Source organism: Paenibacillus lemnae (assembly GCF_012933385.1).
In the GTDB taxonomy this organism is placed as follows: Bacteria; Bacillota; Bacilli; order Paenibacillales; family Paenibacillaceae; genus Paenibacillus_AQ; species Paenibacillus_AQ lemnae.
On sequence record NZ_JABBPN010000005.1, the window covers coordinates 172,303 to 229,421 of the forward strand.

General features: G+C 47.8%; 63 protein-coding genes and 6 tRNA genes (2 of these 69 only partly in view). 57 read left to right on the top strand and 12 right to left on the bottom strand.

Features of this window, described 5'->3' with window-relative positions; genetic code table 11:
* From tatC to groL, 3 genes are all read left to right on the top strand, one after another.
* On the top strand, positions 1-409 hold the 3' portion of the coding sequence (gene tatC, locus HII30_RS08155) for a twin-arginine translocase subunit TatC (RefSeq protein WP_169504515.1). 365 nt of this gene lie to the left of the window's left edge; 409 of the gene's 774 nt are visible here — the last part of the coding sequence; the start codon falls outside the window, past its left edge; it ends in the stop codon at positions 407-409.
* A gap of 310 nt (positions 410-719) precedes the next feature.
* Complete coding sequence (gene groES, locus HII30_RS08160) at positions 720-1,001, top strand: co-chaperone GroES (RefSeq protein WP_169504516.1); 282 nt, start codon at positions 720-722, stop codon at positions 999-1,001.
* A gap of 62 nt (positions 1,002-1,063) precedes the next feature.
* Positions 1,064-2,692, top strand: a complete 1,629-nt coding sequence (gene groL, locus HII30_RS08165; protein WP_169504517.1) for a chaperonin GroEL — start codon at positions 1,064-1,066, stop codon at positions 2,690-2,692.
* 175 nt (positions 2,693-2,867) lie between these two features.
* Here the strand turns inward: groL and HII30_RS08170 are convergent, their stop codons facing one another.
* Together HII30_RS08170 and HII30_RS08175 are read right to left on the bottom strand one after the other, a co-directional pair.
* Positions 2,868-3,341, bottom strand: a complete 474-nt coding sequence (locus HII30_RS08170) for a hypothetical protein (protein WP_169504518.1) — start codon at positions 3,339-3,341, stop codon at positions 2,868-2,870.
* 2 nt (positions 3,342-3,343) lie between these two features.
* Positions 3,344-3,538, bottom strand: coding sequence for a helix-turn-helix transcriptional regulator (locus HII30_RS08175; protein WP_169504519.1), 195 nt, complete (start codon positions 3,536-3,538; stop codon positions 3,344-3,346).
* 188 nt (positions 3,539-3,726) lie between these two features.
* Here HII30_RS08175 and HII30_RS08180 point away from each other — a divergent pair, with 188 nt between their 5' ends.
* From HII30_RS08180 to HII30_RS08195, 5 genes are all read left to right on the top strand, one after another.
* A complete protein-coding gene (locus HII30_RS08180) occupies positions 3,727-4,236 on the top strand; it encodes a DMT family transporter (protein ID WP_169504520.1) in 510 nt (169 codons plus the stop codon).
* Positions 4,191-4,469 (top strand): EamA family transporter, encoded by a 279-nt coding sequence (locus HII30_RS22005; RefSeq protein ID WP_484549379.1) that lies wholly within the window; start codon positions 4,191-4,193, stop codon positions 4,467-4,469. The genes HII30_RS08180 and HII30_RS22005 overlap by 46 nt, the downstream gene beginning before the upstream one ends.
* A gap of 64 nt (positions 4,470-4,533) precedes the next feature.
* Positions 4,534-5,112: a TetR/AcrR family transcriptional regulator gene (locus HII30_RS08185; protein WP_169504521.1), complete on the top strand. Its 579-nt coding sequence runs from the start codon at positions 4,534-4,536 to the stop codon at positions 5,110-5,112.
* Positions 5,113-5,248: 136 nt separating this feature from the next.
* Positions 5,249-5,344, top strand: a complete 96-nt coding sequence (locus HII30_RS08190; protein WP_211184495.1) for a YjcZ family sporulation protein — start codon at positions 5,249-5,251, stop codon at positions 5,342-5,344.
* A gap of 263 nt (positions 5,345-5,607) precedes the next feature.
* Positions 5,608-5,796, top strand: coding sequence for a hypothetical protein (locus HII30_RS08195; protein WP_169504522.1), 189 nt, complete (start codon positions 5,608-5,610; stop codon positions 5,794-5,796).
* A 138-nt stretch (positions 5,797-5,934) separates the two neighbouring features.
* Here HII30_RS08195 and HII30_RS08200 read toward each other — a convergent pair whose 3' ends face one another.
* The gene (locus tag HII30_RS08200; protein ID WP_169504523.1) at positions 5,935-6,540 is read right to left on the bottom strand and encodes a YjgB family protein; all 606 of its coding nucleotides are present in this window, start codon (positions 6,538-6,540) and stop codon (positions 5,935-5,937) included.
* 235 nt (positions 6,541-6,775) lie between these two features.
* Here HII30_RS08200 and HII30_RS21805 point away from each other — a divergent pair, with 235 nt between their 5' ends.
* The 10 genes from HII30_RS21805 to HII30_RS08250 all read left to right on the top strand — a co-directional run bounded on the left by HII30_RS21805 (position 6,776) and on the right by HII30_RS08250 (position 17,869).
* Entirely contained in the window at positions 6,776-7,693 is a 918-nt protein-coding gene (locus HII30_RS21805; RefSeq protein WP_169504524.1) for a methyl-accepting chemotaxis protein, read from the top strand.
* Between the two features lie 181 nt (positions 7,694-7,874).
* Positions 7,875-9,170: a class II aldolase/adducin family protein gene (locus tag HII30_RS08210; RefSeq protein ID WP_169504525.1), complete on the top strand. Its 1,296-nt coding sequence runs from the start codon at positions 7,875-7,877 to the stop codon at positions 9,168-9,170.
* A gap of 281 nt (positions 9,171-9,451) precedes the next feature.
* Complete coding sequence (locus HII30_RS08215) at positions 9,452-10,753, top strand: ABC transporter substrate-binding protein (RefSeq protein ID WP_169504526.1); 1,302 nt, start codon at positions 9,452-9,454, stop codon at positions 10,751-10,753.
* A 28-nt stretch (positions 10,754-10,781) separates the two neighbouring features.
* Positions 10,782-11,723, top strand: coding sequence for a carbohydrate ABC transporter permease (locus tag HII30_RS08220; RefSeq protein ID WP_169504527.1), 942 nt, complete (start codon positions 10,782-10,784; stop codon positions 11,721-11,723).
* Between the two features lie 9 nt (positions 11,724-11,732).
* Positions 11,733-12,563: a carbohydrate ABC transporter permease gene (locus tag HII30_RS08225; RefSeq protein ID WP_169504528.1), complete on the top strand. Its 831-nt coding sequence runs from the start codon at positions 11,733-11,735 to the stop codon at positions 12,561-12,563.
* A gap of 59 nt (positions 12,564-12,622) precedes the next feature.
* Positions 12,623-13,615 carry an SGNH/GDSL hydrolase family protein gene (locus tag HII30_RS08230; RefSeq protein WP_343045084.1) on the top strand — a complete coding sequence of 331 codons (993 nt, stop codon included), beginning with the start codon at positions 12,623-12,625 and terminating at the stop codon, positions 13,613-13,615.
* A 32-nt stretch (positions 13,616-13,647) separates the two neighbouring features.
* Positions 13,648-14,397: a glycerophosphodiester phosphodiesterase gene (locus tag HII30_RS08235; protein ID WP_343045078.1), complete on the top strand. Its 750-nt coding sequence runs from the start codon at positions 13,648-13,650 to the stop codon at positions 14,395-14,397.
* A 233-nt stretch (positions 14,398-14,630) separates the two neighbouring features.
* Positions 14,631-15,521 (top strand): prenyltransferase, encoded by an 891-nt coding sequence (locus tag HII30_RS08240; RefSeq protein WP_425495983.1) that lies wholly within the window; start codon positions 14,631-14,633, stop codon positions 15,519-15,521.
* 21 nt (positions 15,522-15,542) lie between these two features.
* A complete protein-coding gene (locus HII30_RS08245; RefSeq protein WP_169504532.1) occupies positions 15,543-16,271 on the top strand; it encodes a DUF6081 family protein in 729 nt (242 codons plus the stop codon).
* A gap of 209 nt (positions 16,272-16,480) precedes the next feature.
* Complete coding sequence (locus tag HII30_RS08250) at positions 16,481-17,869, top strand: extracellular solute-binding protein (RefSeq protein ID WP_169504533.1); 1,389 nt, start codon at positions 16,481-16,483, stop codon at positions 17,867-17,869.
* Between the two features lie 194 nt (positions 17,870-18,063).
* On the opposite strand, the gene HII30_RS08255 is transcribed toward HII30_RS08250, so the two are convergent.
* From HII30_RS08255 to HII30_RS08265, 3 genes are read right to left on the bottom strand one after another with little or no spacing between them, the layout of a single operon-like run.
* Positions 18,064-18,960, bottom strand: a complete 897-nt coding sequence (locus HII30_RS08255) for a glycine betaine ABC transporter substrate-binding protein (protein ID WP_169504593.1) — start codon at positions 18,958-18,960, stop codon at positions 18,064-18,066.
* A 28-nt stretch (positions 18,961-18,988) separates the two neighbouring features.
* The gene (locus HII30_RS08260; RefSeq protein WP_169504534.1) at positions 18,989-19,822 is read right to left on the bottom strand and encodes an ABC transporter permease; all 834 of its coding nucleotides are present in this window, start codon (positions 19,820-19,822) and stop codon (positions 18,989-18,991) included.
* Complete coding sequence (locus HII30_RS08265; protein WP_169504535.1) at positions 19,815-21,017, bottom strand: quaternary amine ABC transporter ATP-binding protein; 1,203 nt, start codon at positions 21,015-21,017, stop codon at positions 19,815-19,817. The genes HII30_RS08260 and HII30_RS08265 overlap by 8 nt, the downstream gene beginning before the upstream one ends.
* 357 nt (positions 21,018-21,374) lie before the next feature.
* On the opposite strand from HII30_RS08265, the gene HII30_RS08270 reads away from it, so the two are divergent.
* The 13 genes from HII30_RS08270 to HII30_RS08330 all read left to right on the top strand — a co-directional run bounded on the left by HII30_RS08270 (position 21,375) and on the right by HII30_RS08330 (position 33,717).
* Positions 21,375-21,938, top strand: a complete 564-nt coding sequence (locus tag HII30_RS08270; RefSeq protein ID WP_169504536.1) for a GbsR/MarR family transcriptional regulator — start codon at positions 21,375-21,377, stop codon at positions 21,936-21,938.
* Between the two features lie 103 nt (positions 21,939-22,041).
* Positions 22,042-22,602, top strand: coding sequence for a GNAT family N-acetyltransferase (locus HII30_RS08275; RefSeq protein WP_169504537.1), 561 nt, complete (start codon positions 22,042-22,044; stop codon positions 22,600-22,602).
* A gap of 18 nt (positions 22,603-22,620) precedes the next feature.
* Entirely contained in the window at positions 22,621-23,355 is a 735-nt protein-coding gene (locus HII30_RS21920; protein WP_169504538.1) for a response regulator, read from the top strand.
* The gene (locus tag HII30_RS08285; RefSeq protein WP_169504539.1) at positions 23,352-24,677 is read left to right on the top strand and encodes a sensor histidine kinase; all 1,326 of its coding nucleotides are present in this window, start codon (positions 23,352-23,354) and stop codon (positions 24,675-24,677) included. Before HII30_RS21920 ends, HII30_RS08285 begins: the two co-directional genes overlap by 4 nt.
* 139 nt (positions 24,678-24,816) lie before the next feature.
* Positions 24,817-25,614, top strand: a complete 798-nt coding sequence (locus tag HII30_RS08290; protein WP_169504540.1) for a hypothetical protein — start codon at positions 24,817-24,819, stop codon at positions 25,612-25,614.
* A 16-nt stretch (positions 25,615-25,630) separates the two neighbouring features.
* Complete coding sequence (locus HII30_RS08295) at positions 25,631-27,199, top strand: hypothetical protein (RefSeq protein WP_169504541.1); 1,569 nt, start codon at positions 25,631-25,633, stop codon at positions 27,197-27,199.
* A gap of 30 nt (positions 27,200-27,229) precedes the next feature.
* Positions 27,230-27,901, top strand: coding sequence for an ABC transporter ATP-binding protein (locus HII30_RS08300; protein WP_211184484.1), 672 nt, complete (start codon positions 27,230-27,232; stop codon positions 27,899-27,901).
* A gap of 436 nt (positions 27,902-28,337) precedes the next feature.
* Complete coding sequence (locus tag HII30_RS08305) at positions 28,338-28,856, top strand: winged helix-turn-helix domain-containing protein (protein WP_169504543.1); 519 nt, start codon at positions 28,338-28,340, stop codon at positions 28,854-28,856.
* Between the two features lie 47 nt (positions 28,857-28,903).
* Positions 28,904-30,232, top strand: coding sequence for an MFS transporter (locus tag HII30_RS08310; protein WP_169504544.1), 1,329 nt, complete (start codon positions 28,904-28,906; stop codon positions 30,230-30,232).
* A gap of 65 nt (positions 30,233-30,297) precedes the next feature.
* The gene (locus tag HII30_RS08315; protein ID WP_169504545.1) at positions 30,298-31,407 is read left to right on the top strand and encodes a LolA family protein; all 1,110 of its coding nucleotides are present in this window, start codon (positions 30,298-30,300) and stop codon (positions 31,405-31,407) included.
* A gap of 269 nt (positions 31,408-31,676) precedes the next feature.
* A complete protein-coding gene (gene alr, locus HII30_RS08320; RefSeq protein ID WP_169504546.1) occupies positions 31,677-32,855 on the top strand; it encodes an alanine racemase in 1,179 nt (392 codons plus the stop codon).
* Between the two features lie 225 nt (positions 32,856-33,080).
* Positions 33,081-33,362, top strand: a complete 282-nt coding sequence (locus HII30_RS08325; protein WP_169504594.1) for a ribbon-helix-helix protein, CopG family — start codon at positions 33,081-33,083, stop codon at positions 33,360-33,362.
* A gap of 4 nt (positions 33,363-33,366) precedes the next feature.
* Complete coding sequence (locus HII30_RS08330) at positions 33,367-33,717, top strand: type II toxin-antitoxin system PemK/MazF family toxin (RefSeq protein WP_169504547.1); 351 nt, start codon at positions 33,367-33,369, stop codon at positions 33,715-33,717.
* 87 nt (positions 33,718-33,804) lie between these two features.
* On the opposite strand, the gene HII30_RS08335 is transcribed toward HII30_RS08330, so the two are convergent.
* Positions 33,805-33,960 (bottom strand): hypothetical protein, encoded by a 156-nt coding sequence (locus HII30_RS08335; RefSeq protein ID WP_169504548.1) that lies wholly within the window; start codon positions 33,958-33,960, stop codon positions 33,805-33,807.
* 241 nt (positions 33,961-34,201) lie between these two features.
* On the opposite strand from HII30_RS08335, the gene HII30_RS08340 reads away from it, so the two are divergent.
* Positions 34,202-36,418 (top strand): Tex family protein, encoded by a 2,217-nt coding sequence (locus HII30_RS08340; protein WP_169504549.1) that lies wholly within the window; start codon positions 34,202-34,204, stop codon positions 36,416-36,418.
* A 93-nt stretch (positions 36,419-36,511) separates the two neighbouring features.
* On the opposite strand, the gene cmpA is transcribed toward HII30_RS08340, so the two are convergent.
* Both cmpA and HII30_RS08350 read right to left on the bottom strand, forming a co-directional pair.
* The gene (gene cmpA, locus HII30_RS08345) at positions 36,512-36,637 is read right to left on the bottom strand and encodes a cortex morphogenetic protein CmpA (RefSeq protein WP_169504550.1); all 126 of its coding nucleotides are present in this window, start codon (positions 36,635-36,637) and stop codon (positions 36,512-36,514) included.
* An 80-nt stretch (positions 36,638-36,717) separates the two neighbouring features.
* Entirely contained in the window at positions 36,718-37,068 is a 351-nt protein-coding gene (locus HII30_RS08350; RefSeq protein WP_169504551.1) for a hydrolase/acyltransferase, read from the bottom strand.
* Positions 37,069-37,225: 157 nt separating this feature from the next.
* Here HII30_RS08350 and HII30_RS08355 point away from each other — a divergent pair, with 157 nt between their 5' ends.
* The 7 genes from HII30_RS08355 (at position 37,226) to HII30_RS08385 (ending at position 39,004) form a co-directional block, all read left to right on the top strand.
* The gene (locus HII30_RS08355) at positions 37,226-37,699 is read left to right on the top strand and encodes a SprT family protein (RefSeq protein WP_169504595.1); all 474 of its coding nucleotides are present in this window, start codon (positions 37,226-37,228) and stop codon (positions 37,697-37,699) included.
* Between the two features lie 39 nt (positions 37,700-37,738).
* Positions 37,739-37,814, top strand: a tRNA-Asn gene (locus HII30_RS08360).
* Between the two features lie 7 nt (positions 37,815-37,821).
* Positions 37,822-37,910: transfer RNA gene (locus HII30_RS08365), tRNA-Ser, on the top strand.
* 258 nt (positions 37,911-38,168) lie between these two features.
* A tRNA-Glu gene (locus HII30_RS08370) sits at positions 38,169-38,243 on the top strand.
* Positions 38,244-38,297: 54 nt separating this feature from the next.
* Positions 38,298-38,373, top strand: a tRNA-Lys gene (locus HII30_RS08375).
* A gap of 26 nt (positions 38,374-38,399) precedes the next feature.
* Positions 38,400-38,482, top strand: a tRNA-Leu gene (locus HII30_RS08380).
* 192 nt (positions 38,483-38,674) lie between these two features.
* A complete protein-coding gene (locus tag HII30_RS08385; protein WP_169504552.1) occupies positions 38,675-39,004 on the top strand; it encodes a KGG domain-containing protein in 330 nt (109 codons plus the stop codon).
* 104 nt (positions 39,005-39,108) lie between these two features.
* On the opposite strand, the gene HII30_RS08390 is transcribed toward HII30_RS08385, so the two are convergent.
* The gene (locus HII30_RS08390) at positions 39,109-39,750 is read right to left on the bottom strand and encodes a hypothetical protein (protein ID WP_169504553.1); all 642 of its coding nucleotides are present in this window, start codon (positions 39,748-39,750) and stop codon (positions 39,109-39,111) included.
* Between the two features lie 157 nt (positions 39,751-39,907).
* Between HII30_RS08390 and HII30_RS08395 the strand changes: the two genes are divergently transcribed.
* The 5 genes from HII30_RS08395 to HII30_RS08415 all read left to right on the top strand — a co-directional run bounded on the left by HII30_RS08395 (position 39,908) and on the right by HII30_RS08415 (position 41,950).
* Entirely contained in the window at positions 39,908-40,267 is a 360-nt protein-coding gene (locus tag HII30_RS08395) for a helix-turn-helix domain-containing protein (RefSeq protein WP_169504554.1), read from the top strand.
* 104 nt (positions 40,268-40,371) lie between these two features.
* A tRNA-Leu gene (locus tag HII30_RS08400) sits at positions 40,372-40,454 on the top strand.
* Between the two features lie 171 nt (positions 40,455-40,625).
* Positions 40,626-41,045, top strand: coding sequence for an organic hydroperoxide resistance protein (locus tag HII30_RS08405; protein ID WP_169504555.1), 420 nt, complete (start codon positions 40,626-40,628; stop codon positions 41,043-41,045).
* Between the two features lie 127 nt (positions 41,046-41,172).
* Entirely contained in the window at positions 41,173-41,451 is a 279-nt protein-coding gene (locus HII30_RS08410) for a hypothetical protein (RefSeq protein ID WP_169504556.1), read from the top strand.
* 67 nt (positions 41,452-41,518) lie between these two features.
* Complete coding sequence (locus HII30_RS08415; RefSeq protein ID WP_425495980.1) at positions 41,519-41,950, top strand: thiol-disulfide oxidoreductase DCC family protein; 432 nt, start codon at positions 41,519-41,521, stop codon at positions 41,948-41,950.
* 4 nt (positions 41,951-41,954) lie between these two features.
* On the opposite strand, the gene HII30_RS08420 is transcribed toward HII30_RS08415, so the two are convergent.
* Positions 41,955-42,788: a thermonuclease family protein gene (locus HII30_RS08420; RefSeq protein WP_169504558.1), complete on the bottom strand. Its 834-nt coding sequence runs from the start codon at positions 42,786-42,788 to the stop codon at positions 41,955-41,957.
* Positions 42,789-43,099: 311 nt separating this feature from the next.
* Here HII30_RS08420 and HII30_RS08425 point away from each other — a divergent pair, with 311 nt between their 5' ends.
* The 10 genes from HII30_RS08425 to HII30_RS08470 are packed head-to-tail and all read left to right on the top strand — an operon-like array spanning position 43,100 to position 53,645.
* Entirely contained in the window at positions 43,100-44,254 is a 1,155-nt protein-coding gene (locus HII30_RS08425) for an AAA family ATPase (RefSeq protein WP_169504559.1), read from the top strand.
* Positions 44,247-45,506: a TadA family conjugal transfer-associated ATPase gene (locus HII30_RS08430; RefSeq protein WP_169504560.1), complete on the top strand. Its 1,260-nt coding sequence runs from the start codon at positions 44,247-44,249 to the stop codon at positions 45,504-45,506. Before HII30_RS08425 ends, HII30_RS08430 begins: the two co-directional genes overlap by 8 nt.
* Positions 45,490-46,269 (top strand): type II secretion system F family protein, encoded by a 780-nt coding sequence (locus HII30_RS08435; protein ID WP_246246192.1) that lies wholly within the window; start codon positions 45,490-45,492, stop codon positions 46,267-46,269. The genes HII30_RS08430 and HII30_RS08435 overlap by 17 nt, the downstream gene beginning before the upstream one ends.
* Positions 46,270-46,286: 17 nt before the next feature.
* Complete coding sequence (locus HII30_RS08440) at positions 46,287-47,159, top strand: type II secretion system F family protein (RefSeq protein ID WP_169504561.1); 873 nt, start codon at positions 46,287-46,289, stop codon at positions 47,157-47,159.
* A gap of 12 nt (positions 47,160-47,171) precedes the next feature.
* Positions 47,172-47,363 carry a Flp1 family type IVb pilin gene (locus HII30_RS08445; protein ID WP_169504597.1) on the top strand — a complete coding sequence of 64 codons (192 nt, stop codon included), beginning with the start codon at positions 47,172-47,174 and terminating at the stop codon, positions 47,361-47,363.
* Positions 47,364-47,370: 7 nt separating this feature from the next.
* On the top strand, positions 47,371-48,030 hold the full coding sequence (locus HII30_RS08450; RefSeq protein ID WP_343045079.1) for a TadE family protein: 660 nt from the start codon (positions 47,371-47,373) through the stop codon (positions 48,028-48,030).
* Positions 48,027-50,282 carry a hypothetical protein gene (locus HII30_RS08455; protein WP_343045080.1) on the top strand — a complete coding sequence of 752 codons (2,256 nt, stop codon included), beginning with the start codon at positions 48,027-48,029 and terminating at the stop codon, positions 50,280-50,282. The genes HII30_RS08450 and HII30_RS08455 overlap by 4 nt, the downstream gene beginning before the upstream one ends.
* A gap of 12 nt (positions 50,283-50,294) precedes the next feature.
* Entirely contained in the window at positions 50,295-51,302 is a 1,008-nt protein-coding gene (locus HII30_RS08460; protein ID WP_343045081.1) for a TadE/TadG family type IV pilus assembly protein, read from the top strand.
* Positions 51,302-51,847 (top strand): A24 family peptidase, encoded by a 546-nt coding sequence (locus tag HII30_RS08465; protein WP_211184485.1) that lies wholly within the window; start codon positions 51,302-51,304, stop codon positions 51,845-51,847. Before HII30_RS08460 ends, HII30_RS08465 begins: the two co-directional genes overlap by 1 nt.
* 13 nt (positions 51,848-51,860) lie before the next feature.
* Positions 51,861-53,645 carry a DUF6382 domain-containing protein gene (locus HII30_RS08470; RefSeq protein WP_169504563.1) on the top strand — a complete coding sequence of 595 codons (1,785 nt, stop codon included), beginning with the start codon at positions 51,861-51,863 and terminating at the stop codon, positions 53,643-53,645.
* Positions 53,646-53,704: 59 nt separating this feature from the next.
* Here HII30_RS08470 and HII30_RS08475 read toward each other — a convergent pair whose 3' ends face one another.
* Positions 53,705-54,178: a DUF2621 domain-containing protein gene (locus tag HII30_RS08475; RefSeq protein WP_169504564.1), complete on the bottom strand. Its 474-nt coding sequence runs from the start codon at positions 54,176-54,178 to the stop codon at positions 53,705-53,707.
* A gap of 129 nt (positions 54,179-54,307) precedes the next feature.
* Here HII30_RS08475 and HII30_RS08480 point away from each other — a divergent pair, with 129 nt between their 5' ends.
* From HII30_RS08480 to HII30_RS08490, 3 genes are all read left to right on the top strand, one after another.
* Positions 54,308-55,423: a deoxyribonuclease IV gene (locus tag HII30_RS08480; RefSeq protein ID WP_169504565.1), complete on the top strand. Its 1,116-nt coding sequence runs from the start codon at positions 54,308-54,310 to the stop codon at positions 55,421-55,423.
* A 50-nt stretch (positions 55,424-55,473) separates the two neighbouring features.
* Positions 55,474-56,367 (top strand): formyltetrahydrofolate deformylase, encoded by an 894-nt coding sequence (purU, locus tag HII30_RS08485; RefSeq protein ID WP_169504566.1) that lies wholly within the window; start codon positions 55,474-55,476, stop codon positions 56,365-56,367.
* A gap of 218 nt (positions 56,368-56,585) precedes the next feature.
* On the top strand, positions 56,586-57,119 hold the 5' portion of the coding sequence (locus HII30_RS08490) for a DUF7408 domain-containing protein (RefSeq protein WP_169504601.1). 1,815 nt of this gene lie beyond the right edge of the window; only the first 534 of its 2,349 coding nucleotides appear in the window; it begins with the start codon at positions 56,586-56,588; the stop codon falls past the right edge of the window.

Here is a 57,119-nt window from a genome sequence, read left to right on the forward strand (position 1 = left end):
CGGTTACTATATTGTGTTTCCTATGACCCTTTCCTTTACAACTACTGTTACGCAAAGCATGGGACTCGAAGAGACATACGGCATCACGAACTATTTTAACTTTATGTTTAATCTGGTGCTGCCGCTGGCGCTGCTGTTTGAGCTTCCGCTGGTCGTCATGTTCCTGACCCGAATCCGGATTCTCAATCCGCTGCGTCTCAAGAAAATGCGCCGGTTTGCCTATTTCGGTCTGGTATTTATCGCGGTAATCATCACGCCGCCGGATTTCATTTCGGATTTTCTGGTGACAATTCCGCTGCTGCTGCTGTATGAGTTCAGTGTGTATTTGTCTGCCTTCGTTTATCGAAAGCAGCTCAAGGCAGATCAGGAAGTGGAGAACCGGTACGTGCGAAAAGATGAAGATGAGTAAGTGGAGAACGACCTGAGCGTCCTGATAAGGGCGTTCTTTTTTTATATTATAGTGCTTGAACGCTTGCTTCTCGTAAACCAAGGCATAAACCCATCAGGTATGGATACAATGGAAGAGGGGATTTGCCGGACAACCTGCTGCTAAGACTAACAAAGGTAAAAAATGCGTAAAATTTCGTGCAGGGGACTTGAAATTTATAGTCAACTTGAGTATCATAAAACATGGTTGTTAGCACTGACGGTGGTTGAGTGCTAATACATAAAGAGATTTTAAATTCACCACAAACTATTTAATAAGGAGGCTATTTTTCATGATCAGACCTTTAGGTGAACGCGTATTGGTAGAACCAATCGAACAAGAAGAAACCACGGCATTCGGGATCGTGCTTCCGGACTCCGCCAAAGAAAAGCCGCAAGAAGGAAAAATTATCGCTGTAGGCAGCGGCTCTTTGAAAGACGGTGCTCGTGTACCGCTGGAAGTTAAAGAAGGCGACCGCGTGATCTTCTCCAAATACGCCGGAACAGAAATCAAATACGAAGGTAAAGAATATTTGATTATGAAAGAAAGCGACATCCACGCGATCTTGGGTTAATTATTAACCTGCATATACGTACGATGAACGATTTTACAAATTACTAGGGAGGTAATCATATCATGGCTAAGGATATCAAGTTCAGTGAAGACGCGCGCCGCGCGATGCTCCGCGGTGTGGATGCATTGGCTAACGCTGTAAAAGTAACACTCGGACCGAAAGGCCGCAATGTGGTGCTGGAGAAGAAATTCGGCAGCCCGCTGATCACCAATGATGGTGTGACGATTGCAAAAGAAATCGAACTGGAAGATGCATTCGAGAACATGGGTGCACAGCTCGTTAAAGAAGTTGCTACAAAAACTAATGACGTAGCTGGTGACGGTACAACTACCGCTACCGTTCTCGCTCAAGCGATGATTCGCGAAGGCCTGAAGAACGTAACTGCAGGCGCTAACCCGATGGTGATCCGCAAAGGAATCGACAAAGCCGTTCGTGCTGCTGTAGAAGAGCTGAAGAGCATCTCTAAAGCGATCGAAGGCAAACAGTCCATCGCTCAGGTTGCGTCCATTTCGGCAGCTGACGAAGAAGTAGGACAACTGATTGCAGAAGCTATGGAAAAAGTGGGCAAAGACGGTGTCATTACTGTTGAAGAATCCCGCGGCTTCCTGACTGAAATGGAAGTTGTGGAAGGCATGCAGTTCGACCGCGGCTACATTTCCCCATACATGATTACGGACACAGATAAAATGGAAGCTGTCCTCGACAATCCATATATTCTGATCACAGATAAGAAAATCACGAACACCCAAGAGATTCTGCCGCTGCTTGAAAAAGTAGTACAGCAGGGCAAACCGCTTGTGCTGATCGCTGAAGATATCGAAGGCGAAGCTCAAGCGATGCTGATCGTCAACAAACTGCGCGGCACATTCAACGCAGTAGCTGTTAAAGCTCCTGGCTTCGGCGACCGCCGCAAAGCGATGCTGCAGGATATCGCTGCTCTGACTGGCGGCCAAGTGATCACAGAGGAATTGGGTCTTGACCTGAAATCCGCTACGGTTGATCAATTGGGTACAGCACGTCAAGTGCGCGTAACCAAAGAAAACACGATCATCGTGGACGGTGCTGGCGACAAAGCCGACATCGAAGCACGCGTGAAGCAAATTCGTTCCCAATTGGAAGAAACAACGTCCGAATTCGACAAAGAAAAACTGCAGGAGCGTCTGGCTAAACTGGCTGGCGGCGTAGCTGTTATCAAAGTCGGCGCTGCAACCGAAACCGAGCTGAAAGAGCGTAAGCTTCGCATTGAAGATGCTCTGAACGCAACTCGTGCTGCGGTTGAAGAAGGTATCGTATCCGGTGGTGGTACAGCCCTGGTGAACGTGTACAAAGCAGTAGCTTCGGTTCAAACCGAAGGTGACGAGAGAACAGGCGTGAACATTGTACTGCGCGCTCTGGAAGAGCCGATTCGTACGATTGCTGCGAATGCCGGTAAAGAAGGTTCCGTCATCGTAGAACGTCTGAAGAACGAAGAGATCGGCATTGGCTACAACGCTGCTGCTGATACTTGGGTGAACATGTTCGACGCAGGTATCGTTGACCCTGCGAAAGTAACACGTTCCGCTCTTCAAAATGCAGCATCCGTAGCGGCTATGTTCCTGACTACTGAGGCTGTAATCGCAGATAAGCCAGAACCAGCTGCACCACCTGCTCCAGATATGGGCGGCATGGGTGGAATGGGCGGCATGATGTAAACAAGGGCTTGAGCCCTTGTGGGGCAAGGGTTTCTCCTCGGAGAATCCCGGATTGCCCACGTTTTGCCCACATTGTGTAAAATGAAGACAGCTTAGAGAAGACGGGATTATCTCCCGGCATTCTCTAAGCTGTCTTATTTTCGTGATGTCAGGATGTCTTTATAACGTGACTTCGTTATTCATTCATCCCATCATTGGAATTGCTTTTACATATCAGATGCCGAAAGATTCCTTGCAGGAACATAGAACCCAATAAGAGTATGATTAAAATCCACCATCCGACCGACTCAAAAACTTCCTGTGGAAAAATAAATGTATAACCAAAATAGGCTAAAAACAATACTCCTTGGAGTATTTTAAACGTTTTCGCATCGGCTTCATTATTTAATGCAACGAGTCTTTCATCACTCTCTTTAATAATGATGCTCCGCATCTTTTGGGGTGATTTTTTTATTTTTGACAACTTCAAGAAAGAAACGAATGCCAGACTTAACGGTAGAAGTGACAACGCCAACAGTGCCTTGTTGTCTGAAATTAAAGCAATATCAAATTGTCTGGATACAAGACCTACTGTCAAAAGGACGAAACCAACAATCAGCGATACAATCATAACAGTTTTAGTCTCTTTAACTATCTTTTCACCACTCATGCTCATTCCTCCCAAAATAAATCATTCAATGTTTTGTTAAGTGCCCTGCATATTTCAATACATAACTTAAGGCTTGGATTGTAGTTGCCCGACTCGATTAAATTTACCGTTTGCCTTGTGACACCAACGATCTCGGCTAAACGCTCCTGAGATACTTCAGCTTCTATTCTGGCAATCTTCATTTTTTTATTTTTCAAGATGCCTCATCTCCTTTCACTAACACAATACCACCTCGCATTACTAAATGTCAAATATAAATTACATTTTGTAATGTGGTTATGAGTTATAAACTCAGCGCAAAACGCTTTATTTGACAATATTCTCTCTGTATGAAAAAATAACCTGTGTAACTATACCGGTATGTATAATATAGGGGGTGATTACATTGAATTTTATTTATAATAAATCCACTTTAAAATTAATCGCTGCAATAGGTTTCGTAATTATGTGGAGCTCCGGTTTTATTGGAGCAAGGCTTGGGACGCAAGAAGCAAATTCAATGACTATCTTGATGTGGAGGTTTCTAGTTGCTGGAATTTTATTAATGATATGGTGGTTACTTACTCAGAATCATAAAATTTCCTTGAACACAATTTTTCAGCAAGTGGTTATAGGACTGTTTGCTCAAGGGATATATTTATATTCTGTATTTGTGTCTGTGGAAAACGGTGTTTCTGCGGGAACCTCCAACTTGATCACTGCTTTGCAGCCCATCACTGCAGCTGCATTAATTGGCCCAATTTTAGGAGAGAAGACTAGTAAGAATCAATGGGTTGGCTTGACTATAGGAATACTAGGAATAACTTTTGTAGTCAGCGGCGATATAAATGGGTCATTAGATACTCCTATCTGGGCTTACGTTCTGTCCTTCAAGCAGTTCCCCCATCTTCACTAGGGTTTTGGTTAGCTGTTGCTTGGTTAGCAGGCTTATCTACTATTGGGGGCTACGGATTTTATTGGTTAAACTTAAGGTTAGGGAGTGTAAACAGGTTAAATGGTTTATTATACCTAACTCCCCCAGCCACAATGATTTGGGCATTTTTTATGTTTGGTGAAACTATCGGGATGTTTACGTTAATGGGAATGGCTATCTGTGCTGCAGGCGTGATTATACTTAGGAAGTATTAAGTTTAAAGGATAGTATGATAAACTTTAGTTAAATTGGTTTCATCATAGAAGTGAGGGAACTAACATGGTGGATTTAAAAAATATGACACCTGCTGCTATAAGAATTTTAGAGACTGCCTCCGAATTATTTTACTGGCAAGGTATTAGAGCTGTTGGTGTGGAGACAATCGCTAAAGAAGCTGGAGTAACTAAGAAAACAATATATGACCGTTTTGGTTCCAAAGAAGAATTGATCGTAGCTTATCTAAAATATAGAGATGAGAAATGGAGAACCTTCCTTGCGGAAAATCTAGAAAAAGTTGCTGATAATCAGCCTGAACAAAAAATATTAGCTATTTTTGATACTTTAGGAGAATGGTTAATTAACGAGAATCAAAGAGGTTGTGCATTTATAAACGCATTTGCTGAACTTTCAGAAGAAAGCCACCCAGGCCGAAGAATAATTATCGGAGAAAAAGAATGGTTAAAAGATAAATTTATCAACTATCTGGAACAGATGAACGTTAAAAATGCTGTGGAAGTAGGCGAAAGACTAATGGTGCTTCATGAGGGTATAACAGTGACCTATTCCATGAACCTCAATAAGGATTCAAGTAGTTTAGGTAAAGATATGGCGTTAGTACTTATACGGAACAACATATAAAAGAAATTGTAGTACCTATATTATCTTAAGCTTAGGTAAAACGATGCTATATATAGAAGGTATAGGCAGCTGCACAGTCAAAAATATGCTCCGAGTAATAAACTGTTTTCATCCCGTAAAAAGAGGAGATGAGAATATGGGCGGAGCTGCTTATGGAGTAGGTTATGGTTCTGTGGGTGCAATCCTGGTGCTGTTTATTTTGCTGGTTATCATCACTAGCGCGTTCGTTTAAGTGTTATTTATAACACTAAAAGTGAAAAGACCCTCTTGGAGGGTCTTTTCACTTTATACATATTTTTCAAGAGATTAAAATTGAATAAATGGAACAATATGGTATCCTATAGAAGGGGAATTATTTGATAATGCAGCATTCATAAACAAACATGAGGGGGGATTACCATTAACAAACATAAACTGCTGATCTACCTGTTTATTTCAGGTTCGCAATTACTCATACTTATAACGGTTGCACTTGCTCAAAACTATTCTGCAAGCTTGAGTGAGAACTCAGAAGGAATATCGATCAGTAATCATATCGCAGATTTAATGATCGGTGATGATCAATGGTCTATTGAGAGGTTTAGAACCTACTATGAGTCAGCTACGCTGCTCAGTGCTTTATTCATCGTGACAACTCTGATACTTGTCATAACGTACTATGTGAAAAATAAACTGCGTGAATAAGTAATATATGTGGTTTTCCACATATATTGGCTTCAACACCGCCTGCATGCCGAAATATATATGGTTTTCCACATATATTCCCCTAAACCCCGCTCGCGTGCCTACTCCCTATGCCGTTGGGCGATCCCGTGCAGATCACTACCGTTCAACCAGATTAATATGATCCAGATCTATACTGCTGTTAAAAATAAACTCCAGTTTGTATTCACCGCGGTTGTATGTGAGTTTAGACTGGGCCTTTTGGCCTGCATAAATGGTTTCTGATGAACTTGGAGCATACCAGTTTTGTTTCAGCATCTTTTTTGTGATCCCGCCGATATTGGTTTGGCGTTCAACATTTGTCCCGAAATAGCGGATTTCACTAATGACATCATCTTTATTGTACGAAACGGCATAACCGGGATTGCCCATATGGGCGGTATAAAGATCAAACCTGTTTTCCCCTTCATCAGGCTTTGGAGGATTTCCGATTGTTTGATATACCTCCTGCCGCGTGCTTTTACCCACAGTCAGACCACTGACCGCACCTGGGAATTGACCTTTCAAGGCAGGTTTGTAAAAGCTGTTCAGCTTCTGTTGAGCCATACTGGCTGCAGATGCATCAGCCTGAGAATAATTGGTACCATTCGTTAGTGCAGCACCCTCAGCTTGATAAGCGGATGCCCCAAGGCTGATGCTGCTCAGACTAACAGCTCCTGCAGTCAAGGCAATTAACATTGATTTACTTATCGTGTTTATATTCATTTCCATCCTCTCCTTATCTAAGAGTGTATTACCACGTCTATGATGATCTAAACGAAAATAATTAAAATTAATATGTTAATAATAACATATATATACTTCCGCTGTGTTTTGTATTAAAATTATACAAAGATTATATATTTATTGTATAACCTTTGATTCAAAAATCACATGCTTGTGTATATATAACTAGGACTTAAGTTACATATTGCCTTTAATTAGAGAGGATTGAATACATATGTTAAAACAGCAGCAGGAAACTTTGTTTGTGTCGGACCACATGATTGTACAGGCGTTAGAGAAAAATCTCGCGGTCATTCGTTTTGATCTGGATCGCCGTGTGACATATGTTAATGACTTGTTTGCATCCAGCGTAAACTACCGCAAAGAAGATATGATCGGAATGCATCATAAGCAATTTTGTCATCATACTTTCAGCATGAGTGCTGAATATGAAGCGTTTTGGCAGCGATTAATATCGGGTAGAAGCTTTCAGGATAAAATTGAGCGTAAAAATGCGCTTGGCCAATCCGTTTGGCTGGAAGCAACCTATATGCCGATTATGGATGATGACGCACGAAATATTATCGGGATTCAAAAGATCGCAACCAACATAACAGAACGGCAAAACAATATATCCCTCGTGGTGAACGATCTGCAAAACATGGCTGAAGATTTAAATAACCAAGCCTCGGCAGGAATTCATCAGAGCGGAGAACTGATGAATCTGATTAATCAGGTCACTGAGGTGTCCGAGCAGAATTCAGCTGCGCTTGAAGGACTTCACCATCAGGCGGACGAGATTAAAGGCATCGTACAAACGATACGGGATATTGCAAGCCAGACGCAGCTGCTGGCGCTGAATGCAGCGATTGAAGCAGCCAGAGCAGGTGAGCATGGACGAGGCTTTGATGTGGTGGCTAAAGAAGTACGAAAGCTTTCGGTGCGCGTAGAGCAATCGATCGGCGAGGTGCGTAATAATATCAACGGCATGACCAAGGAAGTATTAAGGATCTCCACCGGTACAAGCCAGGTTAAAGAAGATATTCAAGAAAGCCAGACTAAAATCAAAGTCATGTTTGATGATTTCTCAAGCCTGTCTTCATCCTCCAAGCTGTTAGAGGATCATGCACAGCGATTTCATGAAATTATTTAAAAATCCAGGATAACAAGCACAGCTTCACATGGGCCTAATGCTCAAGTGAGGCTTTTTTTATTTTAACTCGATCACTGGGCAAAGAATTATTTGTGAGAATGATCACTTACATTATTGATAAAAATCATTAAAATAAAGTTAAATAATCAGAAAACAATAAGACAAACACGGAGGGGTTTCCATGAATTTTGATTTTCTTCATCCGGCAGATCAGATCCTGTTGATGATGGAACGTATTTACAAGTACGGAATGACGACCACATCCGGCGGAAATTTATCCATTTTGGATGATAATGGAGATATTTGGATTACCCCTGCAGGAATCGACAAAGGAGCACTTACCCGGCAGGATATTGTGTGTGTCAAACCTGATGGTGACGTTCATGGAATACACCGGCCCTCCAGTGAGTTTCCTTTTCATAAACTGGTCTATCAGACCCGGCCGGATCTCAAGGCCGTTGTGCATGCGCATCCTCCGGCTCTCGTGTCATTCAGTATGGTAAGAAAAGTACCGGAAATCAGACTGCTCCCCAATGAAGGCCGGATTTGCGGAACTATTGGAATGGCAAAGTACGCCCTGCCGGGCAGTGAACAGTTAGGGCAAAATATAGCGGATATATTAAAGCAGGGCGTTAACAGCGTCATGTTGGAGAATCATGGTGTCGTAGCGGGCGGAAGCAGCCTGTTTGAGGCATTTAAAGCATTCGAAACGCTTGATTTTTGTGCAAGATTGGAGATAAAGGCCAGACAGATCGGATCTCCGGTACTTTTATCGGATCCCGATTATGAGATTGTTCAAGCCAATCAGGAGCAGCGTTATGATGTGTTTCAGGCAGGTGCTTATGGATCCAGGGAGAAGGAGATCCGGCGGGATATGTGTCTGTTCATACAGCGTTCATACGATCAGCAGCTGTTTACGAGCACACAAGGAACATTCTCACACAAACTGGGAGAAGACAGCTTTGTTATTACTCCGTATAACAAGGATCGGAAATATCTCAGACCCGAGGACTTGGTGCGGGTGGATGATGGTCAAGTCGAGTCAGGGTATCAACCGAGCCGCTCTCACCAGCTGCACCGGCTCATATACAAGAAACATCCTCATATTCAATCCATTATGATTGCACACCCGCCGAATATTATGGCATTTGCTGTGACGGATGCTGCATTTGATTCTCGAACCATTCCGGAGAGCTATATTCTGCTTCGGGAAATGCCCAAGCTTCCGTTTGGTGCCGTGTATCACGATATGGAACGCGTGGCGGAGGTATTTACCCCGGCAGCACCTATTGCCCTGGTGGCGAATAATTGCGTCATAGCTACAGGTGCGAGTCTGCTGCAGGCTTTTGATCGCCTTGAAGTTGCGGAGTATAGTGCGAATGCGATGATCGCTTCTGCGAGCCTGGGAAATATCGTTCATATCGACCATAATCAAATCAAAGAAATTGATCATGCCTTCAAGTTGGACCCGATTTAATTTCGCTGTAGAATTGGGGCCGCAGCAGAACCAGTGGACATGGAGCAGGATATTAAGGCTGTGCCGGACCGCTAAATGCGGTCTTGACAGCCTGATCGATGAGTGTCATAATCACTTTTGAAAACGCTTAACTTTATATGCTGCATTGGGTGGAGACCATGAGAATACCCATGCCCCAGCGTTTATTTCACTTTGTTTTGCTCAGGTGGAATAAGCATGGTGCATGGTTTTTTTGTGTCTCCATTTTTTTGTGTCTTTAAAAAGAGAGGGGAATGATGATGATGTTCAAAAAGAAGTGGCTCGGCACCGCACTGGCAGCGGTACTTGCGTTCGGTACCGTGACCGGATGCGGCGGCGGTGATGAAGCAGCGGAAATGCCGCAGGGAGATCCGAACGATACGACACCGGTAACGATCCAGTACTGGCATTCTCATGCTGAAACCCAAATGGGCGGTTTAAACTACATGATTGACGAATTTAAAAAAGCCTATCCGCACATTACCGTAGAGCCTGTATTCCAGGGCGGATATCCGGATCTGCAGAAAAAGCTCAGTGCGGCGGTAGCGGCGAATGATGTACCGGCTGTGACGAACGTAGAGGTTTCGGTAGTCGCGAACTTTGCGGACGGCGGCTTGTTTCAGGACCTGACGCCGTATATCAAGCGGGATAAAGTTGATATGGAGGATTTCTCCAAAGGTATGCTGCAGGCCTATGCATATAACGATAAGCAGTATGGCTTTCCGCTCATCGTCAGCACCAGTGTGATGGTGTATAACAAAACACTGCTGGATAAGCTTGGTGTACAACCACCCCAGACATGGGATGAAATCGAGGATTACAACAGTAAAGTGACAGAGAAAGAGGGGGGCAAGACCACACGCTATGCATTTTCCGTTCCCGGATGGGATACCTGGTATTATGATCCCTGGATTTCCAATGGCGGCGGTACCGTACTGACCGATGACGACACGGTTGGGTTTGATCAGCCGGAGAGCCTGCGTTGGGCTGAGAATTTTAAAAAGTGGATCGATGACGGTTCCCTTATGATGGGATTCGGCAAGGGCGCATCAGACACGATGCGGCAAATGTTCCTGGATGAGAAGATTGGCATGGTGGAGCACTCTTCTGCAATTATTAAAATGTATGTAGAGAATGCGAAATTTGATGTCGGGGTATCTTTCCTGCCAGGAGACAAAGAGCGGAAATCGCATATCGGCGGAGCGGGCATCGTCATGATGTCAGGTGCTAAGGAAGAGCAGAAGGAAGCGGCGTGGAAGTTCATTCAGTTCATGACCTCTGCTGAGCATAATATCAAATGGGCGGATGAAACCGGCTATCTGCCAACCCACAAGTCCGTCATCGATTCGGAAGAAGGCAAGCAGTATTTTGAAAAATGGCCGCAGTATAAAGCGGTATTCGATAATTTTGATAATGTCGGCCCGCGTCCACAGCATCCGGCATACCCGGAAATGAGCAGTGTTTACAAGGATATCGTCGGAGAGATGATTCTGAACGGAAAAGATCCGGTTCCGATGCTGAAGGAAAATACACAGAAAATGAATGATGTGCTGTCTGATTATTAATTCCATTACAGAAAAGTGAGGGAAAAGGATGAAACAGGCCCCGGCCGCGCGCACCAAGCCCAAAGTTTCTATGGCTTCCAAGGCTTCAATCTCCCGCCGGCGGATAGAAAGTCTCAAGGACTTTTCTTTCGCGGCTCCGGCACTGCTGATCCTTGGCGTCTTCATCTACTACCCGCTGTTGTTCTCGTTATATATCAGCTTTACGAACTGGAATATGACAAGGCCGATGAAGAAATTCATCGGCTTCGAGAACTACGATCGGCTGGTCAGTGATCCGCTGTTTTATAAAGTGCTCCGCATTACGTTTACGTACACCGCTTTGGACGTATTCCTGACCCTGGCCATCGGACTTGGCCTTGCGCTCTTGTTCAATGTATCCAAACGGTTTTACAACTTTATGCGTACCGGTATTTTCATGCCCTACTATATTTCCATGGTTATTGCCTCGATGGTGTTTCTATGGATATTCAACAATCAGTATGGGCTGCTTAACAAGTTTATCGGTGTATTTGGGATGGACCCGGTCAATTGGCTGCAAAATCCGAATACGGCCATCTGGACACTGCTGGCGGTTTCGATCTGGAAAGGTGTGGGCTTTACGATGCTGATCTTTCTGTCGGGTCTGCGCAGCATTCCACTGGAATACTTTGAAGCTTCAAGTCTGGACGGTGCGAACAAGTTTTGGCAGTTCCTGCACATTACATTTCCACTGCTCTCGCCAACTACACTCTTTCTGCTGATCACGAATTTTATTTCATCCATGCAGGTGTTTCAGTCCATTGACATTATGACAAATGGCGGACCGCTGGATTCGACGAAAGCGATCGTGTACTGGATTTACGAGATGGCATTCGTCAACTTCCGGACAGGCCGAGCCTCAGCGCTGGTCATAATTTTCTTCCTGATCATTATCGTGCTGACTGCTGTACAAATGATATTAACCAAGAAAAAAGTTCATTATGAAGGGTAGGGGACCGAAATGTCCAGCAAGACATGGAAAACCATCCGGCTGATCGCGGCAATTCTGGTCACCCTGATTATGATATTTCCGGTGTACTGGATGGTTATTACTTCATTCAAAACATCCAACGAGCTTCGCCTGGCGGTTCCGACCTTCTGGCCCGAAACGTTCATGTGGAGCAATTACGCAGAAGCTTTCCAGGCTGCGCCTTTCGGGCGTTATGCCGTGAATACGGTGATCCAGACGGTCGGCATTCTGTTTCTGCAGATCAATCTCGCCATTATGGCGGCATATGCGTTTGCCAAAGGCAGCTTCCCGGGCCGGGATAAGCTGTTCCTGCTTGTTCTTGCCGCACTGATTGTACCAGAGCAGGTTACCTTCGTGCCGGTATATGTCATGCTGTCCAATCTGAGATGGATTGACACCTTTTATGCGCTGATCGTGCCACATGCCGTCTCGGCCTATACGATCTTCTTACTGCGCCAGACCTTTAAATCGATTAGCAATGATGTGATTGAGGCAGGAAAGGTGGACGGTGCGAGCCGGTTTCAGACGTTGTATCGGATTTTAACACCGATGGCCTTCCCGACAATTGCTACGATGGCGATTCTGACATTTATCAGCAGCTGGAACTCTTACTTCTGGCCGCTGATCATGACCAATTCCAATGATATGCGTGTATTGACCGTCGGAATTGCTATGATGAGGGATTCGGTTGCCGGGGACGAAGCGCTTAATTTCCATCTCATTATGGCAGCGAGTGTGATGATTATCCTTCCGATCGTATTGATCTTCGTATTGGCACAGAAACATATCATTACAGCGATGTCGAACTCGACATTCAAGTGAGGTATGCAGCATAAGAACAGCATAAGGAGGTAGTCAGTCTGAGAATAGAAGGACATGAACTGGATTACAGTGGGGCCGTGACTGTTGAATACACGGCCTCAGGGTCGAAGCCTTGGCGAATTCCCCATGAAGCTCGTGCTTTGTTTGTACCGGATGCGGTGAACGGAAAAGCGGAGGTAACAGCTGGCGTCCGTATCGCATTTCAAAGTTCTTGTGTCACAGCGTCGCTTGAGCTGCAGCCTATGGATCAGGACGAGCGTAAGCTGGATTGTGTTATTAACGGACGTTTTCATTCCACGGTTCTGCTGAAAGCTGATGAGAGCTGGTGCAGCTTTGAAGGCCTGCCGGAGGGCGAGAAACAGCTGGAGGTGTATTTGCCCCAGACACATCCAGCCGTGGTTGTAAGTCTGCAGCTCAATGACCATGCGAGTTATCGCCCGTTTGAGGACACACGTCCGAAATGGATTTGTTACGGAAGCTCCATCACACAATGTGAGGCGGCGTCTAGTCCTTCGCGGACCTGGCCGGCACTGGCAGCACAGTATGGAGGATGGCATCATACCAATCTCGGATTTTCTGCCAACTGTCACTTGGAGCCTATGATGGCCCGTATGATCCGTGATCTGCCGGCAGATTTGATCTCACTCTGTGCAGGAGTGAACATCATGGGAGGCTCGTCGCTGAGTGAACGCACCTTTATGCCGGCACTCATTGGTTTTATTCAGATTATAAGAGAGAAGCATGTTAACACGCCTATTACGGTGCAGTCACCGATTTATGCGGAAGAGCGGGAGATCCAGCTCAATAAGGTGGGACTGAACCTTCAGATGATGCGTGAACAAATAAAGCAAGCGGTGGATATTCTGCATGGGCAGGGTGATAGCCAGCTTTTCTATATCGACGGGCTTACGATTTTTGGAGAACGAGATGCCTGCCATATGCCGGATCAGCTTCATCCTGATGCCGAAGGGTATGGAATCATGGCCGAGCGGGTGATTTCCCAGCTGGAGAAATTGAATGTGACACCGAAACGGGCACGACATCCGTTATAATAAGTACATACATAATATGAGGAGTGGATACTGTGTCGAACAAGAAAGTACCTATTATATTTGCACATCGTGGTGCTTCGGGCGAAGCGCCGGAAAATACGCTGGCCGCATTTAGCCTTGGACTGGAACAGGGCTGTGACGGGTTTGAACTGGATGTACATCTGTCCAAAGATGGGGAGATTGTCGTGATCCACGATGATACGATTGACCGGACCACCAATGGTTCGGGTAAAGTCCGGGATATGACGGTGGAGCAGCTGCAGGCTGTGGATGCGGGGGCCTGGTTCGATGAGAAATATAAGGGAGAAGTTATACCACGGCTGGAAGAGGTTTTTGATCTGGCACCGCCGGAGATCGTTATTAATGTAGAAATTAAGGGATCGTGTGAAGGAAAGTTGGAACCGATTCTGGTCGAGCTGCTGAAGCGGAAGGGCCGTCTGGATACCGTCGTCGTATCTTCTTTTGACTGGAAAAGCCTGAAGCATCTCAAACAACTGGAGCCGGCAATCAAGGTTGGCCTGCTGTACAATCTGAATCTGGATCATCATGAGCATTTGCCGGCAGCAGCTGGTACAGAAGTCTACTCCTTGCATCCGAATATGAAAAGATGGGAGCCTAAAGATATCACTGGTCCCCAGGCGGCGGGGCTTCAAGTATACGGATGGACTATCAATCAGGCAGAAACAATGACGGAAGCTATTGAAATGGGCATGGATGGCATTATTACCGATTATCCAGGCAGACTCAAAGCATTACTGAAAGGTACACCAGCATCCCGTTAAATCAAATGAAAAAGCACACCTGAGACAGAAGTAATTCTTCTTTCGCGGGTGTGCTTTTTCATCAATAGATGACAAAAAAACAGGAAATATGTTATTCTCTATATATGTAACGTAGTTCTTTGTTTCACAATGTCAACACGTCTGCCGCGTTCCGCTGCAGGCGTTCTACTATTTTATTGAAAGGGGTGCGACTTTTTTTGAATACATGGTCACAATTTAAGAAGGCTTCCCGGATGCAGGTTATCCCTGTGATGCTGATTCCCGTTGCACTAGGGGCGTTGGGGGCATATGTATGGACCGGTGAATTTCATGTCTGGCTGTTCCTGCTGACCCTTCTGGGTGCAGGTGCTGCTCATCTGTTCTCGAATATGGTCAATGATCTGTGGGACTACAAGAATGGTACCGATGAAGAGGCGGCGAACAATGTGGATGCGATCTCCACAAATTCCGGCTTCCTGACGCAGGGGAAATGGTCTATGCGCAAATTCGAGTTCGTGACATGGCTTCTGTTCGGCATTGCCGCATTGTGCGGGATTGTACTGGGCTTTATCAGCGGATGGTGGGCGTTCATATTGGGTGCGCTCGGCGGATTGATCGCCTATTTTTACGTAGCGCCGCCGCTGCAGTTCGGTTACAGGGGAAAAGGATACAGCGAGATTGCGATTTTGCTCTCTTTCGGCATTCTGCCGGTGATGGGCGCCTACTATGTACAGACATCGCATATGGATGTTCGGGCACTGCTGTTGTCACTGCCGATTGGTCTACTGACCACACTGATCCTATTTAACCATCATTTTCTGCATTGGCAGGCAGATCGTCAGGCCGGCAAAAAAACACTTGTAGTCGTATGGGGAGAGAAGCGTGCGTTGATATTCTCACGTGTTCTGCTGCTTCTGTCCTGTCTGTCCATTATTGCTTGTGTTGCAGCGGGTGCGCTGCCGATATATGGACTGGCTGCCCTGCTCACGATGATTCCATTATATCTGGTCTACGGCCGTCTGCAGGACCAAAATCGCTCTGAGGCTTATTTACCGCTAATGGGCGCTTCGATGAAAGCAACGATGACATGCGGAAGTGTATTGATGTTATCGTTAATCGTTCAGGCTTACCTACAAACCATGTAAAGAAAAGAGGGTTCAACCGCTATGGAACAAGAACGTATTGTTGGAGATTTTCATACCATCCTCTCAGAGGGCGAAGTTTGGAAAATGGGCGGGTTTCCGCTTCCGGACGGCTCGTTCTGGGAGTACCGGGAACCGGATGCCGTCGTCATCGTCCGAAACGGGATGCTGTATGTGCGTGCTCCGCTGAGCCGACAGCATAATCAGGTGCAGATTCTGGATAATGCGAAACACATGTATTATTCTGTAGAAGATGTGAAAGTGCCTGAAGCTGGTGAAGTCAGCTTTGAACTGCAGATTCGTGCGCGCAGCCAGGGTACCGTGCCGGGAGATCTTTACGACGGGTATGTATCTCTGAACCTGCTGGATTTCTCAACAGGAGCGGCACTGGACTTTTTCGCTTCCAATGATAAATATGCGAGCGTATATGCCGTACTGCCATTCCCGGGTGTCGAGGTTCCGCCGTCAGACAAGACCCGGTACTTTTGTATTTTTAAAGAAGATACCAATTTCAAGCCGCGTGAGTTTAATACGTACAAGATCACCTATAACCGTGCCCAGGATGAGGTCATCTTTTATGTGAATGGGGAAGAGGTTCGCCGGCAGCAGCAGGTACCGGTCAAATTCAACCAGTTTACCATTGCACTCGGCATTATGACCGAAAAAGACCTCACCCCGGAAGGAAGCGTGTCTGTCCATGGACAGACCGTGATCGGAGAATGGTCACCGGTTAAAGTTACGATTAAAGAGTAGTAGAAATTCAGATTCCCATAGCATGAAACGAAACCGCTTGATGTGGATATGTGCTGCATAATCCGCGTCAGGCGGTTTTTTTATGTGCTGGATTTTAATTCAGCAAGCTCTGGTTTATTTGTGGTTTCCAAATGATGTGACGTTCTGGAATGTGGTATACTTTCCATAAAATATGGAGACTTGAGTGGTTAACTAAGGAGAGTTTTGGAATGAGTAATAAACCGGATCGTATAACGTTTCAAAAACGTCTGGAAGATATGGTAGGCACGCTGCGGCGCGAGATCATCACCCGGGTTAAGCCTGCTGGAGATTACCTTCCATCAGAGCTTGCTCTTGCCGAGCAGTACAAGCTCAGTAAAAAATCCGTTCGAAAGGGGCTGGAGCTGCTGGTTTCTGAAGGGCTGATTACGAAGGTGCCGCGTGTGGGCAACCGGATTAACAGCATGGAAACCGAAGGCTCCGTCTCATTAAAAATAGGAATATACCCTTCTCTGGAAGAGGAGACCGACTTCAGGGAGCTGATCAGCACCTTTTGCAGCAAATATCCGCATATTCAGGTGGAGACGATTGCTCTGCCGTATCACCGCTATCCGGAAGCGATAAAAAGCTATCTCGATCATGGCTGGCTTGATGTCATTACACTGAATCACTGGAATTTTCTAGAGACTAAGGAGCGGGAATCTCTTCATTTATTTGAGGAGCAGGAGGCGCACCCGGATGCCTATCCATTTCTACAGCCGGTGCTTTCCCATAATGGCATTCTGTATGGCAGACCCTTTGTCTTCTCTCCGGTAGTGCTCTGTTATAACAAAGAACTGCTGAAACAGTCTGGAATCTCTGAGCCCGACAGCAGCTGGTCCTGGAAAGACCTGTCGAAGGCAGCGAAGACGCTGAAAAAAGGAGGCAGCCCGTTCGGGTTCTATGCTCACATTGCCTCAACTAACCGCTTTCCGATTGTGCTCCTTCAAGAAGGTTACCGGTTTCAAAAGGAAGATGGAAAATATGTTTTCAATGATCCTGAACTGTGGAAGGCGCTCAGCGGTTTAAGGGATGTATTTTACTCTCAGGGAGCTTTTTCATCCTTTTTATCTGAAGCCGACGCGGATGCCGAGAAGCTCTTTTTGCAGCAGAAGGCCGCGATGATTATGACAACCTATTATGGGCTCAAATATTTGAAGAATGCTGATTTTGCGTATGACCTGGCCCCGGTTCCCTATCATGACCATGCCAAAACGATAATGCTCGTTACCGGGCTGGCCGTGAACCGCCAATCCAAGCAGAAGGAGGCAGCACGGCTTTTGGTGGACTTTCTCACTTCGGCGGAGGCGCAGCTTCATATCCGGCAGCATACGCTCAGTATACCTGCCAGTAAGCATGCTGCGGAGTGGAGAGGAGAGGAGAGTATGTATCGTCCGTCCCGCTTTCAGCTGTACCGGGAAATTATCCCCACGTTCGGTACCTATGATGATTTGGCGATCTCTATACGGGAGCTCGATATGCTGCGTAATGAACTGAAGCTGTTTTGGGCTAATATGGAGGAGGCCGAGCAGGCAGCGCAGCGACTGGCACCCCGCCCGGTACAGCCATCTAGAACATAGACACCTGAGCCCGCGGGCCGGAATGTATGTGGTTTTCCGCATACATAGGGTGAAAATCCCACTCGCACGGTGAAATGTATGTGGTTTTTCACATACATAGGACCCAAACCCACAGCGTTTTGCCACAACAAAAAGGGGCGGTCCCACAAGATCATAGATCTTTGTGGGACCGCCCCTCTTTTTGTTGTTTAAGCTTACTCGCCTTTCAAATCTTCAATGGAGCTGATCTCCATGTAAGAAGGTACGACCAGTCCGGTTTTTACACCTTCCATGTTGGCACCCAGATCGTCCAGCTTGTCTTCGAATTCTGCCATGTAGTCAGCATGTGTCAATGGCAGCCATGCAGCAACGCTTGCATCGACATCGCCATTAGCGACACCTGTCCACATTGGGCCGGCTTCGACTTGAAGGGCAGTCACTTTGTAACCGAGCTTGCTCTCAAGCACATATTTTACTACATTTGTGCTGGCAATTTCAGAATCCCAGGCAACATAGCTGAGCTTCAGCTCTTTGCCGTCAACGGGTTGAATGTCTTTGGTCCATTCGTCAACACGATCCGTATTGCTGTCAGCCCATTCTTTTGCTGCGTCTTCAGGAGATTTGCCTTCCTGAATGGCAGTCATGATTTCACCCATTTCATCGGATGTCCACATGAAGTTGTCGAGGAACTGATACGCTTCAGGATGATCTTCCTGCAGACCTTTGCGTCCCAGTGTGTGAATTTCTTCAGCTTCACCATACACCTTTTTCGGATCTTCCAGGTACTTCAGATCATATTTCGAGAACATCCAGTGCGGTGTCCAGCCTGTAATGATGACAGGTTCTTCATTCTTGATAGCTTTGTCCAGGGTAGCGGTCATTGCTGCGCCGGATCCTTCGATCAGTGTCCAGTCGCTCAGCTCATAATCTTCGATCGCTTTAGCGGTTGCTTTCATGATACCTGCACCCGGATCGATACCGATAATTTCATGGTCTACCTGTTCACCGACAGCAGCTGGTGTTCCGTTGTTGTCTCCTTCGCCTGCAGTAGTTCCGCCTTCGTCCTTCTGACCGCATGCGGAGAGGACCAGCACAGCCACCAGGCTGAGCATTAACAATAATTTCGTGTTCTTTTTCAAATCAAGCACCCCTTTTTTTCGTTTTAAATATATTTTGTGTAAAGCGGTCAAGCACAATCGCAAGAATTACGACGGCGAGACCGGCTTCAAACCCTTTACCAATCTGAAGCTGGGTTACAGCACGGTACACTTCAGCACCAATGCCCTGCGCCCCGATCATGGAGGCGATAACGACCATAGACAAAGACAGCATGATTGTCTGGTTCACACCTGCCATAATCGTCGGCATAGCGAGCGGCAGCTGTACTTTAAACAGTTTTTGACCCGAAGTCGAGCCAAAGGCATCGGCAGCTTCAGTTAATTCACCCGACACCTGCATAATGCCAAGCCGTGTTAAACGGATGGTCGGTGGAATCGCGAAAATAACAGATGCGATAACACCCGGCACCACGCCGAGACTAAAGAATGTTACAGCCGGCAGCAGATATACGAATGCTGGCATCGTCTGCATAAAGTCAAGAACCGGAATGATAATTCGGGAAGCCCCTTTGCTGTATGCCGCCCAGATGCCAAGCGGTACGCCGAGAATCACGGAGATCAGACCGGATGTCAGCACCAGGCTCAAGGTATCGATCGTCTGCGGCCAGTAGCCGAGATTATCGATGATCAAAAAGCCGATGACACTGAACAGCATGAGCGATGTGCGGCCAACCAGAAAGGCCAGAACACCCAGGATGGCGATGAAGACGAACGGATGCGGCAGCAGAAACAAGTAACTGAAGAAATCCACAATGGATTCGATAACATCAGCCACCAGGTCAAAGAAGCCTGCCAAATATTCTTCCATCCAGTCCACGATAGAATTAATCCAGTCTGCCAAAGGAATCTTAGGCATGAGGTTTCACCTCCTCGGCCTTGCTCTCGCCGGCCAGGGCGCCAAGAACAGCACCCCGGACGATGACGCCAGTTAATCGGCCGTTATCGTCGACGACGGCCAGAGGCACCTTGGACATGCTTGTGATTTCGAACAGTTCATTCAGCAGCGTATCCGGTCCCACTCGCGGACCATCGAGAATGACGATATCCTCCAGCTTTTTGTTGTTCTTGAGCGCATCTGAAGCATCCTCGGCTGTAATGACCCCGATCAGCTTCTTGGAGCGGTCAATGACAAACAGATTGGATATGCCGCGTTCACGCATCACTTCCAGTGCGACACGAGGTCCCCGGTCTGTAGTGATGGTCTCTGGACGCCGCATCACGTGGGAGGCTGTCAGCACCTTCGACAGATCCACGTCTTCGACGAATCTCTCCACATAATCATTGGCAGGCTGCGTCAGTATCTCTTCAGGTGTGCCAATCTGTACAACAGCGCCATCCTTCATCAGAGCAATTCGGTCTCCGATCCGGAGTGCTTCATCCAGATCATGTGTGATAAAGACGATCGTTTTTTTCATCTTATCCTGCAATTCCAGCAGCTCGTCCTGCATATCCCGGCGGATCAATGGATCCAGCGCACTGAAAGCTTCGTCCATCAGCAGAATTTCGGGGTCATTGGCGAGTGCGCGAGCGAGCCCGACACGCTGCTGCATCCCCCCGCTGAGTTCATCTGGAAGTTTATCTTCCCAGCCTTTAAGGCCGACAAGCTCCAGAGACTGAAGCGCAGCCTCACGGCGTTTGCTTTTCTCAACCTTCTGAATTTCCAAGCCGTATTCGACATTCTCGCTTACCGTCCGATGCGGGAAGAGGGCGAATTTCTGAAACACCATACTGATGGACTTTCGCCGTACCTTCCGCAGATCTTCTTTATTCATTTTCCTTAAATCCTTACCGTTGATAAGAATTTCTCCAGATGTCGGTTCGATTAAGCGATTTAGCAAACGCACCAGCGTGGATTTCCCGCTTCCGGAGAGCCCCATGATCACGAAAATCTCTCCCTGTTGAATGTCAAAGCTCACGCGGTTGACTCCGACCGTAATATTTTTTTCTTTCGCAATACGTTCCTTGCTCCATCCTTGCTGCAGGAGTTCCAACCCCTGTTCCGGATGGCTTCCGAAAAGCTTGCTAACATTTTTAACTTGAAGAATCGTCAAGCTTACTCCTCCTTCATTAATATTAAGAAGCCTGAACTCGTCACCGTTTCATAGTGCCATGAACCCATGCCCAGTATTATATCAACACAAAAGTCCTACTTTCAAACGTTAAATCCGTACGTATAGAACGTACAGTAAAAACTGTACAAAGTTATGCTTCCATTTCCTCTGATATGCTCCTTTATCCTCTCGAGAGGTGATCTTTACTTTTAAAATAGCATTCCCTACAATAGACAAAGAATATGTAGAGCTTTTATTTAGTTCACTTTTCAAAGGGCAACATGATCATTTTTCGCCGGCTAAGGACACAATAAAGTGAGACAGCGGACATGGTTATAGATAGAGGAGGCTGCAAGCATGGGCTTGTACCATTTAAATGAAGAACGGCAGGCTGCCGTCGATAAAATTCGTAAACGTGTGATCGAAAACATTGGAAGAAATATGGACTTATATGGAATACCTGTATCCACTGGACATCTCTACGGACTGCTGTTTTTTGCCGATAAGCCGATGAATCTGGATGAAATGGGTCAGGAAATGAAGATGAGTAAAACCAGCATGAGCACCGGTGTACGGACACTGCTTGATTATAAAATGGTTAATAAAGTGTGGGAAAAAGGCTCTCGAAAAGATCTGTATGAGGTGGAATATGACTGGTACCAGACCTTTTTTGATTTTTTCGATGTAAAGTGGAGAAAGTCGGTAGAAAGCAACATTTTAATCTTGAAGAAGGCGATCGAAGAGTGGAGTCGGCTAAGGAAAGAACATGGAGACGACGAGTATTTAATCGCAGTGATGGATCAGGATTTATCGAAAATGAAAGAAGCGGTAGCGTATTATCAGTGGCTTGACCGGTTAATCGATACGTTTGTTAATGGTGATATTTTTAAACTGGTTCCGAAGGAACCGCCTGAACAATAACCAATAACAAGGGGCAGATGCTCTTGACGATGAAAGGCGCAACCAGACGGTTGTGCCTTTTTACCTTGGCTTGGTACACTTATCATTAAAGGAGATATCACACATGTTTATTCGACAAGCACAACCCGCTGATGCACAAGCCGCGGCCAGGCTGTTATACGATGCCCTGCATGATGTGGCACATCAGCTGACCGGCATGAAATCGGAGGAGGATGTGATCCGGGTACTGGTGTCTTTTTTTGAGCAGGAGGAAGGAAGACTCGGATACCGTCAGGCTCTGATCTGTGAAGTAGAAGGAACGGCAGTAGGGATTGTTATTTCCTATGGGGGCAGTGAGTCGGCGGTTCTGGACCGTCCGATTCTAAACCGTCTCCGGATGCTGAAGCAGGATTCTTCTCTTACGCTCGACCCGGAAGCAGATCACGATGAGTTTTATATTGATACCTTGTCTGTTTCAGCAGAATTTGCTGGAAGAGGAATCGGCACAGCGCTGATGAATGCAGCGAAAGAACGTGCTAAAGAGCAGGGGTTTTTCAAAATAGCGCTTGCTGTGGCACGCGGAAACCAACGGGCGCATGACCTGTATCTCCGAAACGGTTACAAAAGCGATAAAGAAATTATGATCAACGGCCATCCTTATGCTCATATGGTCAAGTGGCTGTAGCCAGGGAGGAATCACCTTGTGAATATACTCATCGTAGAAGATGAACCTCATATTGAGAAATTGCTGGTGTCCTGTGTCCGAGATGCGGCCCCGTCTGCGCAGGTGTACACGACAGGCAAATCGAGTGAGGCGTTGGAAATCGCCCAAACCCATGACATTAAACTGTTTATTCTGGACATTCAATTGACCGATTACAAAGGCACAGAGCTGGCGAGACAGCTGCGGGAGATTCAGCGCTATGCATACACCCCTATTATATTTGCCACTGCATTAGCCAACGAGGAGCTAAATTCATATCGGGAAATCAAATGCTACAGCTTTCTCATTAAGCCCTTTACGAAAGCAGAAGTACTGCAGGTTCTACGGGATGCTTTAACGTACTTGCAGCACCTGGCCGGGGGAGAACGACAGAAGCCGGAGACGATCACCATTGAGCAGAAGAGCCACATTCTGGAGTATCCTTTAAAGGAAATTGTTTATGTAGAATCCTTCGGCAAACATCTGGAACTGCATGTGAAGTCCACCGGGGGCGGGCTGCGTTCTGACCGGATTTCCGGGCTGTCACTGAAAAAGATATCGGACCTGCTGGGGAATCACTCATTCGTTCAGTGTCACAAAAGCTATATTATCAACACCTCATATATTACGAGGATCGATAAATCGGAAGGGACCGTTGAACTGGCGGGTGCAGATCAGTTGATTCCCATCGGCCATAAGTACAGACATGGTCTAACGAACAGAGGAAGCCAATGATTTATTTTCAGATTCTCCTGGATACGGTTATTATGCTTGTGCTCTGTTTCAGTCTGGCGGGACAAGCCATCCGGTTCGAGAAGAATACAATTATCTGGTTTATCTGTTTTCATATTCTCTGCTTAATTTTGCGCTACCGGAGGACTGGAAATGCAGTATGGTGGGAAGGTTTCGATGCCAATAATTTTGACCTTCTTCCTGTGAATAATCCGATTCTTCTGCTTGTGCTGCTGATGTGTGTACTTATGCTGAACAGCAGTCTGATCTATTCCATATCGAACATGAAAGTGATTGTGGTAACCTTTCTCAGCTTTCTGATCTGGATTCTGCTTCGAACCTTCAGTATCGCGGGAGCCGGTTTGATCATGGCGCAGGATTCGGATGTCTTTTCCTATATCCACAGAGGGATTACGCTGCTGCTTGCCCTGATGCTCTATCTTTTATTGATCACAAAGCGGGGCAGTTTTTATCTTGGGGATTACAGTGGTATTTTCCCTAGAATTATGCTGGTTCAGTCGGCTGTGGTGGTTCTCTGCATCGTTATCTATGCGAACTTTGAGACGTCATTTGTTACACAGAACCTGCTGCTGATTCTGCTCCTGTTTACGCTGGTCATCAGTATGAATCTGTGGATTATCTATGAACATCACAAACAGACACGCCAGGAAAAAAGGGTCTCCGCGATCGAGCAGTATCTTCCTGTCATTGATGAGCTGGTGAGTGAAGTGCGTGCCAGACAGCATGAGTTTCATAACAAGCTTCTCGCCATTCACAGTATTGTGGAAACGGCCCCCAACTTGCCGGAAGCGAGGGCCCAGATTTCAGCCTATACGGACAATGTCATTATGCAGTCGGAGATCCGGGAGGTTTTGCAGCTCGACAGCAAAGTGATCGGAGGTTTTCTGTATACGAAAATGAGAATAGCCGAACAGCGAAAGATTACGCTGACCCCGGTCATCCATGTCTCGTTTGGACATATCGTGACAGAAGAGCACCAGCTGGTGGAGATTCTTGGGGTTCTGATTGATAATGCCATTGAAGCGTCGTTCCCGGAGGATGAGATCATCGTAACGGTTCAGCGGACAGAGAAGGAGGGGCTGACCGAGATCAGTGTCATGAATCCAGGTCCTCCAAAATCCAGCACAGATTTCATCCAAATGTTTAACAAGGGCTATACGACCAAGAATACAGCCCAGGGATCTCGCGGCTACGGCTTATACAATGTGAAGCAGATTGTACTGCAGCACAAGGGCAGGCTGATTACCCGCAATACCGAATATAAAGGGATAACTTATCTGTCTATAGGTGTGCTCATCCCCTGAAGGAAGAGCATAAACAAGGGCTTTACGGGAACGAAATTTCGTTCATACCCGTAAGGCCCTTGTTCGTTCTGCGGCTATTGTACCTGCCGGAAAGGCAGTCTATATTGAAGACAGGTTAAGACAAGGAGGAATGAAGATTTTGAACAAGTTACTCAGACTGGAATGGAACAAGCTGCGCTGGCCGGTCCTGATCACCATGCTGAGCTTAAGTCTTGTGGTATCCGTTCTAAGCGGCACGATATATAAAAGCTATGCACTGGAACATGATCTGGAGGCGTGGGAAGTCGGCATACCGTTCATCGTATTCCTGTTTCCGCTCATATCTGTTCTGCCGACAGGCTGGCTGATGTATATGGAGCGCAAAGACCGGTTTCTTATGTACACACTGCCCAGGGTCAAGAAAAGCCGGTACATATTATCGAAGTGGATGATCGTCGCGGGCAGCTCGTTTCTCATCATGTTTGTGGCAATGCTCATGGGTGTGATCACAGCCCTTTACATCAAGCCGGACATCACTCCGATTTACAGTCTGGTCGATAGGAGCACAGGTGAGGTTGCCCCAAGCCTTGAGAGGCTGCATTTTATGGGTTCATTATTTGTGAATCAGCCGCTGGGATATGGAATCATGCTGAGCTTGTGGCAGGGATTCTTATCCGCTATTATCGCTACACTCGCATTTGTGTTATCGCTGTATGTCTCTAATATTTTTATTGTTCTGATTGGGCCATTTCTCTATGCAATGCTGGAAAACTTCATTTTAAATCTGTTTAAATTACAGGATTACAAAATCTATGACAGCTTTGAGCCCGGGTTCTATGACACTGACAAACTTGGATATTGGCCGCTTCTGGCCGGTCCTGCCATGGCGCTGCTGTTCACGACATTGATTGCTATCTATTTCAGCAAATTTAAAAAAGTTACGGTCTATCCGTCCTAAAGGAGGCGAAGCGCTTATGACAGCTGTTCTCCTTCGGGATGTGCGCCGCTTCTGTACGCCAAGGCTTGTGATGTTAATGCTGGGCTGCCTGCTGTTCAGCTTGGCAAAGCGCAAAGGCTTCTCATACTCCTATGAACATTTTGTGCTGCACATGCTGTCCGATCATTATTATATAACCTTTTTTATGGTCCCGATGTTTCTGTACATCATTTACAGTCACCTGGAAGATGATCTCGATTATGTCCTGATTCGTATTAAAAAATTCCCGCGGTACTTCGCCGTGAAGTCAGCTGCCATCGGTGTGAACATATCGATATTCGTCCTTCTGCAGCTTGCCGTCATATTGGCTGTGGGCCTGGGGCTGCCAGGAGGTTCGGGTTTTCCTCCTGCGGACACTCAGGATTCATCAATCGAAGTGCTGCTCATATTAGGCGGCTATTTCCAGTACCCCTGGCAGGGGTCTGCACTGACGGTGCTGCACATGGTGCTTGGACTCAGTGTCCTGGGAAGCTCCTTTATGGCGATGCATCACTTTTTTGAAAAACGATGGGTTGCCATCATCACGGTAGGTCTCTTTTTTCTAATGGTATATGCCATGAAATCCAAAATTCCGGAGCTGACGCGAATTCCGTTCCTGTTCATTAACAACTACATCATTTTCATGTACAACCTGACGTTTCCGTATTCATTTTGGGTTACTTACATTTCACTAGGTATGATCGCTGGGGGTACGGCATTCTGGATCTGCAGGTACTGGAACAAAGAATTGAAGTGGCAGTTAAAATGGCGTAAGCCGAGGGGTGTCCTGCCTTATTATGGGGCACAGCTATTTTCGGCAGCCAACGCAGGTATTCTAATCGTCCTTATCGTTTTGTTAAGTCTTTGGAAATGGCCGCAGCTTCAGAATCTGACAGGAGGCACGGGCACGATCGCGGATTGGATGGTGTACACCTTTTGGGGTCACGGTCACGGCTACTTTAGACCTTCCGATTTCCTGGCTATGATGCTGATGAACTCAGCCCCCGTGTGTCTGATTGCTGTTTTTTTGCAGCGGGAATGGATGGACCACAGCACCCCGTTAACCATCCGCCTTGCATCCAAGCGGCAGTGGGGATGCTCTGTTGTTGGGATAAGCAGCTTGTTTTTGCTCACATACACCGTCTTGTTAACTGCCGGAAGTCTCTTATTTCCTTCCTTTACCGGATTGCCAGCAGGGGGCGTGACAATCTTGCCTGGCATAGAAATCAGCTTGAGTAAGCTTTGGCTTTATATCACAGCCATGAAAGGGCTGGAACTGTTATTTCAGTTTCTGTGTATGCTGCTGATCTTCCTGTGGAGTCGTCAAGTCACAGCCGCTTTTGGAGGAATTGTGTTGATGTACGCGTTCTATTTCCTGCCTTATGGCTGGACGCAGTATGTTCCTGTTGGCATGTCCAGTCTGTCACAGCATCAAGTGTTTGCAGCAGCTGCGGAACCGGGTGTCCCCGCATTATCTGGTCAGGTGATCTTCCTGATCATGGGGCTTCTCACGATCATACTGGCTTTATACATCTTGATATACGGTTATAAGCGGCGGTTTCGCTAAATCAGAATAATTTTGAGAGAGGTGATCATGATGATCGATATCAGAATAGAAGAGGTATCCAAAACGTTTAACGGTATCCCGGTACTGTCCCAAGTAAATCTGGACATCGAAAAAGGAAAGACGATCGGTATTGTCGGTGCCAATGGCAGCGGTAAATCCGTGCTGTTCAAGATTATGTGCGGGTTTACAGCCCCTGACCAGGGCAAAGTGTTCGTAAGAGGCAAGCAGCTTGGCAAGGACCTTGATTTTCCCGAAAATGTTGGTGTGTTTATTAACGGTCCGGGATATATCGGCATCTACAGCGGCTTTAAAAATCTGAAGTTTTTGGCCGATATTAACCGTAAGATCGGGGATGCCGAGATTAAAGATGCGATGAGGCTCGTCGGCCTGGACCCAGAGCTGAAAACCAAGGTTGCCGACTATTCACTGGGTATGAAGCAGAAGCTTGGCATCGCACAGGCCATTATGGAAAGGCAGGATATTCTGGTGCTGGACGAGCCTTTTAATGCGCTGGATTATCAGACCTATAATGATATGAAGGAGATTGTACTCAAGCTGAAGGAAGAACATAAGACCATGCTGCTGACCAGTCATAACTATGAAGATCTTGAATCGCTCTGCGATATCCTGTACATCATTCAGGGAGGCCGGCTGGAACGGTTGACCGAGGAGCTTAAGGAAAAGTATTTCAAGAGAAAATAGATTGAATCAGCTTCATACTTGACATAAGAACCGGCTGCCCATGAGGGGAAGCGGTTCTTTTTGTCGTTTGGAGTATTTACATACAAAGAATTGCGTGATATTATTCATTTAACGGTCTAATTAATTAGATCGAACTAAATTTAGATCATTCGCATAAATTAGATCGAGATACTATATAGAATGAATTTAAGATTAACCCTTCTATAGCGGAGGTGACAAGTGATTCTGGAGAAGCGTCAGCGTCCGCCTAAAAGCTTTCCGAAGGAAAGCTAGCATCGAAAGCATAAGCTTTGACTCCAAAATGTCACCATTGATTACAATTCCAAGCATTTTGGAGGCAACAGCGGTCGTAAGAACACTTGCCATCGCAGCCAACCAGAACGGTAACTTTTAACTTCAGTCTATATAATTGAGATTTTAAAAGGGGAGAATCGTAATGCCAGATCAGCCTAATCATCAACCTGAAGATCATCCATCAGCGGACATTACCGTAGAACAGGCCAAACTGCTGGGAAATGCGCTGCGGGTAAAAATCGTCGGAGCCATCGTGGAGGTACCAAAAACGTCGAAACAGGTAGCCGATGAACTTGGAGGGACTCCAGGCAGCATTCATTATCATATCCAGAAGCTGTATGAAGGCGGCTTGATTGATTTGGTAGAGACCCGGCAGGTGGGTGGCATTGTAGAGAAGTACTATAAATCCAAAGCCAAATGGTTCAACACGCAGGGAACGAAGCTGGTGGACCCTGTGCTGGCCGATGACTTCGAATCCTCCACGAGTACACAGGTGAGTCTGCGGCTGGAGCTTTCCTCACAGCAGCGGGATCAGATGACGGAGGAGTTTAAGGCACTGCTTGAGAAATGGGTCGGGGTGTCTGCAGCTTCCAAGGCTAAGGATACGAAAGAGTATGCAATTGGCATTAAACTCAAAGCAACGGACGAAAAAACAACGTAAGAAATCAACAGGTGTAAAATTCATTTAAGATTGCGAGGTTCCCCGCCATGATTTTCAAAAACCGTAATTTTCTTCTGCTCTTCTCCGGGCGGATTCTAACTAATATCGGTGACAGCTTGTATGCTGTTGCCGCCATGTGGCTGGTATATGATCTGGGTGGATCTACTTTATATTCGGGATTAGCCGGTTTTTTATCCATCATCCCCAGAGTGATTCAACTGCTGACAGGTCCAGTCATTGACCGTGTACCGCTTAGAGGCATGCTGGTGGTTACCCAGCTTTTGCAGGCTCTGCTGCTGCTCACTGTGCCGGCTGCTTATTATCTCGATATGCTGACCGTCGGATTGGTGCTGGTAATTACTCCGATTCTAACCACCCTGAATATGTGGATTTATCCTGCCCAAATGGCTGCCCTGCCCAAAATTTTGACAAGAGATCAGCTCACGCAGGGCAACTCTTTGTTTACTGTGGCGTACCAAGGGATTGATATCGCCTGTAATGCTATTTCTGGTGGTTTGATCATTCTACTTGGAGCGGTATCGCTTTATTTTTGGAATGCTGCCGGATTCTTTGTTGGAGCCCTGCTGTTCACACAGTTATCCATAACATCTTCTGTTTTAAATTCTGATAACAACGTGACGAAGACATCTATAAAAGCAGGTTCAGAAAAAAGAACACGTCTTTACTTCAATGAAATTAAAGAGGGATTAGCTTTTCTGCTGGCGACGCCGCTGGCCCGAATTCAGGTTGGCATGATTGTGATCAATGCCGCGGGAGGCGCGACGTTTACCCTGCTGCCGGCGTTCGGAGAAAGCCTGGGCGGTGCCGGAATGTACGGCATGATGCTGATGGCCCAGGCTGCAGGAAGTTTACTGGGCGCCATGTTAACCCCGTATTTAAAGCTGGAGAGGATTCCGATCGGCTTGATGTTCGGGACATCTTTTATCCTATCTGGTGCCGCCTGGGGTGCCAGCATGTTTGCGCCATTCAACTGGATGATCCTTATGATGTATGGCCTGGCCTGGATCCCGGGAGGCGTCACCAACGTTATGGTCAATACGGTCCTTCAGAAGGCGGTGCCTCAGAAAAAGCTGGGAACGGTATTTGCAGCAGCAAGTGCGATCAGTGGCATCGCGATGCCTGCAGGAAGTTTGCTCGGGGGAGCACTGGGCACGATTGCTTCAAGCTTCTATATCATTGCAGGATGTGGATTCACCGTGCTGATCGTAGGTGTGTACTGGATGTTAAATCCCGTGACCAAAGGGCTCCCTTCCTCAAGGGATATCAGTGAATCATGGTTTGTTCTTCCCGGAACAAAGGAAGAGTTATCGCAAGACCCAGCTTCCTCATCCAGCTTGTCAAGCCCGTCTGCATAATGTGACCAAGTCCCTCATAGACATGTATCAATGAATTCAAAACATGTGCAAAAGGGGATGATGACATGCGCCGGATTTCTTGGGTGCTGCTTGCTGCCGTAATGTGTATCACACTGGTTTTATCAGGGTGCGGCAAGAAAGACGCAGACGGAGTCATAAAGGATCTGACCAAAATGGCGGATCGGCTGGAAGGAGAGAAAGGCGCTTATCAGGGCAAAGGGGTCATGACCATACATACCGGGTCTGTGCCGCAGCAGTATGAAGTGGAAGTATGGTATCAGGCTCCATCGTATTACCGGATCAGTCTCACCAACGGCCAGAAAGATTTAACTCAGATCGTACTGAGAAATGATGAAGGTGTGTTTGTTCTGACGCCAAGCCTGAATAAAAGCTTCCGCTTCAAAAGCGACTGGCCGGAGAACCAAGGTCAGGTATACCTCTATCAGACGATGCTGGGCAGCATCCTAAGTGATAATACCCGCCAATTTGCAGAGGATAAAGATGCTTACGTATTTGACGTTGCTGCCAATTACCATAGTCATTCGCTGGTTCGCCAAAAAATCTGGCTGGCCAAGGATACCTATTCTCCAAAGCAAATTCAGGTTTCCGACTCTGAAGCTAAAGTGGTTGTAGATGTCAAATTTAATGCCTTTACGTTCGACACCAATTTGACGAAAGACTCATTTGATACCAACCGTAATTTGAGTGCGATGAACGGAGAAGATCAAGGAGCCATGGCGCAAGTGGATGAGAACGGAATGCCGGCAGCTCAGGGTAACGAGGAAGAGGGTGCAACCGAAGGGCCAGTCAGCGAGCCTGTCTCCGCTGGACAATTGGGGGCTTTCGGCATTATCGAACCTGCCTACACACCTGCAGGTGTTATGAGCAAAGGCATTCAGGAGATTGCGAACAGCAAGGATCATGCGGTTATTCTTCGTTATGATGGGGTATATCAATATACGATCATGGAATCACGTCCACTTGATCGTGCCGTTTCCCTTGCACCGGGTCAGGTCATTGATTTGGGCTTTACAGTCGCTCTCCTGACCGGAGATGAACAGCAGACATTAACCTGGACCACCGAAGGCGTAGAGTACCGGATCACCAGTGCAAACCTTCCGACTTCGGAAATGGTAGAAATCGCTGCTTCCATGCAGGGACAATCGGGTAAATAATACGATGAAGGCGGATAACCGACTATTGCAGAGCATGGATAATGACTGCAATACAGGCCATTCGCCTCTTTCTTCAAACTGCGGAGCATGGATGACATGACGCATGTGCTGCAAGGATCCGCGGTAACAGCTGAATCCGCGGAATGCCAGGACTGCCTGCTGGATTATATTCATGCAAGGCAGAGTGATTGACAGTTACCTCATGGAACATTACCATTAACTTTATTGTACAACTGAGCTTTTTCAAAATGGTAAGAAGGTGACTGAAATTGCAAGACATATATCGACCTACCCAAGCGGAAATTGATCTCGACAGACTGGACAGCAACTTCTCCGCTTTCCGTAAGCATCTTCCAGAAACCATGAAACTGCTGGCCTGCGTTAAGGCTAATGCCTATGGACATGGTGCTGTGGAAGTAGCCCGGGAATTAGAGAACCTGGGTGCTGACTATTTAAGTGTGGCTTTCCTGGACGAAGCACTGGAACTCCGGAAGGCGGGTATTACCCTGCCGATTCTCGTGCTGGGATATACGCCTCCTGAAGGCTTGCATATCGCACAGGAGCAGGATGTAACAGTCACAGTGTTCAGCCATGAGGTTGTGGAAGCCATTCGAACTCTGCCGGATCACATGCACAAACGACTCAAGGTGCATATCAAGATTGACAGCGGTATGGGGCGTCTTGGATTGCTTGCAGACCGGACGGCAGTTTCTTTTGTGAATGAAGTCATATCTTTGCCGCAGGTCTTTGTTGAAGGATTATTTACGCATTTTGCAAGAGCGGATGAAAAGGTTAAAAGCTATACACTGGAACAGTACCGGCGGTTTAAGAGCGTGGTTGATGCGCTGCGGGATGAAGAAATTTCCATCCCGATTATACATACGGGCAACAGCGCCGCAGCGATCGACACACCCGGCTTGTCCTTCAATATGGTGCGGGTAGGCATCAGCTTGTACGGACTATACCCTTCGGATGATGTCAATCAGACAGCGGTCAGCTTGAGCCCGGTCATGACGTTAAAGACGCAGGCGGTCTACGTCAAAAAACTGCCCCCGAAGTATGGAATCAGCTACGGCTCGAAATACGTCACCGAAGAAGAAGAGGTGATTGTCACTCTTCCGATCGGATATGCAGACGGATATTCACGTATGCTCAGCGGCCATACCGAGGTACTTATACGCGGACGCCGTGCTCCTGTCGTCGGCAATATCTGTATGGACCAGTGTATGGTATCCCTAAAATCTTTCGCTGAAGAAGCGGAACAAATCAAAGCCGGCGAAGAGGTTGTACTCATCGGCCAGCAATCTGGGGCTGTTATTACCGCAGATGAACTGGCATCCAGGCTGGGTACCATCCCTTACGAATTGGTCTGCATGATTGCACACCGTGTGCCTCGAACGTATACACGCGGCGGCATACCGGTGACCATTGTTAATCCCCTTTGGTGATTTGCCTTTTTGTTTTACCGGATTATTTATTGAGGATAGCAGGAATACGTACAAACCCTCCCGAAGTATGAATATGACGGTTGGTCTGTACGAAGTGCCGAGTGTAGTTTATAATGAGATGCAGCATACTTGATATATCCTCGGCATATATATTTTTGTATAAATTTCCTTGAATAACGTAATACTGGTGCACAGGGCAAGAAGGTTGTGGGGGTGGAAGACAAGGTGGCCAACATGCAGAACACCAAACGAATCATGATCAGTCTACCGGATCATCTTTTGCAGGAAGTGGATGGGATCGCTCAGCTGGAAAATTCCAACCGCAGTGAGCTAATCAGGCAGGCCATGAAGCTGTATTTACATGAGCGGAAGAAGCGTTATATTCGTGAATCCATGCAGCGGGGTTATATGGAAATGGCCAAAATTAACCTGACCATGGCATCTGAAGCGTTTCATGCGGAGGAAGATGCAGACAGCACTCTGGGCCGCTTAGTTAGCGGGGTGTGAACAAGTGATCGTAAAACGCGGCGACGTATTTTTTGCGGATCTTTCACCCGTTGTGGGTTCAGAACAAGGTGGTGTCAGACCGGTGCTCGTCATCCAGAATGACATCGGCAACCGGTTTAGTCCGACGGTGATTGTTGCAGCTATTACAGCTCAAATTCAAAAAGCGAAACTGCCGACCCACGTTGAGATCGACGCGGCGTCACATGGATTTGACCGGGATTCGGTCATTCTACTGGAGCAGATTCGGACGATTGACAAGCAGCGCTTGACGGATAAGATTACCCATCTGGACGATGAAACCATGAGCAAGGTGGATGACTCCCTGCAGATCAGTCTGGGTTTAATTGATTTTTGATGCGTGACTTGAAGTACAGCCGCCTAATATGAGGGCTATACGGTAACCCGCCGATTACATTCGGCGGGTTTTTGCTGTGGAGACAGGTTATTCTACCATTCGTAGAATTGGATCTGTCGTGGCAGTCGGCAGCGAGCTTCCCTCAGAACTGCCGTCGGGAATCATCGTATAGGCTGTGGCAATGACAGCGATCCAGGTGGCCAGACAAACAAGTGAGATCAGCCAGGCTTGTTTTCGATTCATAATAACCTCCTCCATATGTATGGGTAATGACCGGCTTTTGTCAGCGGACATGTATGTTAGGAACAGTGTAACGTGTGAAACTTAAAATCAGATGAAAAGAGCCGAATTTATTAAAAATTAATCTGGAGAATAATGTTTTTTTTCGTACACCGATTTTCCTGTAAACCGGATCCTGCTGGAAAATGAACCGAAGTTTTGGGATAATGGGGGTACAGTTTGTTTGAAGAAAGAGGGATTAGCATTGTCTGATATCGAAGCTGTCGTGGAATTGAACAAAGAACAGATCCATAAAGAACAACAGGAACGGATCGTGAAACAGATCGCCAAGGAGCTTCAATTGACCTTAAAGCAGGTTCGTACAACGGTCGATCTGCTGGACGAAGGGAACACCATTCCGTTTATCGCGCGTTACCGTAAAGAAATGACCGGTGAGCTGGATGAGAATGCGCTGCGGGAGATCGAAGAGCGTACCGGATATCTGCGCAGCCTTGAAGTTCGCAAGCGGGAAGTTCTGCGCATTATAGATGAACAGGGCAAACTTACAGAAGAGCTAAAGACATCCATTGAAAAAGCAGTGAAGCTGCAGGAAGTGGAGGATTTATACCGTCCGTACCGCCAGAAGAGAAAGACACGCGCCAGTGCAGCGAAGGAGAAAGGATTGGAACCTTTGGCAGTCTGGATCACAGCCCAGCCGAAGCAGGGAGATGTCCGTGCTGAAGCCTCTAACTATGTCAATGAGGAGCTAGGGGTGAACAGTCCTGAAGAGGCGCTGCAAGGTGCTATGGATATCATCGCTGAGAATATCGCGGACGATGCCGCCATCCGGGCGTGGATTCGCAGATATAGTATAGATCACGGCATGCTGGTATCGGAAGCCAGAGACCAGGAGGCCGAATCTGTATACGAGAACTATTATAACTACAGGGAACTGGCCAAAAAAATGCCGCCTCACCGTATCCTTGCCATCAACCGCGGCGAACGGGAGAACATACTGAAGGTGGGGCTTGAGGTACCTTCCGATTCCGTGCATCAATATATGACGAAGCAGATTGTAAAGGGTCCTTCAGCTGTAACCGATATTCTGCAGACGGTCATCGAGGATGCTTACAAGCGATTGATTGCCCCGTCTATCGAGCGGGAAGTCCGCGGAGAAATGACGGAAAAAGGGGAAAACCAGGCGATTTCCATCTTTGCAGGCAACCTGCGCAGCCTGCTGCTTCAAGCTCCGGTTAAAGGCCGCACGGTACTGGGTGTCGACCCGGCTTACCGGACCGGCTGCAAGCTTGCCGCCGTGGATGAGACAGGCAAGCTGCTCGAAGTGGCTGTAACGTATCCTACACCGCCTAATAACAAAAAACGTGAAGCTGCAGCAAAAATCAAGGAAATGATTGATCAATACGGTGTTCAGCTTATCGTCATTGGTAACGGAACCGCATCAAGAGAGACCGAACAGTTCGTTGCCGAAGTGATTGCCGAGGCAGGGAAGCAGGATTTGGCATATCTGATCGTTAACGAAGCAGGAGCAAGTGTGTATTCCGCCTCCAAGCTGGCTCAGGAAGAATTCCCTGATCTGGATGTGGCTGAGCGGAGCGCTGCCTCCATTGCCCGGCGTGTACAAGATCCGCTGGCTGAATTGGTGAAGATTGATCCGAAATCTATCGGCGTCGGCCAGTACCAGCATGATGTTAGTCAGAAGCATCTGGAAGAGAGCTTGAAAGTGGTTGTTGAGTCGGCCGTTAACCATGTGGGCGTGGATGTGAACACGGCATCTCCTTCGCTCCTCTCCTATGTGGCAGGCATTAACGGGACCATTGCCAAGAACATCGTGAAGTTCCGTGAGGAAAATGGTAAGTTCTCCTCGCGTAAACAGCTGCAGAAGGTACCCAGACTGGGTGCCAAGACGTATGAGCAGTGCGTTGGCTTTATGCGGATTTCAGACGGAGAGAACACGCTTGACCGTACACCGATTCATCCGGAGTCCTATTTCGTGGTGTCCAGTCTGTTGAAAGAGTTGGGAGTCGGTCCTGAGAAGGTCGGCACACGTGAACTGTCCGAGCTTTTATCCCGGCAGTCCGTAGAAGAACTGTCTGATACGCTGGATGTCGGTGTGCCGACACTGCGTGATATTGTGGACAGCCTGCAGCGTCCCGGTCGTGACCCTCGTGAGGAACTGCCGCTGCCAATTTTCCGGACGGATGTACTGAAACTTGAAGATCTAACACCGGGGATGGAACTGCAGGGTACGGTCCGCAATGTGATTGACTTCGGTGCATTTGTCGATATCGGCATCAAAAGCGATGGTCTCGTGCATATTTCCCAGCTGAGCACCGGATATGTCAAGCATCCCATGGATGTCGTATCTGTGGGTGACAACGTTACGGTATGGGTGTTGAACATCGATTTGAAAAAAGGCCGTGTCGGACTTACGATGAGACCGCCTAAAGAACAGAGTATGTAAACAAAAAAGTGCCCTTCATGAGCAGAACGCGATCCGCATGGTTCGCTGTCTGCGCCGGAAGGGCACTTTTTACATCAAAGATTACTCATGACATTAAACATCCGGACTCTCTCCCGGAGAATTACGGTAAAAAAACCAGCATTCATTCAACAGCTTGATCTGGCGGCGGTCCTTTTTGCGGAAAGCGCGGATCAGCTGATTGCAGAGCCACTGCGGCAAGGGAATCTCCTCCTCTGACGTAACCATCTGTATGGATAACATATGGGGAAGAGGCCCAAAGCGTGCAGGTTTTCTCTGGATTAAACGACTTCTTCTTCGTACCACTGCTCAAGCTGGGCTTGAAGCGCGCGGATCTCGGTCAGCAGTGAAATGAGCGGATAATGGTTTTCGTTCAGGGAAGCGAAGGAACGCTCCAGTTCATTAATGTAATCCAGGCCTCCAATGATTTGGGAGGTTTCCTGCAGCAGGTCCAGCTGATCGCATTCTGCGACAGCCAGCGGAAGCTCAGGCCTGCCTTCTGCTGTCAGCTTGCTGACCTCCTTGTTTAATCTCAGGTTCAGCGCACTCAGCTGGTATGCATAATCTGACGGCATTTCCACATACTCCAGCTGGTCCCCTTTTTGTAATATACAATAACGCATTGTCGGCATGTTGAATATTCTCCCTCCGTACTACCTGTATCCTGATTCCATCAGTCTTTACTTGACAGTGTAGCGTAGGAAGAAGTTAAAATTCAAGTAGATTTACTCCAGCGTGTAAGCTGGAACTCGGGAACAAGTGGAAAGGAAGCTGTAATCCATGTTTAAAATGACAAACGACGAACTGCAGGCTTGGGTGGAAGAGATATCCCTCAGCAGCTTTCAGGCCCCCTTCAGGCATCGTGCGGTATTTAACCGCAGGCTGTCAACGACCGGTGGACGTTATTTTATGAAAAGCCATAATATCGAGATCAATCCCCACCAACTGGAGAGCAACGGCATGGACGAGGTGGAGAAGATCATCAAGCATGAATTGTGCCATTATCATCTGCATCTGGCCGGACGAGGTTACAGGCACCGGGATAATGATTTTAAAAGGCTGCTGCAGGCTGTGGGCGGAAGCCGATATTGCCAGTCTGTGACGAAGCCTGGCGGGAAGCCGCGCAAGCCGGCACCCTACCGGTACTTGCTGCGCTGTACGGCATGCCACACTGAATATATGCGAAAAAGAAAGATGGATCCTGCGCGTTACCGCTGTGGAAGGTGCCGTGGTTCTCTCCAATTGCTGCCCCTTGACTCATAAGAGAACTCATGATAAATTATAAAATGTATTCATGAATGTTCCCTGATAGCTCAGTTGGTAGAGCACTCGACTGTTAATCGAGTTGTCACAGGTTCGAGTCCTGTTCGGGGAGCCATTATTTTGGAGAGATACCCAAGTGGCTATAAGGGGACCCTCTGCTAAGGGGTTAGACTGCGTAAGCGGTGCGAGGGTTCGAATCCCTCTCTCTCCGTTTGAGATATCATCGATAAGAGGCTCTGCCGTATCCGCGGCGGAGCTTCTTTTGTACATCGACAAGAACCTTGAACAAGTTTTCTTGAAGCATGAAGGGCAAGCAGGGGGAGGCATAATGAAAAATAACAAGTTTGAGGAATTTATAGAAATCACTACATGATTTCTCCTTCGATAAAAAAATAAAAAAAGTGCTTGTCACACCTTTAACAATTTGATATACTCAATCTTGTCGCCAAGGTGGCAGATATTGCAGTAAGGCCCGTTGGTCAAGGGGTTAAGACACCTCCCTTTCACGGAGGTAACAGGGGTTCGAATCCCCTACGGGTCACCACTCTCATTATATGCTTCTTGCTAAGAAATAATGGCGCAGCTGGTTTTTCTTCGAGAGCCATTAGCTCAGTTGGTAGAGCACCTGACTTTTAATCAGGGTGTCGAAGGTTCGAGTCCTTCATGGCTCACCATTGTTTTATTGTTCTCCTTATATTATGCGGTAGTGGTGGAATGGCAGACACGCTATCTTGAGGGGGTAGTGGGTGTATACCCGTGGAGGTTCGAGTCCTCTCTACCGCATATCAAAAAAAAGTTCCTGCAATGCTGCAGGAGCTTTTTTTTTTTTTTGCGCAGTTATACATAAATTAGTGCTAAATAACCTGCTTTTTCTATTCGTGTTTATGCATTTGATGTGTTTCATGCCCAAAGCAATGGTTAATATCATATCGTGGACGAGCAATTTTTCCAAAAAAACCTATAGGAGTGATTCAAATGGCAAATAACAAAATGAGCCGTGAAGAAGCAGGACGTTTAGGTGGAGAAGCAACTGCAAAGAACCACGACAAAGAGTTTTACCAGGAAATCGGTCAAAAAGGCGGCGATTCTACCTCCGGTTCCCATGACAAGGAATTTTATCAAGGTATTGGCCGTAAAGGCGGAGAAGCGACTTCCGATTCCCATGGAAAAGAGTTCTACCAGGAGATCGGTCAAAAAGGCGGTGAAGCCCGCGGCGGCAGTTCAGACAGCGATGATGGCAAGATGAGCCGCGAAGAAGCGGGACGTAAAGGCGGACAGGCGAGAGCACGTCAGCGGCGGAACTAAAACGCAGGCATCATGATTATTCAGCATAGGTAAGGAATCCATTCAGCAAGGTGAATTCATACCCGGCAGCCCTGGTTCTATGTGAACCAGGGCTGTTGTTTGTGCTAATCGTCAAAATAAGAAGGATGTTTGTCCAGTATGGAAGAATATTTGGGATAGAGACTGCGAATACACCCTGGACATATATCATGCGTGAAATGAACAGGGATTACGCTTTCCAGATAACTTTCCACAGGCTTCCATGCAGCAGAAGTACGAACATGCTTGCAAACCGCACAAATCGGGATATGGTCAGGAAGATAACAAATACAAGACAGGGCATTCTCCAGTTCGCTCATTCTTTTCATAATGGGGGTAATATCCGTAATCGAAAGGACAGCTCCGTGAGTTTGTGTGTCCTGAACACCGGGCAGGGCCTGAACTTCAAATAGGTACCAGTGCGGCTTTCCGTTCAGATCTATTTTGTATTCCATGCGCTCATGCTGTTCCTGGCCTAGGAGGACGCTGCGGATCGATGGAAGATACACCTCATTATAAAAAGCCGTGAATGAAGCCCGTCCAAAAAAATCCGGTTCAATATCCAATATACTCAGACCCTTCAGGCATCCTGAAGAAGACATTCCCCATTCTAAGGCGAAGGACTTCAAACGGCTGTTAAATTGATCAATAGTTCCGTCCTCCCGGATAATGACAATCCCGGACATCATGGAATGAACAGCATGGCCCCAGGCATATGAATCGTTCAACCTTATCTCTCCTCCGATTAGGTTCTAGGTAACTACGGACAGATGATGAAATATGGTATAATTTAGACATATTGAATTTATTATACACTTATTTAAGTGCTAAATCAATAGGTTATGACGTACATACGTATTATTTTTGTCGGAAGGCGGTTGTTTCATGTACTCTATATACCAACGAATCGAACAACTCATCGAAAGCCGAGGAATGACCAAAAAAGCCTTTTGCGAGCAGCTGGGTATCAGTACAGGGAATTTCGGTGATTGGAAAAGAGGAAAAACAACGCCAAGCACCAGCAAACTGGTTGAAATTTCATCCTTTTTCTCAGTGAGCCTGGATTGGCTTATTGTAGGCCGGGGAAACCCCTCCTCCAGCATTATGGAGATTCGAGAAGATTATAGTATGAACGAAGGCGGAGAACAGAGCCGCACATCCACGCTTACGGACGAAGAAAAGCAGTTTATTCAGGAATATGTGGAATTTACCGAATATCGTAAAATGAAAAAAAACAAACACTGAGAGCAAAATGCAGGTCTGGAAATCCTGGAATAAAAATCAGCTTTACATTTTAATCATTGCTCTATATAATAGGGAATGTTCTCTTGTTGAACATTTCTTATTATGCGGTAGTGGTGGAATGGCAGACACGCTATCTTGAGGGGGTAGTGGGTGTATACCCGTGGAGGTTCGAGTCCTCTCTACCGCATTAATGAATGATAAAACAACCTTTTGCTTTCATGCAGAAGGTTGTTTTTTTATTTTCAGTGATGACATTTAGCGCTTTGGGAAAAACTAGGGACGGATTAAACCGTTTCATTTTTTGTGAGACGTTTAAGTGAAAGTGTGAATGAAAATAAGACAAGGGAGATGACAACATATGCAACCATTGTATACAGCTGACGTGAAAGTAAAAGGCGGACGAAATGGATCCATCGAATCCTCTGACGGTGTTCTGAAACATAATCTTACGATGCCTAAAGAACTGGGCGGCTCTGGCGCGGAAGGTACAAACCCTGAGCAGCTGTTTGCTGCAGGATATGGCGCATGCTATGAAAGTGCCCTGGCCAATATCGCCCGCAAGGAAGGCGTCAAGGTAGACAATGTGACCGTTCACTCTCAAGTCCTGATCGGGAAAGACGACAGTGATGGCGGTTTTAAGCTCAGCGTGAAGCTGAATATTGAAATGCCAGGCCTTGAGCGCAGCCAAGCAGAAGATCTGGCGAAGAAAGCTCATGATTTCTGTCCATACTCCAAAGCCACACGAGGCAACATTGATGTGGAATTGAATATTGTCTAGGGAATGACTTTGGATCCCTCCCGGCTGTCTCGTTGGTTGACATCGCCTTTAAAATTCTTTAATATGACTAAGTACCGTAAAGTACAAAGAGTCATTTAACGAAATTTAAGATAAACGGGTGATTATCATGCCATACAGACCGCAGATTAAGAATGTGACCAAGGCCGGAAGCAATGATAAGGATGGCCTTTACGAATTTATTGTTAACCTGGCAGACGGAACCGATTGCCGTATGTTCTACAGCCGTAATCCGGAATGGAAGCTGACAAATGTCAGCCGTCTGGGCAAGACGCCATGTCCGATATGCCGCAAAGATTTTATTTGCAAATGTATGGAGAAGTTCTCTGCTGATTTTGATAATCAGATGAAAGAGAGAGAATGGCTGAGCAAGGCGGCTGCAGAGTAATTGAATACATCACAAATACAGCGCAGAGGGCAGCTTCTGCGCTTTTTTGTGTATTTGGGAGAGGATTATGATGGGTTCGGACAAAAGCGCGGCACAGCCGCACGAAGAGTATGTTATTGTTCTGATTGATGGGGTTTGTCATATGTGCCATGGGCTAACAAGATTTATCATTCAGCGGGATCCAGCAGGAATCTTTCGATTTGCTTCCCAACAGTCGGAGATTGGACAGGAGCTTTTACGGCAGAACGGCCTGCCTCAGGAATTGAATAACACGGTAGTGGTACTGGAGAAAAACCGTTATTATACCGAATCCGCAGCCGCTCTCCGGATCTCCCGACATTTGCCGATGCCCTGGTCCCTGTGGTACGGGGGAATCCTGATCCCGCGTTTTCTGCGGGATGCCCTGTATCAGTGGATCGCTAACAACCGCTACCGCTGGTTTGGAAAGGATCAGGAGTGCATGATTCCTACACCTGAAATTCGCAGCCGCTTTTTATAAAATGTTATCGCTTGGGCGCACGGAATCCGGACTTTACAGCCTCCTGCTCATTGCAGAACCATTCCTCCGGCACGGTTCGCTCGTAGTAAGGGGACGCCGGGGTATGATATATTTTTTCACCCTTTGCATTGATATTCCCTTTAATGCTGCAGCCCTTGGGTGGTGAATTGTTCTGTCTGTCAGGAGATCCGTTGGATGCAGCAGGAGCTTCAGAAGGATGTTCTTCATTTGTTTGATCCGGATGAAATCCATCTTCCTGTGCATAGTTTTCTACACTCCAGATTCCGGCTTGCTGAGATCGGCTGTCCTGCTGAAGATCGTTGAACTTATCGACATACCGGACATTCGGCGGATAGATATAAGCTACTCGGGCCAGTCCTTCTTTCAGCAGTTCTTCCTGAACCATGATGCCGTCGGCATAAACATAGGCCAGCAGCCGGCCATATTTATCGCGGTTTGGCCCGATATCAAACTCCAGTTCCAGCGTTTTGGCTTCTTCCACCACCTTGGCAGTGAATGCTTTTGCCTCCGGTCCGAATGGTTGAACACCCAGGCGTGGATGTTTGGTCTCTGGCGTATCGATCAGCAGAAAACGGACATTTTCCGTATTACCCTGCCATTTCACGCTGATCGTATCGCCGTCGATGGCTTTGACCAGCGTAACCTTGGTTCTGGGTAAATCCAGTTCATCGGTTTCATATGTGCGGGGGGATGTTTCCGTATTGAAAGTGCTGCTGGATGTATCCGGACTTGCAGCAGGATGAGACGGACTTGTACTGCATCCGGATAACAGCAGCATACTTGTGAGCAGGGCGGATAACAGGCGTGATTTTGTCATGTTGCTTCTCCTCTCTGGGATGTAAGGGTTTTTATATGTAGGAGCCGCCTTTATAGCTGTATATTATATAAGGCTGACTGCTTCAGGAACATTTGTTCCCGGCGAATTCATTATGTCTTGTTTTTATTATTTTGGCAAGGGAATGGGATGTTCTTGAAGGTGAATAATTTAGGGCTTGCCGAGTCGTAAAGCTGTGTGGTATTCTATGTAAAAATATAACAAGACAACGGAAGCACCGTTCCATAAACCGCCTTTTACCGGCAGTTTGGACGGTGCTTTTTTGCGTTGTCTTGAGAAAGGGAGAATGCGGTATGCATCCGGTAAGACTGGTGCTCGCAGTCCAGGATCCCCATTATGTGGAGCCGCTGCTTCACTATATTCAAGGAAGCGAGTACGGGACACGGCTTCACATTACAGCTTTTACCCGCGTGGAAGCGCTGGCTGAGTACAGGGTCAGAGGGTTGAACCATGATCTCATTGTATTGGATAAAGACATGCTGGAGGTCTGGCTGAGCGGCCCGTCTTCTGGTGAACCATGGGTCTACCTCAGTGAGGGAGGCGAGAAGCCTGAAGTGGAACATCTGGTCACAATGGCGAAATACCAGCCGCTTCCGCAGCTTCTGGAATCCTGGATGGCTCTCGCTGTATCGCGAGGAACAGGGAATCTGGATAAAGAAGGAACACGAGTGATCGCTCTGGTGTCGGCAATAGGACGCAGCGGCAAGACGGTGATAGCCATGAACCTCTCCCGGCTGCTGGCTGAACAGGGATACAAGGTGTTTTATCTCAATCTGGAGTCGGTGAATTCCAGCACTGTCCTGCTGCAGGAAGGGAGCGGACATAAGGGGACAGAGTTTTTTTCCCGGCTTCTGTATGATCTTAAAGTACTGCAGGAGACCGGAGAGCCGATCGACATTAACCGTTATATCCAATGGAAAGAACCGCTGAAATGCGATGGTTTTGTCTCAGGTACGCTGTTGAAAGAACTGCTGGAACTGACGCAGGAGGATACGAAGGCTCTTATCCAGCGAATCCGGGAAACGGGTCGTTATGACTATGTGATCGTAGACAGCGATGTTCCTCATAGTGCACCATTCCGGGCAGTTCTGGAACATTCTGATGTTCTGCTCTGGATTCTGAGGAACGATCCGGCCGAAATGTTTAAGACCGCCAGTTGGCTGGATTATTTGGAAGGCGTGAATCCGGATTCCTGGTCTCCTCTCATGGGCAAAAGCAGATTTGTCCGGAACGCGTATACCGGTACGCCTTCTCCACACAGCGATATCCGGGTGGACTACGATCTGCCGTATATCGCCTCCTGGGACGGGGGACATCCATTTCAGCAGCCGCTCTATTCTCCGGTATTTCAGCGGGAGATTTTGAAGCTGTGGCGTTCTTTATCAGAACAAAATGAGAAAACCGCTCCATTTGTAAACCAACATGCCGGAGATCAGGCTTATGCATGATGAAGACCTGTTTCAAGCATTGCGTAATGAAGTGCGTTCGGGACTCGACATGTCCGCTGCTGTCGGAAACCGTGAGCTGATGCAGTATATTGAGGAATCTGCCTGGCGGCGCAAGGAGCTGGCTGCTTTCACGGCTGCAGATAAACGCAGGCTGATTCGCAGAGTGTTCGATTCCTTTCGCGGACTGGATGTACTTCAACCCTTGGTGGACAATCCCACCATTACGGAAATTATGATCAACAGCCACCAGGAAGTGTTTATTGAGCAGGAAGGCGAAGTGAAGCGCCTGGATGTCCAGTTTGAATCCCGAAGCCGTCTGGAGGATATCATTCAGAGCGTCGTTGGTTCGGTGAACCGGGTCGTGAATGAATCTTCACCGATTGTGGATGCCAGGCTTGGAGACGGTTCACGTGTGAACATTGTTCTTCCGCCGATTGCCTTGAAAGGTCCGACAATGACGATTCGAAAATTTCCGGAATCGCCGATGACGATGGACCAGCTGGTGGGCAGGGGGGCGCTCACCCCTGAGACAGCGGATCTGCTCCGGGTCCTGGTGAAGGGGAAATACAACATCTTCATCAGCGGCGGTACGGGATCCGGGAAGACCACATTCCTCAATGCCTTATCCCAGTTCATTCCGCCGGATGAACGTGTGATTACAATTGAGGATTCTGCTGAACTGAACATTGCAACCGTACCGAATCTGGTCTCACTGGAGACGAGAAATGCAAACACGGAAGGCCGTGGTGAGATCTCGATCCGTGATCTTATCCGCTCATCTCTTCGCATGAGACCCAACCGCATTATTGTGGGGGAGGTCCGGGGAAGTGAGGCGCTGGATATGCTGCAGGCGATGAACACCGGCCATGACGGATCTCTGTCCACCGGTCACAGCAATAGTACGAAGGATATGATCAGCCGTCTGGAGACGATGGTGCTTAGTGGAGCAGACCTGCCGGTCCCGGTGGTGAGGCAGCAGATCAGCTCGGCGATTGATATTTTCGTGCATCTGTCCAGACTGCGTGACCGGTCCCGCCGTGTGACAGAGATCAGCGAGGTGACGGGGATCCACGAAGGAGAAGTGCGGATTCATTCGCTTTACCGCTTTGTGGAGCACGGAGAGCGTGAAGGAAAGGTGCTAGGCAGTCTTGAGCCCTGCGGGAACCGTCTTACGAATATTTCCAAACTTCAAATGGCCGGAATCACGGAATGGTCGCTTCAGGAGGTCGAAGACATTGAAACCACAGGATAAGATACTCAAGAAAGCGGCGCTTCCGGATTACAGGGTGTATGAATTGTCCAGGATACAGCGATGGTTTTCGGCAGCTGCCGGCATGCTTCTGTTTTTCGGAATGGGATATTTGTTTTATCAGAATATGATTTTATCTTTGCTGATCGCCCTAGGAGGATTGATCGTGCCGCGCTTTGTGCAGAATCATCTGCTTCTTCGCAGAAGATCTGCCTTGAATCTTTATTTTAAACACGCACTTTATTCCCTGTCCTCCTCGATGTCTGCAGGCCGGTCCGTCGAGAACGGGTTTAAGGATGCGGCGTCGGATCTGATGCTCCTGCATCCCGGGAGGGAGAACGACATGATTTTTGAGATCCGTGTGATTACAACAAGGCTTGAAATTGGAGAGCCGGTGGAGTCGGCTCTGCAGGATTTCGCCAGCCGGGCAGGGATTGAGGATATATCCAATTTTGCAGATGTGTTCACGACGTGCAAACGAACCGGGGGAGATCTGGTGGAGGTCATCCGGCGAACGTCCTCGGTTATCGGAGAGAAGCTGGATATTCAGCAGGAGATTTCTGTAATGGTGGCACAGAAGAAATTCGAGTCCAAGGCACTGCTGGCGGCCCCGTTTCTCTTGCTGCTGTTTATGAACTTTACAGCCGGTGACTATATGAAGCCCATGCATGAAAGCGGGGCGGGAATTGTCATTTCCACGTTAGCCTTGGGTACCCTGACAGGATGTTTTTTCTGGATCTCCAAAATGATGAATATCCGAGTATAGGAGGAGGTGAGCTGGAAATGCTCAGAGGTGTGTGCGGCGTGGTGGTAATTCTGCTTGTGGGTGGCTGGGTGGTGCTGAATTACCGCAGCGCCGGACGATACAGGGCGTGGCGGCGAATTCAGATGGAGGGGGTCAGGCTTCAGCGATGGGCCTCTCCGCTGCTGCTGATCCTGGAACGCAGCAGGCTGCTTCACCAGTTTCCAGTTCTGTATTTTCGGATTGAGCGGTCGGTGCAGAAGATTTACGGGATGCGGCTTATTCAGGAAATGACGCTTCTTTTTATAGCTGAAGCTTTATTGTATGGGTGGCTCACCCTGGCAGCCGGCTGCACACTGACACTGATGACAGGACAGACCATAGGGATCTTAGGCGGCCTCGCGCTAGCTGTTGTGCTGCCATTTTCTTTTATCAAAGATCTTGAGCGGAAAGTCATGGTTCGTGAACAGGAAATGGTTATGGAACTGCCAGAGCTTCTGAACAAGATGGTACTGCTTGTAGGCGCTGGAGAGACCGTTCAAAAAGCACTGGTGCACTGCTGTCATCGCAAGAAGGAAGACAGTCACCCATTATATGGTGAATTGAAGAACATGATTGCAGAATGGGAAGGAGGTCACTCCTTTCAGCAGGCTTTCGAACAATTCAGCAAACGCTGTTCGGTGCAGGAAGTATCGATCTTTACGACCACGGTGCTGTTAAATTTCAGGCGAGGCGGCAATGATTTTGTACTGGCGCTGCGGGACTTGTCCCGCGTGCTGTGGGAAAAGCGTAAAGCGATCGCTCGTACACGGGGGGAACAAGCATCATCAAAGCTGGTATTTCCTATGGTAGTAATTTTCATGGTGGTTCTGGTACTGATCGGGACCCCTGCATTAATGATGATAAACATGTAGAAGGGTTGGATGATGATGTTAACGTATATTCGCAATCAGGTGAAGAGTTTTTGGAAGGATGAAGAAGGTCTTGGAACTCTCGAGGTTATTCTGATTATTGTTGTTATTCTGATTATTGCACTGCTGTTCAAGAATCAGATTACTGCGCTTGTGAACAGCCTCCTCGGCAATGTTAATCAAAAGAGCCAAGAATTTCTTAAGTAGGCGTCCGGTGTGGAATCGTCAGGAGGGGAACTTCACGATTGAAGCCTCTCTTGTCCTGCCGATTGTGCTGATTACGGTATCGCTGCTGCTTTTTATGTGTCTCTACCTGTATCAAAAATCGTTTCTGCTTCAGGCTTCATCCGCCGTTTCGGAGCGTTCCTCGTTCATCTGGGATAACAGTCATAAGGAAGCTGTCAGCGGAAGCGTCGTTCCAGGCTTATATGACGGGTTGTATTGGAGATTGACGGATGATCATTTAATCTCAGGTCTGTTTGGGCTGAACAACGGGAAAGGCGGGAATTCTTTGCAGCTTCCAGGCGGATCTTTCTCAGAAGGAGACCTGGCACAGGTGAAAATGTCCAAAGCTGCCCTGGCCGTTCCATCCGGTATGAATGGGGAGATGCGTTACGACCATCAGCTGTTCATCCGCCGTGTCTATACGCAGCTGTCTTGGCCGCAGGTGATCTCTCCGCTGGACAGGGCTATACCTGGGGGTATGAAGCTGACGACTCTTTCCCAGTCTGTGATCGTAGACCCCGTAGAGTTTATTAGAACCGTGGAGCTGATGCGTTACTACGGATCCAAATTTTCGAAGTCTGGTTCAGGAGGAACCAATCCTGCAGCTGCTTCGAAGGTTCTTGGACAATATGGAGGGAAAACACAGTGAAGAAGTATGATAGCCACTTTGTGATGAAGCGGAAAGCTTTGGACAGCGGACGCAGTGCGGGAACCGGGGAAGACGGTGCAGTATCGATTTTTTTGATCATTGCCCTGTCGGTCGTGTTTATGTTTGTGGCTGTCTTCATCGATTATGCACGGATCGCGGCCATGAAGGTGCAGAGTGAGCGTCTCACGCATGCGGCTGTCCGTTCGGTAATGTCTGCTTACGATCAGCAGCTTCAGCAGGAATATGGCCTGTATGCATTTGGCGAGACAAGCGGAGATCTCATTATGGGGAAGACACTGAACGAAAGTTTGAAGCCGGGAGAGAGAGGGGATGCTTTCAAGCTGCTGCCCCTGCATCTGGACAGCTCCGGGCTTGAACTCCAGCGTCCGCTTGGAACTTATGAAATATTTAATCGGCAGATCAGTGAGGAGATGAAATATAAGGCACCTATTGATTTTACACTGGAGTTGATCAGCAAGTTCAAGCCTCTGTCTCAATCCATGAAGGAAACCTCAAATACGGTGGATGTTCTGAAAAAGCTTCGAAAACTTTATGATCAGAGGGAGAAGGCGCTGGATGACATGCTGGAGAAGCAGCGAGAAGCCGGCAAGCTTGCTCTGCCTTTCCCGAAGGTTATTATGCAGCCTCCCGGAAGTGGTATCGAAGATGAGAGTCTTGGAGGGGGCATTGAAACTGCAGCAGATGCTGCAGCACAATATAATGATTATCTCGATAAATCCCTGGAGGATGCTTCTCGGGCCGAGGATGAGGAGAAGCAGTATACCGGCCTGATCAACGATTATCTGGATAGCGTATCGTCCCTTCGCTCTGTCATTTCGGGACAAGCAGACAGCTTGCGCAGGAAGCAGGAGAAGCTGCTGCAGGAGGCAGAGGAGCACTTGGAAAAAGCTCGTACGCTGAATGAAGACATGAAGAAGGTGATTCAGGAAGTCGAAACCCGTTCCACGAACGGAGGCTACGATCAGGTCACAAGTCATCCGGTACCGGGCTCGGATAACAGCAGTCTGGGAGATGCAGAAATGATTCAGTCGATCCGTAAGCAGGCCGAAAAACTGATTCACTCAGATACATTCATGAACGGCTTTCAAGTTGAGATATCGAGGCAAACCTCCAGCAGTTCTTCCATTCATCATCAATTGAGCGCACTGGTTTCTTCAATGGGCGGGGCGGGGATGGAATCGACTGTTCTATCAGCCAGCCAAGGGATAGAAGACTACATTTCAAAGTATGGAGCGGCGGGTGCAGGGAATATTCTGGATCGTCAGCAGGCGGCTCTGGAGCAGTTTCGTACATCGGATCATGAACGTAAAGAGACGGAAAAGAAAGCACAGATCAAGCTGAAGGAAGCTGCGAAAGTGATGGAGAGCATCCGCAGCGGAGATAAAAATTACAGTCAGGCACTGCAGCAATTCAAAGAACTTCAGGGTTATTATGAAGAAAGTTTGTCCTTCAATGCGGCAGATAGCGGTTCTCCAAGCGGCAAGGAATGGGATAGTGATCCATATGACAGCGGTAAATCTTCCATGGACAGCATGGATGGCATCTTTGGTTCCATGAGCAGTCTGCTGGGAGGCGTGCGTGACGAGCTGTTTCAGAATGAATATGCGGTTCATTATTTTCAGCATTTTGATATTACCCGGTTATCTGGTTTAGCGGGAAACGGAAATTCTTCGGCTTCCGGTTCCTTGGGAGATCAGCTGCAGGTTAAGGATCAGGAAGTGGAGTATATTCTGTACGGCTTTCACAATCCCACAGCGAATATCGCTGCAGCTTATGGCGAGATCTTTGCATCCCGTCTTGCGATCCGTACGATGGAAGGGTTTGTAGTGAACAGCAAGATGGGAAATCCGCTGCTCATTTTGGCATCTGCTATTCTGTACGGTATTGAGAAAGCTATTGAAGACATGATTACACTGTGTGAGAAAGGAAGCATTGAATTCTCCAAGTACGTTCCAGTAACGATTACATATCGAGATCATCTGCGTATTTTTTTATTACTGCACGGAAGCAAGGAGAAAAAAATGTCACGGATGCTTGCTCTCATTGAATTCAATACAGGCATTAATCCGGCAGAAAGGGGCACATACGCATCAAGTCAAGTTGTGTTCGCTATGAATCTGTGGTTTCTGCCTGGAGTCACGAAGTCGCTGGGCAGTGTATTTCAAAGTGGAAGCGATGAGGTCCAGGGCAGCAAGTATATCGTAACCCGTAAAGCGGACTTTTCTTATTAGGAGATTTTAATCATGAAGAGGAAGTCGTCTCACGATTCAAGCATAGAGCAGCGGCAGCGTTCTGCGGGTCAGGACGGTGAGCGTGGCAGTATGGTGGTGGAGGCATCCATCGTGCTCCCTCTGTTTATGTTCTTTGTCATCTTTTTAATTTATATCGTTCAGATGACTTTAATTTCGACCGCGCTTCAGAGTATGGTTTCTGACAGTGTAAAAACCGTGTCAGCCCATATCTATCCTGTATCGCTGGCCATCCAGCGCTCGGATAGCCGTGGGGGAAATTCGTCAGGACAGCAATCGGAGGAACCCCGGTCCACCCATTGGGAAATTCCGAAGCTTTCGCTGCAGGATTGGGCAGCACGCTACAGCGCTTCGCTGCCTGCCCCGGTTAATCAATGGGTTCAGGATGCTGCAGCAGCAGGGGATGAACCTCTGCAGGAATTGAAGAATCAAGCGGCAGAGGCTGTGCTTGATCCTGTCATCAAACCGCTGTTAAAGCCTTTTATTCCAGGCGGTCTGCTGGACTACGATCGAATTCATGTCTCCAATATATCCATTCCAAATCTGAAGACCGGTGAACACCCCTATTTCGGGCTGGAGGTTAGTTATGAACTGCCCATCCGGGTACCTTTTGTAAATCGAAAACTGGTACTCCAGGCCAAGTCACAAGAACGGCTATGGATCGGGGACACAGGTGAAGGAGGTAGCGGAGGCGGAAGCCAGACTGGTGAAAATCACGGCATTATTGAACTGCTGGAGAAACCGGATCCCGCTGTTGCCAGCAAGCAGGCAAAAGTGAAGGTGAAAGTGGATCCCGGGGTTTCAGCCCAGCTGTCCGTGTACTACAAATCCGGCAAAAGCTCGGCAAAATATCTGGGATGGCACACTGCAGATTCGGAAGGGTATATCGAGTGGGAATGGAATGTCGGTTTCAATACAACACCGGGAACCTGGCCGTTCGTCATTGAAACGGCGGACGGCCAGCGGATGGAAGTGATGTTTACGGTAGTGGAAAGATCATAATGCGCAAGAGTACTTGGCATGTCAGGGGGGATGAAGTGATTGCCGCTCATATCATATGCGCCGTATTTTTGAGCGCAGCTTTGGTAACAGATATTCGATATATGAAAATACCCAATATGTTAACACTTCCGGCTGTTTTGGCTGGCCTGGTTTTTTTCGGAGTTTCGGGAGGTTTGGAAGGCTTGTTGTTCTCCTTGAAAGGGATGGCTGCAGGCTTCGGGATTGTACTGATCATGTATATAGCAGGTGCTGTAGGTGCAGGGGATGTGAAGCTGTTCGGTGGGATCGGGGCCTGGTGCGGAGCCTGGTTCACTATACAAGCGCTGTTTTATTCCGTACTGTGTGCAGGTATGATCGGCATGCTGATCCTGTTATGGCGGAAAGAAACCTTAAAACGGCTGAGGACAGCAGCGCTGCATACGTTCGGTATGTTCATGTTCAAAAGCATGGCATCATGGAAACATAACAAAAAGGAACATCTTCGCTTTCCTTTTATGCTTGCCGTGGTGCCGGGAATGATCTGGACTTATTTTTATCAGATGTAGGAGGGAACAGCCCGTGTTCGGACTGACACGTGACTTTGTTCAAGATAATGGGACGTTTATGGTACTCTGCAGGGAAGAGAGACTGGACAGATCCGAGATCAGCGAGGTTCAAATGGGGATGATCCGTGCCGTAAAGATGCCTCATTTCCTGCCCTTGTTTCTCAAGGAGATGGATTTCAATATTACGCTGGAATACAATATTACGGGCAAAAAAATGTTAGCTCAAGCGCTGAAAACCGAAAAGCTCAGTCTGACTGAATGTTATGCCCTGCTGCTTCAGGTGATCACGACCCTGGAAGACAGTTCAAAATATTTGCTTAGAGCAGAGCAGTATATTCTGGATGAAAATTATATGTTCATGGAAGGTTCTATTCAATCCGGTATGGTTTACTTGACGTATCTTCCACTGGTACAAGGTGCATCCCTGGGAGATCAAGGGCTTGGTTCTGGCATCAGGGACCTGCTGACTAGGCTTCTGACTTCCATACGGGAACTCAAGGGAAACGGTATTCAGACGTTGATACAGTTCTGCGGCCGTGAGGACTTCAACCTCGGCGGTTTGAAGACGTTATTGCTGGAATTGATGGCAGAGGATGATGGGGATATCATCCCGAACACTGCGAAAGCGCACCATCCCCAACCAGAGCATGTCCAGCCACAGCATATGCAGCCGCAGCGTGGAGCCCAGAAACATGTCCAGCCACCTCATATACAACCAAAGGAAGCAGTTAGCACGGATTCCGTGCTGAATCAAGATAACGTGCGAAGTGGTTCCACGCCGCCATTCCAGCTTCATACGATCCAGACGGAAATCCCTGCAAAACCATCACATCATAACAGAGGATGGTTCCCTCCGCCTGAGAACCTGGATGACGATTGGGGTGGTGATGCTTTAGGGGAACTGGAGGAAGAGGGCGAAGAATCACCTGCGAGGATATATTGGCTTCTGGGTGGTCTGTTAGGAATGGCAGCTATCTGGCGCTTTCTATATATGAGCTCTCCAGGTACGGCTGCCATGATGATTTCTGCTGCAGCATCCGTCGTCGTGGGTGTGATATCCTTCTTGGGCTGGAAGGGAAAGATGAGGCATGCAGCGTCCGTGTTCACACGTCCGCAGAAAATAGCTGACGAGGATTCAGGATCACTGGATTTTCAGGAAGCCAGGTCCGGGAAATTCCGTTTTCAGATGGAGAGACTTACCGGACTGCTGTCGAACCGGGCCGGATCTTCACCGTCTTCAACTCCGGTTTCCGCTCATCGTGATTCATCAGATCTTTCGAAAGAGAACTGGAGATGGGGCTTTCCTCCATCACAGCATGATGACGTGGAAGCATCCGACTCCCAGGCAGGTGATTCTTTCCGCAGGCAGGGAGATCATTACAGCGTGAATACAGAGATTGCATCAGCTTTTGCTCCAGCAGATGCTGGCACGGTTTTGCTTCAACCTCAGCGTGAACCGGGTGCTGGATCTATGACTTCGCTGCAACACAAGCCTTCTCCGTACCTGGAAGTCTCGCTGCCTTCCCAGCGGGAACACGAGCGCGTTGAACTGCGTCAGGCTCATTTCATTATTGGACGCTCGGAGGAAGTGGCGCAGTATGTCGCTGCCTCATCGGGCATATCACGTGCTCATGTCGAGCTGTTCCGGAGTCCGGAAGGGTACAGAATCAAAGACCTGGGATCCAAGAATGGAACGCTGCTAAAGGGAGAGCCGATGATTGCTTATAAGGATTATCCGCTGGAGGAAGGCGATGTATTTGTCATTGCAGGCGGCCAATATACCTTCAGGGCCTCGTAATGGACGAGCACAACAACAAAAGACCGCTGTCCCATTCTCGGGCCAGCGGTCTTCATGCGTTATTTATTGAGCAAGTGCTGATAAGGCGCGTAATCAATTCCTTTTTTCTGCAGGAAGCTCATCAGGAATTTGTAATCCCGGCGCGGGGTAGCGACGATATATCCCTTGATGCAGTGGTCTCTATTGACTTCATGTGCACCGCTTTCCACGGCGATTTTGCCGATTTCAGCAGCGATGGAGTGCTTGGCGATGTCCCGGAAGGGACCCGGTACGGGCTGAACCAGTTCATTCAAGAATGCTTTAGACTCATCATTCCAGAGCGGCCTGCTTCGTTCTACCCAATAGTTCTGCCAGTCCAGCTTGGACTTCCCGTCCGCCTTGGGCAGCACCTTCAAAAATTTGCGGAACATAAAAAATCCGCCGATGCACATCACGCCCAGCATGACCCAGCCCCAGAAGGCGATGGAATTCATAAACCATGATGGCGGTGCAGTGGTGGTGAGAAACCGGAATACCGGTGCAGTGTTCAGCATTGTATATATCACCTCTATGAATTCAAGTCCACGATAACCTTTGTTAAGAATTATATCGCATTTCTAGATTTATTTCAGCTTTCAGGCTAAAATAGGTGATAATTGTGTGAAATAAGGGGGATGCAACATATGCTGAAAATCGGTTCCCACGTGTCCTTCTCCGGACAAGGGCTGCTGACAGCGGCTGAGGAGGCCAAATCTTATGGCTCCAGCTCGTTTATGATATATACCGGTGCACCGCAGAACACACGGCGCAAGCCGATCGAGAGTATGTTTCTGGAAGAGGGCAAAGGCCTGATGCAGGAGTGTGGTATCGAAGAAATAGTGGTCCATGCACCTTACATTATTAATCTCGGTTCGTACAAGCCTAACACGTACGAGCTTGCGGTCAGTTTCCTCCAGGAAGAGATCCGCCGGACACATGCTGTCGGTGTGAAGAACATCGTGCTGCATCCCGGTGCCTTTACAGATAAGGATGCCGAATACGGAATCGGACGGATCGCGGAAGGTCTCAATGAAGTGCTCGGGGGCACGGGTGAGACGGAAGTCAAGATTGCGCTTGAAACCATGGCCGGCAAAGGCACGGAAATGGGCCGCAGTTTCGAAGAGATCGCCCAAATTATTGACAAAGTAAAATATAATGACCGTCTGGCGATTTGTTTGGATACCTGTCACGTCCACGATGCAGGTTATGACATCGTTGAAGATCTCGATGGCGTCCTGGACGAGTTTGACCGATGGATTGGACTGGACCGGCTCACGGTAGTTCACTTGAATGACAGCAAGAATCCGCGCGGCGCAGCCAAAGACCGTCATACGCCGCTGGGTACAGGCTGGATCGGGTATGATGCCATCCAGAAAGTGGTTCATCATGAACGGCTGCAGGGACGTCCATTCATTCTGGAGACGCCATGGATCGGTAAAGATGCCAAAACACAGCGTCCGATGTATGAAATAGAGATTGCGCTTCTGCGCGGCAATGTAGAGGAACGTTTCGGTTCCGAGTTTCTGCCCCAGGTGCAGGAACTCGCAGCATTCTTCGCCGGTCAGGGCATCGAAGGACGTAAGTTCGTGCTGGACACATGGAATGTACTGAAAACGGATGCCAAAGCCAAAAAGGCAGATCCCCGTGAGCCGATGGAGCGCCTCTACGATCTCGTAACCGGCGCGGGTCTGCTCCCGGATCTGAGCGAGGAAGGGATCAACCAGCGCATCATCGCTTGGCTGGCCGGACAAGGAAAGTAAGTCCTCTCAGAATAATTATAGAAGAAACATATAGAAGGAGCACACAGCACATGGATATTCACATCAACAAAAATCTTCAGTCCGCGCCTGAGCATCAGGACCGGGCCCGCATGCTCATCGCATGTCCAGATGGACCAGGCATCGTAGCAGCGGTATCCCGCTTCCTGCATGAGCATGGAGCGAACATTGTGCAGTCGGATCAATATACGATGGATCCGGCGGGAGGCATGTTTTTTATGCGCGTCGAATTCGACCTGCCTGAGCTTGCCCATAAGCTGCCGGAACTGGAGTCGTCTTTTACCGAAGTGGCTGAAACATTCAACATGGAATGGAATATCTACAATACGGCCCGCAAGAAACGTCTGGCCATTTTTGTATCCAAAGAGGATCACTGTCTGGTGGAGCTGCTGTGGCAGTGGCAGGCAGGCGACCTGGATGCCGATATTGCGATGGTGGTCAGCAATCATACGGATATGAAGGAGTATGTGGAATCGTTCGGGATTCCGTACCACCATATTCCGGTGACGGCCGATACCAAGCCGGAGGCGGAGAGAAGACAGCTGGAAGTCATCGGTGACGATATCGACGTAATCATTCTTGCCCGCTATATGCAGATCATCTCGCCGCTGTTTATCAAGCATTATCGCAACCGGATCATCAATATTCATCACTCTTTCCTTCCGGCATTTGTGGGCGGGAAACCTTATGCACAAGCCTACAACCGCGGCGTCAAAATTATCGGTGCTACTGCTCACTATGTCACAGAGGAGCTGGACGGCGGACCGATTATCGAACAGGACGTACAGCGGGTCAGCCATCGCGATGAGGTGGCCGAGCTGAAGCGGATTGGCCGCACCATTGAACGTGTGGTGCTGGCCAGAGCTGTGAAATGGCATATTGAAGACCGCATTCTGGTGCATCACAACAAGACGGTCGTATTTTAGCAGCATGACACCCCGCTCCTGTTTTTGAGGAGCGGGGTGTTTTCATATGCTGCGGCTCCACATTTATTTTTTACATAACACACATCAAAGCAAACTTTTAAGTAAGAACACTCGTCATTAATACCATAAGGGTGAAGCCGGCTTGAAAAGCTGGTACCTGCATAATGGAATAAAGCGTCAATTTGTGAGAGAGGGGAATCATTATTTTGTTGTCATTGATGAAGAGAACAGGCGGGATGCTGCTGCTGGCAGTCATCCTGATGGTATCGGCACTGCCGTATCCGCTGCAGGGTACTGCATTTGCCGACGGACCTGAGATTGAATTGAAGATGGAAATTGGCTACGGCGGCGGGTGGATCAAACAGGGAACCTGGAATCCGCTCAAGCTGGTGCTCAAAAGCAGTGAGGATTTAACTGGAGATATCGTCATACGTATTCAAAACAATAATGGAATGGGCGAAGAGGCTTCGTATGTCCAGCGAGTGGATCTCCCCAAGGATACGGAGAAGGAAGTGACAATCGGGATCCCGGGCAACTCCTACAACAAGGACAACAATGAGATTTCATTTTATGAAGATTCTTACCGTAAAGGGAAGCCAGTCCCTTTTGTAGGCGGCAAGAAATATGTGAGTAAATCAGCGGTGTCGAGCGGAATGGTCGGCGTTCTATCCGATGATCCGGATACGATGAACTTTCTGAGTACACTGAACGGCAAAGGCAGCAATCTGTTGAAAATTCCGCTGAGAGCAGAA

Excerpts from the sequence above, each read along its gene's own strand:
- groES (WP_169504516.1), top strand. The coding sequence starts at position 720 with ATGATCAGACCTTTAGGTGAACGCGTATTGGTAGAACCAATCGAACAA.
- groL (WP_169504517.1), top strand. The coding sequence starts at position 1,064 with ATGGCTAAGGATATCAAGTTCAGTGAAGACGCGCGCCGCGCGATGCTC.
- HII30_RS08170 (WP_169504518.1), bottom strand. The coding sequence starts at position 3,341 with ATGAGTGGTGAAAAGATAGTTAAAGAGACTAAAACTGTTATGATTGTA.
- HII30_RS08185 (WP_169504521.1), top strand. The coding sequence starts at position 4,534 with ATGGTGGATTTAAAAAATATGACACCTGCTGCTATAAGAATTTTAGAG.
- HII30_RS08190 (WP_211184495.1), top strand. The coding sequence starts at position 5,249 with ATGGGCGGAGCTGCTTATGGAGTAGGTTATGGTTCTGTGGGTGCAATC.
- HII30_RS08200 (WP_169504523.1), bottom strand. The coding sequence starts at position 6,540 with ATGAATATAAACACGATAAGTAAATCAATGTTAATTGCCTTGACTGCA.
- HII30_RS21805 (WP_169504524.1), top strand. The coding sequence starts at position 6,776 with ATGTTAAAACAGCAGCAGGAAACTTTGTTTGTGTCGGACCACATGATT.
- HII30_RS08210 (WP_169504525.1), top strand. The coding sequence starts at position 7,875 with ATGAATTTTGATTTTCTTCATCCGGCAGATCAGATCCTGTTGATGATG.
- HII30_RS08215 (WP_169504526.1), top strand. The coding sequence starts at position 9,452 with ATGTTCAAAAAGAAGTGGCTCGGCACCGCACTGGCAGCGGTACTTGCG.
- HII30_RS08220 (WP_169504527.1), top strand. The coding sequence starts at position 10,782 with ATGAAACAGGCCCCGGCCGCGCGCACCAAGCCCAAAGTTTCTATGGCT.
- HII30_RS08225 (WP_169504528.1), top strand. The coding sequence starts at position 11,733 with ATGTCCAGCAAGACATGGAAAACCATCCGGCTGATCGCGGCAATTCTG.
- HII30_RS08240 (WP_425495983.1), top strand. The coding sequence starts at position 14,631 with ATGCAGGTTATCCCTGTGATGCTGATTCCCGTTGCACTAGGGGCGTTG.
- HII30_RS08245 (WP_169504532.1), top strand. The coding sequence starts at position 15,543 with ATGGAACAAGAACGTATTGTTGGAGATTTTCATACCATCCTCTCAGAG.
- HII30_RS08250 (WP_169504533.1), top strand. The coding sequence starts at position 16,481 with ATGAGTAATAAACCGGATCGTATAACGTTTCAAAAACGTCTGGAAGAT.
- HII30_RS08255 (WP_169504593.1), bottom strand. The coding sequence starts at position 18,960 with ATGCTCAGCCTGGTGGCTGTGCTGGTCCTCTCCGCATGCGGTCAGAAG.
- HII30_RS08260 (WP_169504534.1), bottom strand. The coding sequence starts at position 19,822 with ATGCCTAAGATTCCTTTGGCAGACTGGATTAATTCTATCGTGGACTGG.
- HII30_RS08270 (WP_169504536.1), top strand. The coding sequence starts at position 21,375 with ATGGGCTTGTACCATTTAAATGAAGAACGGCAGGCTGCCGTCGATAAA.
- HII30_RS08275 (WP_169504537.1), top strand. The coding sequence starts at position 22,042 with ATGTTTATTCGACAAGCACAACCCGCTGATGCACAAGCCGCGGCCAGG.
- HII30_RS08285 (WP_169504539.1), top strand. The coding sequence starts at position 23,352 with ATGATTTATTTTCAGATTCTCCTGGATACGGTTATTATGCTTGTGCTC.
- HII30_RS08295 (WP_169504541.1), top strand. The coding sequence starts at position 25,631 with ATGACAGCTGTTCTCCTTCGGGATGTGCGCCGCTTCTGTACGCCAAGG.
- HII30_RS08300 (WP_211184484.1), top strand. The coding sequence starts at position 27,230 with ATGATCGATATCAGAATAGAAGAGGTATCCAAAACGTTTAACGGTATC.
- HII30_RS08305 (WP_169504543.1), top strand. The coding sequence starts at position 28,338 with ATGCCAGATCAGCCTAATCATCAACCTGAAGATCATCCATCAGCGGAC.
- HII30_RS08310 (WP_169504544.1), top strand. The coding sequence starts at position 28,904 with ATGATTTTCAAAAACCGTAATTTTCTTCTGCTCTTCTCCGGGCGGATT.
- HII30_RS08315 (WP_169504545.1), top strand. The coding sequence starts at position 30,298 with ATGCGCCGGATTTCTTGGGTGCTGCTTGCTGCCGTAATGTGTATCACA.
- HII30_RS08335 (WP_169504548.1), bottom strand. The coding sequence starts at position 33,960 with ATGAATCGAAAACAAGCCTGGCTGATCTCACTTGTTTGTCTGGCCACC.
- HII30_RS08350 (WP_169504551.1), bottom strand. The coding sequence starts at position 37,068 with ATGCCGACAATGCGTTATTGTATATTACAAAAAGGGGACCAGCTGGAG.
- HII30_RS08355 (WP_169504595.1), top strand. The coding sequence starts at position 37,226 with ATGACAAACGACGAACTGCAGGCTTGGGTGGAAGAGATATCCCTCAGC.
- HII30_RS08385 (WP_169504552.1), top strand. The coding sequence starts at position 38,675 with ATGGCAAATAACAAAATGAGCCGTGAAGAAGCAGGACGTTTAGGTGGA.
- HII30_RS08395 (WP_169504554.1), top strand. The coding sequence starts at position 39,908 with ATGTACTCTATATACCAACGAATCGAACAACTCATCGAAAGCCGAGGA.
- HII30_RS08405 (WP_169504555.1), top strand. The coding sequence starts at position 40,626 with ATGCAACCATTGTATACAGCTGACGTGAAAGTAAAAGGCGGACGAAAT.
- HII30_RS08410 (WP_169504556.1), top strand. The coding sequence starts at position 41,173 with ATGCCATACAGACCGCAGATTAAGAATGTGACCAAGGCCGGAAGCAAT.
- HII30_RS08415 (WP_425495980.1), top strand. The coding sequence starts at position 41,519 with ATGATGGGTTCGGACAAAAGCGCGGCACAGCCGCACGAAGAGTATGTT.
- HII30_RS08420 (WP_169504558.1), bottom strand. The coding sequence starts at position 42,788 with ATGACAAAATCACGCCTGTTATCCGCCCTGCTCACAAGTATGCTGCTG.
- HII30_RS08425 (WP_169504559.1), top strand. The coding sequence starts at position 43,100 with ATGCATCCGGTAAGACTGGTGCTCGCAGTCCAGGATCCCCATTATGTG.
- HII30_RS08430 (WP_169504560.1), top strand. The coding sequence starts at position 44,247 with ATGCATGATGAAGACCTGTTTCAAGCATTGCGTAATGAAGTGCGTTCG.
- HII30_RS08440 (WP_169504561.1), top strand. The coding sequence starts at position 46,287 with ATGCTCAGAGGTGTGTGCGGCGTGGTGGTAATTCTGCTTGTGGGTGGC.
- HII30_RS08445 (WP_169504597.1), top strand. The coding sequence starts at position 47,172 with ATGATGTTAACGTATATTCGCAATCAGGTGAAGAGTTTTTGGAAGGAT.
- HII30_RS08460 (WP_343045081.1), top strand. The coding sequence starts at position 50,295 with ATGAAGAGGAAGTCGTCTCACGATTCAAGCATAGAGCAGCGGCAGCGT.
- HII30_RS08465 (WP_211184485.1), top strand. The coding sequence starts at position 51,302 with ATGCGCAAGAGTACTTGGCATGTCAGGGGGGATGAAGTGATTGCCGCT.
- HII30_RS08475 (WP_169504564.1), bottom strand. The coding sequence starts at position 54,178 with ATGCTGAACACTGCACCGGTATTCCGGTTTCTCACCACCACTGCACCG.
- HII30_RS08480 (WP_169504565.1), top strand. The coding sequence starts at position 54,308 with ATGCTGAAAATCGGTTCCCACGTGTCCTTCTCCGGACAAGGGCTGCTG.
- purU (WP_169504566.1), top strand. The coding sequence starts at position 55,474 with ATGGATATTCACATCAACAAAAATCTTCAGTCCGCGCCTGAGCATCAG.